54 protein-coding genes and 2 tRNA genes (2 of these 56 only partly in view) are annotated in these 56,663 nt (G+C 66.6%); 24 read left to right on the top strand and 32 right to left on the bottom strand.

From position 1 onward, the window contains the following. Positions 1-386: the final stretch of a TraB/GumN family protein gene (locus tag ACEF39_RS14255; RefSeq protein ID WP_500285522.1), read on the top strand. Its footprint begins 562 nt before the window's first position; only the last 386 of its 948 coding nucleotides appear in the window; its start codon lies beyond the left edge, outside the window; the stop codon is at positions 384-386. Positions 387-468: 82 nt separating this feature from the next. Here the strand turns inward: ACEF39_RS14255 and phaR are convergent, their stop codons facing one another. The 3 genes from phaR to gluQRS all read right to left on the bottom strand — a co-directional run bounded on the left by phaR (position 469) and on the right by gluQRS (position 2,872). Further along, positions 469-1,014 carry a polyhydroxyalkanoate synthesis repressor PhaR gene (gene phaR, locus ACEF39_RS14250; protein ID WP_108265878.1) on the bottom strand — a complete coding sequence of 182 codons (546 nt, stop codon included), beginning with the start codon at positions 1,012-1,014 and terminating at the stop codon, positions 469-471. A 179-nt stretch (positions 1,015-1,193) separates the two neighbouring features. Next, positions 1,194-1,934: an acetoacetyl-CoA reductase gene (gene phbB, locus ACEF39_RS14245; RefSeq protein ID WP_500285521.1), complete on the bottom strand. Its 741-nt coding sequence runs from the start codon at positions 1,932-1,934 to the stop codon at positions 1,194-1,196. A 17-nt stretch (positions 1,935-1,951) separates the two neighbouring features. Next, on the bottom strand, positions 1,952-2,872 hold the full coding sequence (gene gluQRS, locus ACEF39_RS14240; RefSeq protein ID WP_500285520.1) for a tRNA glutamyl-Q(34) synthetase GluQRS: 921 nt from the start codon (positions 2,870-2,872) through the stop codon (positions 1,952-1,954). Between the two features lie 93 nt (positions 2,873-2,965). Between gluQRS and htpX the strand changes: the two genes are divergently transcribed. Next, complete coding sequence (gene htpX, locus ACEF39_RS14235; protein WP_180166374.1) at positions 2,966-3,832, top strand: protease HtpX; 867 nt, start codon at positions 2,966-2,968, stop codon at positions 3,830-3,832. Between the two features lie 645 nt (positions 3,833-4,477). Here htpX and ACEF39_RS14230 read toward each other — a convergent pair. Continuing rightward, positions 4,478-5,305 carry an inositol monophosphatase family protein gene (locus ACEF39_RS14230; protein ID WP_025876387.1) on the bottom strand — a complete coding sequence of 276 codons (828 nt, stop codon included), beginning with the start codon at positions 5,303-5,305 and terminating at the stop codon, positions 4,478-4,480. 120 nt (positions 5,306-5,425) lie between these two features. Between ACEF39_RS14230 and ACEF39_RS14225 the strand changes: the two genes are divergently transcribed. The 3 genes from ACEF39_RS14225 to ACEF39_RS14215 all read left to right on the top strand — a co-directional run bounded on the left by ACEF39_RS14225 (position 5,426) and on the right by ACEF39_RS14215 (position 8,736). Then, positions 5,426-6,196: an RNA methyltransferase gene (locus ACEF39_RS14225; RefSeq protein ID WP_500285519.1), complete on the top strand. Its 771-nt coding sequence runs from the start codon at positions 5,426-5,428 to the stop codon at positions 6,194-6,196. A gap of 147 nt (positions 6,197-6,343) precedes the next feature. Next, entirely contained in the window at positions 6,344-6,613 is a 270-nt protein-coding gene (locus ACEF39_RS14220; protein WP_500285518.1) for a hypothetical protein, read from the top strand. Next, positions 6,610-8,736, top strand: coding sequence for a putative bifunctional diguanylate cyclase/phosphodiesterase (locus ACEF39_RS14215; RefSeq protein ID WP_500285517.1), 2,127 nt, complete (start codon positions 6,610-6,612; stop codon positions 8,734-8,736). The genes ACEF39_RS14220 and ACEF39_RS14215 overlap by 4 nt, the downstream gene beginning before the upstream one ends. Positions 8,737-8,805: 69 nt before the next feature. Here the strand turns inward: ACEF39_RS14215 and epmB are convergent, their stop codons facing one another. Next, on the bottom strand, positions 8,806-9,846 hold the full coding sequence (epmB, locus tag ACEF39_RS14210) for an EF-P beta-lysylation protein EpmB (RefSeq protein ID WP_500288029.1): 1,041 nt from the start codon (positions 9,844-9,846) through the stop codon (positions 8,806-8,808). Between the two features lie 97 nt (positions 9,847-9,943). Between epmB and efp the strand changes: the two genes are divergently transcribed. The 5 genes from efp (at position 9,944) to ACEF39_RS14185 (ending at position 14,223) form a co-directional block, all read left to right on the top strand. Beyond that, positions 9,944-10,510 (top strand): elongation factor P, encoded by a 567-nt coding sequence (gene efp / locus ACEF39_RS14205; protein WP_006379771.1) that lies wholly within the window; start codon positions 9,944-9,946, stop codon positions 10,508-10,510. Between the two features lie 218 nt (positions 10,511-10,728). After that, positions 10,729-12,072, top strand: a complete 1,344-nt coding sequence (locus tag ACEF39_RS14200; RefSeq protein WP_500285516.1) for a TRZ/ATZ family hydrolase — start codon at positions 10,729-10,731, stop codon at positions 12,070-12,072. 26 nt (positions 12,073-12,098) lie between these two features. Further along, positions 12,099-12,815, top strand: a complete 717-nt coding sequence (ubiG, locus tag ACEF39_RS14195) for a bifunctional 2-polyprenyl-6-hydroxyphenol methylase/3-demethylubiquinol 3-O-methyltransferase UbiG (RefSeq protein WP_033831579.1) — start codon at positions 12,099-12,101, stop codon at positions 12,813-12,815. Beyond that, a complete protein-coding gene (locus ACEF39_RS14190; protein ID WP_500285515.1) occupies positions 12,812-13,507 on the top strand; it encodes a phosphoglycolate phosphatase in 696 nt (231 codons plus the stop codon). Before ubiG ends, ACEF39_RS14190 begins: the two co-directional genes overlap by 4 nt. A gap of 11 nt (positions 13,508-13,518) precedes the next feature. Next, on the top strand, positions 13,519-14,223 hold the full coding sequence (locus tag ACEF39_RS14185; protein WP_500285514.1) for a squalene/phytoene synthase family protein: 705 nt from the start codon (positions 13,519-13,521) through the stop codon (positions 14,221-14,223). Between the two features lie 89 nt (positions 14,224-14,312). On the opposite strand, the gene ACEF39_RS14180 is transcribed toward ACEF39_RS14185, so the two are convergent. Genes ACEF39_RS14180 through yidD form a run of 3 tightly spaced genes read right to left on the bottom strand, consistent with a single transcriptional unit; the run spans position 14,313 to position 16,763 of the window. Further along, a complete protein-coding gene (locus ACEF39_RS14180; protein ID WP_500285513.1) occupies positions 14,313-15,161 on the bottom strand; it encodes a M23 family metallopeptidase in 849 nt (282 codons plus the stop codon). Continuing rightward, complete coding sequence (locus tag ACEF39_RS14175) at positions 15,161-16,507, bottom strand: dihydroorotase (RefSeq protein ID WP_500285512.1); 1,347 nt, start codon at positions 16,505-16,507, stop codon at positions 15,161-15,163. The genes ACEF39_RS14180 and ACEF39_RS14175 overlap by 1 nt, the downstream gene beginning before the upstream one ends. Position 16,508: 1 nt before the next feature. After that, entirely contained in the window at positions 16,509-16,763 is a 255-nt protein-coding gene (gene yidD, locus ACEF39_RS14170) for a membrane protein insertion efficiency factor YidD (protein ID WP_014037867.1), read from the bottom strand. 273 nt (positions 16,764-17,036) lie between these two features. On the opposite strand from yidD, the gene dksA reads away from it, so the two are divergent. Next, positions 17,037-18,257 carry an RNA polymerase-binding protein DksA gene (gene dksA, locus ACEF39_RS14165; RefSeq protein WP_500285511.1) on the top strand — a complete coding sequence of 407 codons (1,221 nt, stop codon included), beginning with the start codon at positions 17,037-17,039 and terminating at the stop codon, positions 18,255-18,257. Between the two features lie 733 nt (positions 18,258-18,990). Here the strand turns inward: dksA and ACEF39_RS14160 are convergent. Genes ACEF39_RS14160 through cysS form a run of 3 tightly spaced genes read right to left on the bottom strand, consistent with a single transcriptional unit; the run spans position 18,991 to position 22,117 of the window. Further along, positions 18,991-20,238, bottom strand: a complete 1,248-nt coding sequence (locus ACEF39_RS14160; protein WP_180166385.1) for an MFS transporter — start codon at positions 20,236-20,238, stop codon at positions 18,991-18,993. Beyond that, positions 20,235-20,687: a SufE family protein gene (locus ACEF39_RS14155; protein ID WP_089236228.1), complete on the bottom strand. Its 453-nt coding sequence runs from the start codon at positions 20,685-20,687 to the stop codon at positions 20,235-20,237. The genes ACEF39_RS14160 and ACEF39_RS14155 overlap by 4 nt, the downstream gene beginning before the upstream one ends. Before the next feature lie 53 nt (positions 20,688-20,740). Then, a complete protein-coding gene (gene cysS / locus ACEF39_RS14150) occupies positions 20,741-22,117 on the bottom strand; it encodes a cysteine--tRNA ligase (protein ID WP_500285510.1) in 1,377 nt (458 codons plus the stop codon). A gap of 187 nt (positions 22,118-22,304) precedes the next feature. Between cysS and ACEF39_RS14145 the strand changes: the two genes are divergently transcribed. The 11 genes from ACEF39_RS14145 to ACEF39_RS14095 all read left to right on the top strand — a co-directional run bounded on the left by ACEF39_RS14145 (position 22,305) and on the right by ACEF39_RS14095 (position 33,694). Continuing rightward, complete coding sequence (locus ACEF39_RS14145) at positions 22,305-22,868, top strand: hypothetical protein (RefSeq protein ID WP_500288028.1); 564 nt, start codon at positions 22,305-22,307, stop codon at positions 22,866-22,868. 342 nt (positions 22,869-23,210) lie between these two features. After that, on the top strand, positions 23,211-24,221 hold the full coding sequence (locus tag ACEF39_RS14140) for an N-acetylornithine carbamoyltransferase (protein ID WP_500285509.1): 1,011 nt from the start codon (positions 23,211-23,213) through the stop codon (positions 24,219-24,221). 57 nt (positions 24,222-24,278) lie between these two features. Continuing rightward, positions 24,279-25,475, top strand: coding sequence for an argininosuccinate synthase (locus ACEF39_RS14135; protein ID WP_500285508.1), 1,197 nt, complete (start codon positions 24,279-24,281; stop codon positions 25,473-25,475). Between the two features lie 141 nt (positions 25,476-25,616). After that, positions 25,617-26,705 (top strand): acetylornithine deacetylase, encoded by a 1,089-nt coding sequence (locus tag ACEF39_RS14130; protein ID WP_500285507.1) that lies wholly within the window; start codon positions 25,617-25,619, stop codon positions 26,703-26,705. A 74-nt stretch (positions 26,706-26,779) separates the two neighbouring features. Next, the gene (locus ACEF39_RS14125) at positions 26,780-28,108 is read left to right on the top strand and encodes an acetylglutamate kinase (RefSeq protein WP_236511001.1); all 1,329 of its coding nucleotides are present in this window, start codon (positions 26,780-26,782) and stop codon (positions 28,106-28,108) included. A 5-nt stretch (positions 28,109-28,113) separates the two neighbouring features. Further along, on the top strand, positions 28,114-28,713 hold the full coding sequence (locus tag ACEF39_RS14120) for a GNAT family N-acetyltransferase (RefSeq protein ID WP_500285506.1): 600 nt from the start codon (positions 28,114-28,116) through the stop codon (positions 28,711-28,713). A 10-nt stretch (positions 28,714-28,723) separates the two neighbouring features. Next, complete coding sequence (gene argC, locus ACEF39_RS14115; RefSeq protein ID WP_500285505.1) at positions 28,724-29,680, top strand: N-acetyl-gamma-glutamyl-phosphate reductase; 957 nt, start codon at positions 28,724-28,726, stop codon at positions 29,678-29,680. Between the two features lie 19 nt (positions 29,681-29,699). Then, on the top strand, positions 29,700-30,995 hold the full coding sequence (gene argH, locus ACEF39_RS14110) for an argininosuccinate lyase (RefSeq protein ID WP_336030001.1): 1,296 nt from the start codon (positions 29,700-29,702) through the stop codon (positions 30,993-30,995). Then, entirely contained in the window at positions 30,995-31,258 is a 264-nt protein-coding gene (locus ACEF39_RS14105) for a YciI family protein (protein ID WP_500285504.1), read from the top strand. The genes argH and ACEF39_RS14105 overlap by 1 nt, the downstream gene beginning before the upstream one ends. Positions 31,259-31,268: 10 nt before the next feature. Further along, positions 31,269-32,426, top strand: coding sequence for a glutamate 5-kinase (proB, locus tag ACEF39_RS14100; RefSeq protein WP_500285503.1), 1,158 nt, complete (start codon positions 31,269-31,271; stop codon positions 32,424-32,426). After that, positions 32,423-33,694, top strand: a complete 1,272-nt coding sequence (locus ACEF39_RS14095; protein WP_500285502.1) for a glutamate-5-semialdehyde dehydrogenase — start codon at positions 32,423-32,425, stop codon at positions 33,692-33,694. The genes proB and ACEF39_RS14095 overlap by 4 nt, the downstream gene beginning before the upstream one ends. A gap of 561 nt (positions 33,695-34,255) precedes the next feature. Here the strand turns inward: ACEF39_RS14095 and pgaD are convergent. The 10 genes from pgaD to ACEF39_RS14045 all read right to left on the bottom strand — a co-directional run bounded on the left by pgaD (position 34,256) and on the right by ACEF39_RS14045 (position 45,036). Then, positions 34,256-34,747, bottom strand: coding sequence for a poly-beta-1,6-N-acetyl-D-glucosamine biosynthesis protein PgaD (gene pgaD / locus ACEF39_RS14090; RefSeq protein ID WP_500285501.1), 492 nt, complete (start codon positions 34,745-34,747; stop codon positions 34,256-34,258). After that, positions 34,744-35,991, bottom strand: coding sequence for a poly-beta-1,6-N-acetyl-D-glucosamine synthase (gene pgaC / locus ACEF39_RS14085; protein ID WP_500288027.1), 1,248 nt, complete (start codon positions 35,989-35,991; stop codon positions 34,744-34,746). Before pgaC ends, pgaD begins: the two co-directional genes overlap by 4 nt. Positions 35,992-35,998: 7 nt before the next feature. Then, complete coding sequence (gene pgaB / locus ACEF39_RS14080; RefSeq protein WP_500285500.1) at positions 35,999-37,906, bottom strand: poly-beta-1,6-N-acetyl-D-glucosamine N-deacetylase PgaB; 1,908 nt, start codon at positions 37,904-37,906, stop codon at positions 35,999-36,001. A gap of 1 nt (position 37,907) precedes the next feature. Then, entirely contained in the window at positions 37,908-39,947 is a 2,040-nt protein-coding gene (gene pgaA, locus ACEF39_RS14075; RefSeq protein WP_500285499.1) for a poly-beta-1,6 N-acetyl-D-glucosamine export porin PgaA, read from the bottom strand. Between the two features lie 373 nt (positions 39,948-40,320). Next, the gene (locus ACEF39_RS14070; RefSeq protein ID WP_500285498.1) at positions 40,321-41,526 is read right to left on the bottom strand and encodes a CynX/NimT family MFS transporter; all 1,206 of its coding nucleotides are present in this window, start codon (positions 41,524-41,526) and stop codon (positions 40,321-40,323) included. 239 nt (positions 41,527-41,765) lie between these two features. Next, a tRNA-Pro gene (locus tag ACEF39_RS14065) sits at positions 41,766-41,842 on the bottom strand. Between the two features lie 138 nt (positions 41,843-41,980). After that, positions 41,981-42,057: transfer RNA gene (locus ACEF39_RS14060), tRNA-Pro, on the bottom strand. A gap of 56 nt (positions 42,058-42,113) precedes the next feature. After that, complete coding sequence (gene cydX / locus ACEF39_RS14055) at positions 42,114-42,227, bottom strand: cytochrome bd-I oxidase subunit CydX (RefSeq protein ID WP_025876452.1); 114 nt, start codon at positions 42,225-42,227, stop codon at positions 42,114-42,116. Between the two features lie 55 nt (positions 42,228-42,282). After that, the gene (gene cydB / locus ACEF39_RS14050) at positions 42,283-43,437 is read right to left on the bottom strand and encodes a cytochrome d ubiquinol oxidase subunit II (protein WP_025876453.1); all 1,155 of its coding nucleotides are present in this window, start codon (positions 43,435-43,437) and stop codon (positions 42,283-42,285) included. Positions 43,438-43,452: 15 nt separating this feature from the next. Beyond that, a complete protein-coding gene (locus ACEF39_RS14045) occupies positions 43,453-45,036 on the bottom strand; it encodes a cytochrome ubiquinol oxidase subunit I (protein WP_099821188.1) in 1,584 nt (527 codons plus the stop codon). 228 nt (positions 45,037-45,264) lie between these two features. Here ACEF39_RS14045 and cydD point away from each other — a divergent pair, with 228 nt between their 5' ends. Next, the gene (gene cydD, locus ACEF39_RS14040; RefSeq protein ID WP_500285497.1) at positions 45,265-47,010 is read left to right on the top strand and encodes a thiol reductant ABC exporter subunit CydD; all 1,746 of its coding nucleotides are present in this window, start codon (positions 45,265-45,267) and stop codon (positions 47,008-47,010) included. Next, the gene (gene cydC / locus ACEF39_RS14035; RefSeq protein ID WP_500285496.1) at positions 47,007-48,686 is read left to right on the top strand and encodes a thiol reductant ABC exporter subunit CydC; all 1,680 of its coding nucleotides are present in this window, start codon (positions 47,007-47,009) and stop codon (positions 48,684-48,686) included. The genes cydD and cydC overlap by 4 nt, the downstream gene beginning before the upstream one ends. A gap of 50 nt (positions 48,687-48,736) precedes the next feature. Here cydC and ACEF39_RS14030 read toward each other — a convergent pair whose 3' ends face one another. The 11 genes from ACEF39_RS14030 to ccmA all read right to left on the bottom strand — a co-directional run. Continuing rightward, positions 48,737-49,081, bottom strand: coding sequence for a DUF1294 domain-containing protein (locus tag ACEF39_RS14030; protein WP_500285495.1), 345 nt, complete (start codon positions 49,079-49,081; stop codon positions 48,737-48,739). After that, positions 49,081-50,193, bottom strand: a complete 1,113-nt coding sequence (gene metX / locus ACEF39_RS14025) for a homoserine O-acetyltransferase MetX (protein ID WP_500285494.1) — start codon at positions 50,191-50,193, stop codon at positions 49,081-49,083. The genes ACEF39_RS14030 and metX overlap by 1 nt, the downstream gene beginning before the upstream one ends. 153 nt (positions 50,194-50,346) lie before the next feature. Then, a complete protein-coding gene (locus ACEF39_RS14020) occupies positions 50,347-51,336 on the bottom strand; it encodes a tetratricopeptide repeat protein (protein ID WP_500288026.1) in 990 nt (329 codons plus the stop codon). Next, positions 51,330-51,788, bottom strand: a complete 459-nt coding sequence (locus tag ACEF39_RS14015) for a cytochrome c-type biogenesis protein (RefSeq protein ID WP_500285493.1) — start codon at positions 51,786-51,788, stop codon at positions 51,330-51,332. Before ACEF39_RS14015 ends, ACEF39_RS14020 begins: the two co-directional genes overlap by 7 nt. 4 nt (positions 51,789-51,792) lie before the next feature. Then, positions 51,793-52,410 (bottom strand): DsbE family thiol:disulfide interchange protein, encoded by a 618-nt coding sequence (locus ACEF39_RS14010; protein WP_500285492.1) that lies wholly within the window; start codon positions 52,408-52,410, stop codon positions 51,793-51,795. Between the two features lie 9 nt (positions 52,411-52,419). Beyond that, the gene (locus ACEF39_RS14005; protein WP_500285491.1) at positions 52,420-54,339 is read right to left on the bottom strand and encodes a heme lyase CcmF/NrfE family subunit; all 1,920 of its coding nucleotides are present in this window, start codon (positions 54,337-54,339) and stop codon (positions 52,420-52,422) included. After that, the gene (gene ccmE / locus ACEF39_RS14000) at positions 54,340-54,801 is read right to left on the bottom strand and encodes a cytochrome c maturation protein CcmE (RefSeq protein ID WP_380657721.1); all 462 of its coding nucleotides are present in this window, start codon (positions 54,799-54,801) and stop codon (positions 54,340-54,342) included. It abuts the gene before it with no gap. Next, positions 54,798-54,983, bottom strand: a complete 186-nt coding sequence (gene ccmD, locus ACEF39_RS13995; RefSeq protein ID WP_500285490.1) for a heme exporter protein CcmD — start codon at positions 54,981-54,983, stop codon at positions 54,798-54,800. Before ccmD ends, ccmE begins: the two co-directional genes overlap by 4 nt. After that, positions 54,980-55,744 (bottom strand): heme ABC transporter permease CcmC, encoded by a 765-nt coding sequence (gene ccmC, locus ACEF39_RS13990; protein ID WP_500285489.1) that lies wholly within the window; start codon positions 55,742-55,744, stop codon positions 54,980-54,982. The genes ccmD and ccmC overlap by 4 nt, the downstream gene beginning before the upstream one ends. Positions 55,745-55,787: 43 nt before the next feature. Then, positions 55,788-56,483, bottom strand: coding sequence for a heme exporter protein CcmB (ccmB, locus tag ACEF39_RS13985; protein WP_500285488.1), 696 nt, complete (start codon positions 56,481-56,483; stop codon positions 55,788-55,790). Beyond that, positions 56,480-56,663, bottom strand: partial view of a heme ABC exporter ATP-binding protein CcmA gene (gene ccmA, locus ACEF39_RS13980; protein ID WP_500285487.1) — the final stretch only. Its footprint extends 623 nt past the window's final position; only the last 184 of its 807 coding nucleotides appear in the window; the start codon falls outside the window, past its right edge; it ends in the stop codon at positions 56,480-56,482. Before ccmA ends, ccmB begins: the two co-directional genes overlap by 4 nt.

The raw sequence follows: 56,663 nt of genomic DNA, 5'->3' as shown, positions 1-56,663 counted from the left end.
CCAGCCAGATCAACCTGCTCGATGGCATGAGCGTGCAGGAGCAGCGGCAGATGCTGTCCGAGGCGCTGGACGAAGCGGGCAAGGGTGACGCCCAGGCGCAGATGCTGCATGAGGCCTGGCGCCGCGGCGACGATCGGCTGTTGTGGAACCGGATGGGCGTGGAGATGCGCCAGAAGTATCCGCAGCTTTACCAGCACATCAATACCGACCGCAACGATGCGTGGGTGCCCAAACTGCTGCCGTACCTGCAGTCGGGGCAGGGTGGCACGCTGGTGGTGGTGGGCGGCCTGCACCTGCTGGGCAACGACGGCGTGGTCGAGAAGCTGCGGGCGAAGGGCTACAAGGTCGAGCGGGTGTGCTCGGCATGCAAGGCGAAACGTCCGTAGATTCCACCCCACGCATGGTGGCGTTGAAAACAAAACGGCGCGCCCATGGCGCGCCGTTTTCATATCAGCCGGGGCGGTTGCCTCAGCGGCGGGTCTTGCCGCCGGTACCCGTGCCGCCGGTCGGTTCGCTCGGCTTGCCGGCCGTGCCGGTGCCGGTGCCCGTTCCGGTGCCACCGGGACGCGGGCCACCGAAACCGCTGCCCATGTTGCGCTGGAATTCCTGCCACAGCTCCAGGTTGCGCTCGGTCAGCTGGTTCATCATCGCCCACGGTGTCTGCCCCAGCAGGTTGCCCATCTGCTGGCGGAACTGCTGCTGCTGGTCGAGGAAGACCTGCATGCTGCGCTCCAGGTAGTTGCCCATGAAGCCCTGCAGGGAATCGCCGTAGAAGCGGATCAGCTGGCTCAGCAGCTGGGTGGAGAGCATCGGTTCGCCGTCCTGCTCCTGGTCGGCGATGATCTGCAGCAGGACCGATCGGGTCAGGTCGTCGCCGCTCTTGGCGTCGCGGACTTCGAAGTCTTCGCCGTCGAGGATCAGCTGGCGCACGTCCTCGATGGTGATGTAACTGGAGATCTCGGTGTCGTACAGACGGCGGTTCGGATACTTCTTGATGATGCGGGTCGCAGCCATGAAGCGGTACTCGTCACAGTAGACGCGCAGCATGGCGCAGTGCAGCAGCGGTTGCAACCGCCCCAGCCCCCGCCAGGCTTGGTTTTCCATCGCCGGAATGTTGCGCAACAAGGCTTTGCGTGCTGCGCAGCATGACCAACGGCAGGGTGCAGCAAAGGGCCCTTCGATCTTGGCGCCGTTTACCAGCCCATGTGGTGGCCACCGTTGATGTCCAGGTTGCTGCCGGTGATCCACGAGGCCTCTTGGGCTACCAGGAAGGACACGCCATAGGCGATTTCCTCCGGCTTGCCCAGGCGCCCGGTCGGGATGTCGGCGATGATCTTGGCGCGCACTTCCTCGGGCACCGCCATCACCATATCGGTGGCCACATAGCCGGGCGAGATGGTGTTCACGGTGATGCCGAAGCCTGCATTCTCGCGCGCCAGCGAGATGGTGAAGCCGTGCATGCCGGCCTTGGCGGCGGCGTAGTTGGCCTGGCCGTACTGGCCCTTCAGGCCGTTGATCGAGCTGATCTGGATGACTCTGCCCCAGCCGCGTCGACGCATGCCTTCGATGACCGGGCGGGTGACGTTGAATACCGAATTTAGGTTGGTGTTGATCACATCGTGCCACTGCTCCGCGCGCATGCGGTGGAAGGTGGTATCGCGGGTGATGCCGGCGTTGTTGACCAGGATCTCGACCGGGCCCAGTTCGGCTTCGACCGCACGGATCAGGGCTTCGGCGCTGGCGGAGTCGGAGACATCGCCCGGGAAGATCGACACCTGGTAGCCACGTTCGGTCATCGACTGCTGCCAGGCGCGGGCCTTTGCCTCGTCGCGGTAGTTGGTGGCGACGCGGTGGCCCTGGTCGGCCAGGCGTTGGCAGATGGCGGTACCGATGCCGCCGGTTCCGCCGGTGACCAGTGCGACGCGAGATGTCATGGAAAGCTGTCCGGATATCAGGTGGGGGAAGGGGGATTCTGCAACATCGGCGCGGAAAGTGCGCCCGCCGGCAGCAGGATGTCCGCGCGCGGCAGCAGGCCGGGGTCGAAGCTGTGCTGCGCGGCGGCCAACAGCGCATCGCGGTCGTCGATGCCTTCCAGTGCGGTGCTCGGCTGGCCCAGCAGTTCCCACAACCGGCGCAGCACCGGTACCGGCTCGCGGGCTTCCACCGGCAGCGCGGCCAGTGACTTGGACAGTTTGTGGCCCGGTGCATCCAGCAGCAGCGGCAGGTGCCAGTAGCGCGGCGTCGGCAGGTCCAGCGCCTGCTGCAGCAGGATCTGCCGGGCGGTGGAATCGAGCAGGTCGGCGCCGCGCACGACCTCGTTCACGCCCTGCGCGGCATCGTCGACGACCACCGCCAACTGGTAGGCCCAGCAGCCATCGGCGCGGCGCAGTACGAAGTCGCCGACCTCGGCATGGACATCCTGTTGTTGCCGGCCGCGCAGGCCATCCTCGAAATGCACCACGCTGCCCGCAGGTACCCGGAAGCGGACGGCGGGGTCCGGTCTTGTCCGCCGCGCGACGCAGTGGTGGTGCAGGCCACCGTTGGCGGCCAGATCGCTGCGGCTGCAGTGGCAGACAAACGCGTTGCCATTGGCCAGCAGGCGGTCCAGTGCAGTCTGATAAGCGTCGCCGCGCGCGCTTTGCCAGATCACCGGCCCGTCATGGACCAGACCGAACGCGGCCAGGGTCTGCAGTTGCGCCTGTGCCGCACCGGCAACCGTGCGGGGTGGATCGACATCCTCGATGCGCAACCGCCACAGGCCCCCATGGTGGCGCGCGAGCAGCCAGCTGCCGAAGGCGGCAAGCAGAGAGCCGGGATGCAGCAGGCCGGTGGGCGAGGGCGCAAAACGGCCGCAGGGAAGGGAGAAAGTCATGCAGGCTGAATCGTCGGTCAGGTTGGCGCTTGAATTCAAGCTGACCGCACCGCAAATTGACGGATATCGACCCCTTCCAAGCCGGAATTTCCCATGTTTACCCGCATTGCCCTGTTCCTGGCGACCAATCTCGCGGTCCTGATCCTCGCCAGCATCGTGATGTCGCTGCTGGGGGTCAATTCGAACCAGATGAGCGGCCTGCTGGTCATGGCCGCGATCTTCGGTTTCGGTGGCTCCCTCATCTCGCTGCTGCTGTCCAAGTGGATGGCCAAGCGCTCCACCGGTGCGGTGGTGATCACCGAGCCGCGCAACCAGACCGAGCGCTGGCTGCTGGCCACTGTCGAACGACAGGCCAAGGCGGCCGGTATCGGCATGCCGGAAGTGGCGGTGTATGACGGCCCGGAGATCAACGCGTTCGCCACCGGTGCCAACCGCAACAACGCGCTGGTGGCGGTATCCACCGGCCTGCTGCACAACATGAGCGAGGATGAAGCCGAAGCCGTGCTCGGCCACGAGATCGCCCACGTCGCCAACGGTGACATGATCACCATGGCACTGCTGCAGGGCGTGCTGAACACCTTCGTGATCGTGCTGGCCCGCGTGGTTGGCGGCGTGATCGACAGCGCGTTGTCGGGCAACCGCGAAGGCGGCGGCCGTGGCTTTGCCTACTACATCATCGTGTTCGTGCTGGAGATGGTGTTCGGCCTGTTCGCCACGATGATCTCGATGTGGTTCTCGCGCCACCGCGAATTCCGCGCAGATGCCGGCGGTGCATCGCTGGCCGGCCGTCAGAAGATGATCTCGGCGCTGGAGCGGCTGCAGCTCAATCACGGCCAGAGCACCCTGCCGACGCAGATCGCCGCGTTCGGTATTGCCGGTTCGACGGCGAAGAAGCTGTTCATGAGCCACCCGCCGCTGGAAGAGCGCATCGCCGCACTGCGGGCGTCGACCGCGGCGTAAGCTCCGGCTTCCGATGGAGATGCAGGAACGCCTGGCCTCGCGCCGGGCGTTTTTGTTTGCGGGGAGGCATTGCTGGCGCCGGGCTCGCCCGGCGGCTCGTTTCCGCGCCTGCGGAGAGGTGTCACTTTCTTTGCGCGCAAAGAAAGTAACCAAAGAAACGCTCCGCCGGCCGCGAGCCGTCGCTACGCGCCGGTACCCTGCGCTTCTCGGTCCGCCGAGGGACGGCGCGGGAACTCGCTACGCTCAGACACCCGCGCCTCTTCGCCCTCGCCGGACCTGCGGTGCTCGGCTCGCTATAAGGCGGACTGGAAGATCAAGATCAACGGCAAGAGCATCCACGCATGGCGTGGATCTACTGGGTGCAGCTGTAGCCTTTGACGTTGGGTCCGCCTTGTAGCGAGCCGAGCATCGCAGGGGAATCAGGGGCGCAGAGGCGCCGATGTCTGAGCGCAGCGAGTTCGGCGCCGTCCCCTGATTCCCCGAGAAGCGCAGGGGACCGGTGCGTAGCACCGGCTTGCGTACTGGCGGCGTGTTTCTTTGGTTACTTTCTTTGCACGAGCAAAGAAAGTGACAAGCACGATCACTGCGGATACGAAAACGGCACCTTCGCAGGTGCCGTCTCCATGAACCGCCTTACGCGCGAACTCAGAACTTCGCGTCGAACTCGGCAGCGTAACCGGTGTTGACCAGCACCTTCTGCAGCGACTCGGCCACCTTCAGGTTGCCGGCCACGATCTGCTGGGTGTCCGGGCCGCGGTTGTCCATGCGTGCCGGGGTCGCGCCCTTGAAGTCGCAGACCTTGCCACCGGCTTCGCGCACCAGCAGCACGCCGGCGGCGATGTCCCAGGCCTTCACGCCGGCTTCGAAGTAGGCATCGGCGCGGCCACAGGCCACGTAGGCCAGGTCCAGCGCGGCCGAACCCGAGCGGCGGATGTCCTCGGCGTGCACCAGCAGGGCGTCCAGCGACTTCAGCTGCGCACTGGCGCGGGCACGCTCGCGCGGGGCAAAACCGGTGTGGATCATGGTGCCTTCCAGATCCTTGCGGTCGGCCACGCGGATGCGACGGTCGTTGAGCACGGCGCCGGCGCCGCGGCTGGCAGTGAACAGCTCGTTGCGCAGCGGGTCGAAGATCACCGCGTCGGTCGGCTCGCCGTTCTCGACCAGGGCGATCGACACGCAGTAATGCGGCACGCCGCGCAGGTAGTTGCTGGTGCCGTCCAGCGGGTCGATGACCCACATGTGGCGACGCTCGCTCTGCACGCCACCTTCTTCGCCGAAGATGCCGTACTCGGGGTAGGCGCGCTTGAGTTCCTTGACGATCACCTTTTCCGCGTCCGCATCGACTTCGCTGGCGTAGTCCATGCGGCCCTTCTGGACTACATTCAGTGCCTCGAGCTTGTTGATGTTGCGCAAGAGGACGTTGCCGGCGAGGCGGGCGGCCTTGACCATGACGGTTACGGCGGGTTTCTGCATGGCATGGGCTCCCGGAAGGGCAGAAGAGAAGGGCTGGCGGGGGAAAAGAGCGGGTCCGGCGCAGTGGCCGGCCGCACAGTTTACCATTGGTCTTCGTCCAGCTCGACATTTTCCCTGTTCATGTCCCAGTTTCCTGCCGCCACCCGCCTCCGATTCGTCCTGGTCGGGACCCAACACCCCGGCAACATGGGCGCCGCCGCCCGTGCCCTGAAGACCATGGGCCTGGCCCGCCTGGTGCTGGTAGCACCGGAGAAGCCGCTTGATGAAGAGGCCTTCCGGCGCTCGGCCGGTGCCGAGGACGTGCTCGGCGACGCACCCGTTGTGGCGACCCTTGCCGAAGCCGTGGCCGATTGCCGGTTCGTGCTGGGCTGCACCGCACGTGCGCGCCGGGTCCAGCTGGAGGAGTTCCTGCCGGCCGATGCAGCCGCCCGCGCAGTGGCCAAGGCCGGCGAAGGCGCCGAGGTGGCGCTGGTGTTCGGCCGTGAGCGTACCGGTCTGACCAACGAGGAACTGCAGCTGTGCCATGCCGCAGTGCACATTCCGTCCGATCCTGAGTTCAGCTCGCTCAACCTGGCTGCCGCAGTGCAGGTGCTGGCCTATGAAGTGCGGATGCAGCTGCTGGGCGCACAACCTGTGGCCGCGACCGAGCCGGAGAGCCGCGAGCAGGCTGCCAGCCACGATCAGATGGAGAGCTTCTTCGCCCAGCTCGGCGAGACGCTGGACGAGATCGATTTCCACAAGGGGCGCGCGCCCGAGTCGGCGATGCGCAAACTGCGCCGTCTGTTCCTGCGCAGCGAGCCAAGCGAGCAGGAAGTGCGCCTGCTGCGCGGGATCCTGGCCGATACCCAGCGCATGGCGCGCCTGGCCCAGAAGAACGGCAAGGACAGCTGACGACGGCCCCATTTTTTCGGGTAGTCTGTCCGGATACCCTTGGGGGATGATGCTTGTGTCGGGTCTGCGTAGGGCAATGCAGGGGGAACTGCTGAGCCTGGCCTTGGCCCTGCTGGCCGGGACGGCGCGTGCTGCGCCGGGTCGGCGATGGGGGCGTTGGGCAGCGGAGAGGGGCGACTCGCGATGACACAGGATCATGCGTTCGGCAGTGTGGACCGAGCGGTTGCCGGACCGGCGCTGCCGGCGTTCGGCCGCGCGTCCGGCGTGCTGCCGCGTGTCGTCTGTTATCGGCGGGTGCAGAGTGCGTTTGAGAAGGTGTTGGGGGCTTCCGGTTTCCGCCGCGTCGATGCGCATGCGCAGCCGTGGCTGGATGGATTGAAACAAGGGTTGACGCGCGTGCGGATGGAAGTGGAATGAGGTTGCTCGGCTCGGGGATGCAGGCCCGGTTCCTGCTTGCGATGGGCGGGGCGATGCTGGTGGTGGTGGCGATCCTGGCCGTGCTGTTGGGGCGGCAGGCGGCGATGCAGGGCGAGGTGAGGTCGCTCAGCAACGGCGTCATCCACGAACTGTTCGACCGCAGCGTGCGCAGCCGTGGCGAGGCCATGGTGCGCGAGCTGTCCGAAGCGCTTGCCGGTCCGCTCCACAACAACGACCTGGACCAGGTCGGGGCGCTGGTGCGCAGCATTTCGCGACAGCCGGTGGTGCGCTATGTACTGGTGTTCGACAACCGCGGGCGGCTGGTCCACGACGGCTCGGCCGGGGTGCCCGGATCCGGACGGCCGATGACCGATCCGCTGGCGGCCGGGGCGGTTGCCGCGCAGTCGCTGGTGGTGCAGCAGTCGCCCACGGTGCTCGACAACGCAATGCCGATCAGGATGGGCAATCAGCGCATCGGTGGTGTCCGCGTCGGCATGGCGCTGGATGAAGTGCTGCAGCGTGAGCAGGCGGCCAACGCGACCCTCGGTGAGCGGCTGCAGCAGATGGGCAGCCGGCATCTGGGCTGGTTGCTGTTGATGCTGGGCCTGCTGGTGGTGATCGGCGTGGTGGTGATCCTGTACGTGCAGCGCACGCTGGTGGCGCCGATCCGCGATCTGGCCGCGGCTGCCCGGCGCATCGAAGCCGGCGACTACCAGGCGCCGCTGCGGGAAAACACCCGCGACGACGAGGTGGGTGAACTGGTGCGCGGCTTTGCCCGTATGCGTGATGCGATAGCCCGCCACGACCGCGAAGTGCGGCGCATGGCCTACACCGACGCGTTGACCGGCCTCACCAACCGGCTGGCGTTCCGTGAGGCGCTGGACCACCGGTTGATGGCCGCACGTGCGTCCAATCACCGGTTGGGCGTGCTGTTCGCCGATATCGATGATTTCAAGCGGGTCAACGATACGCTGGGTCATGAGGCCGGCGACGAAGCGCTGCTGCAGTTCGCCCAGCGCATCGGCCGTGCCGTGACCGAGGCCGGCGGCGATGACGCGTTGCTGGCTCGGTTCGGCGGCGACGAATTCGTGATCCTGGTCGGTGATGGCGATGTCGCGGCCAATGCGCGGTTGCTGGCCGAAGTGCTGGTACGCGAGCTGGGCAAGCCGCTGGTGGTGCAGGGCAGGGAACTGTTCCTGGGCACCTCGATCGGCGTGACCCTGTTCCCTGACGACGCTGCGGATGCGACGACGCTGCTGAAGAACGGCGACATCGCGATGTACCAGGCGAAGATGGCCGGCAAGAACTGCTATCGCTACTACAGCCGGGCCATGGATCACGCTGTCGAACGCCGCGTGCACATGGAGCAGGAGCTGCGCGGCGCCTGGGAGCGCGGCGAGCTGCGGCTGGCCTACCAGCCGATCTTCCGCATGCGCGACCGCCGCATGGTCGGTGTGGAAGTGCTGCTGCGCTGGCAGCACCCGACGCTGGGCACGATCCCACCATCAGTGTTCATCGAGGTGGCCGAGCAGAGTGGCCTGATCGAGATCATCGGCCCGAAGGTGCTGCGTGCCGCCTGCATGGAAGCCGTGCAGTGGCCCAGCGGCGTGGCCGGCGACGAGTTGTTCGTCTCGGTCAATGTGTCGCCACGGCAGTTGCGCGGCGGTGAGCTGCCGGCGTTGGTTGCGCAGTGCCTGCAGGAATCGGGCCTGCCGGCCTCGCGCCTGCACCTGGAGCTGACCGAGACGGCGGTGATCGGCGATGAGATGCTGGCCGCGCAGCTGCTGGACCGCCTGCATCGTGCAGGGGTGAAGGTGTGGCTGGACGACTTCGGTACCGGCTTCTCCGGTCTCAGCCACCTGCGGCAGGTGCCGGTGGACGGGGTCAAGATCGACAAGAGCTTCGTCGCCGACATGCAGCGCGACCCGGACGATCTGGCTCTGACCACGGCGATCATCGCCATGGCCCACGCCCTGGGCATCACGGTGGTGGCCGAGGGTATCGAGCAGGAGGCGCAGTTCGAGCTGCTGGCCCAGCGTGGCTGCGATCTGGGCCAGGGTTACCGGTTGAGTCACCCGGTCACTGCCACCGAGGTGGTGCGGATGATCGAGGCGGGGGTGTGACAGTAGATCCACGCCATGCGTGGATGCTTCTGCCAGGAACGCCCATCCACGCATGGCGCGGATCTACTGTCAAACCGGGCGCTTGCTCGGGTCGCCGGGCAGTTCGCGGACCAGCTTGGGTACCAGATAGCCGGACAGGCGAGCAGTGAGGCCGGCAATCAGGGCCTTGGCCTGGACGTCGTCCACTTCGAAGTGGGCCACGCCCTCGACCCGATCCAACTGGTGCAGGTAATAGGGCAGCACGCCCGCTGCGAAGCTGCGCTCGCTCAGGTCCTGCAGCGCCTGCACGCTGTCGTTGACTCCGCGCAGCAGCACCGCCTGGTTCAGCAACTGGGCGCCGATGGCGCGCAGGCGGGCCATCGCGGTATCGACGCTGGCGTCGAATTCATTGGCGTGGTTGGCGTGGACCACGATCGCCAGTGGCCAGGGCAGGCTGCCCAGCCAGGCCTGCAGTTCGTTATCGACCCGCTCGGGCAGTACGATCGGCAGGCGGGTGTGGATGCGCAGCCGGCGGATATGCGTGATGCCGCGCAGTGCATCGGTCAGCTCGGCCAGCTTGTGGGTAGCCAGCGACAGCGGGTCGCCGCCGGACAGGATCACCTCATCGATGTCGGGATCTGCTGCGATGGCGTCCACCGCCTCCTGCCAGCCCCCCTTGGCGGCGTTTTCGGCGCCATAGTCGAAATGCCGGCGGAAACAGTAGCGACAGTTGATCGCGCAGCTTCCGGTGGCCACGAGCAGGGCACGGCCACGGTATTTCTGGATGACCCCGGTGGCCTTCTTGGCCGCGCCGTCGCCCACCGCGTCGAAACTGAACCCGGGGGCTGGGCGCATCTCCGCGTCGATCGGCAATACCTGCCGCAGCAACGGATCGTGGGCATCGCCACGGCGCATGCGCGCGACGAAACCCTCCGGCACGCGCAGTGCGAATTGGGCGATGGCAGCCTCCGATACACCCAGCGCTGCGGCATCCAGATCCAGCCGGGCCAGCAGCGTCTGCGGGTCGCGCAGGGCCTGACGCCAGAGCTGCTGCCAGCGCGCGGGCGCGCCTGGCGACTGGGTCCGGGGAACGGCGGAAAGCTGCATGGAGAGGGGGCCTGCGGTTATCATGGACACATAAACAGTTGCCCGCCGGGGTTCCGGTGGGCTTTCCATTCTATCCGGCTCGCCGCACGCGCGGCGGTTTCGCCATTTGAGGAGCTTGAGCATGGCCACTGCGGGCATGAACGATGTCAAGAACGGGATGAAGATCCTGGTCAACAATGAACCGGCCGTCATCTCCGAGACCGAGTTCATCAAGCCGGGCAAGGGCCAGGCCTTCACCCGCGTGCGCTACCGCTTCATCAAGTCGGGCCGCACGGTCGAAATGACCATGAAGGCGACCGACGACGTGGAAGTGGCCGATGTGGTCGATACCAACATGGACTACATGTACAGCGACGGCGAGTACTGGCATTTCATGGACCCGGAGACCTTCGAGCAGGTGCAGGCCGACAAGGCCGGCATGGGCGGTGCCGAGAAGTGGTTGAAGGGCGAGGAGTCCTGCATCGTGACCCTGTTCAATGGCTCGCCGATCTTCGTGCAGCCGCCGAACTTCGTCGAACTGAAGATCACCGAGACCGACCCGGGCGTCCGTGGCGACACCTCGGGCGGTGGCGGCAAGCCGGCCACCCTGGAAACCGGTGCTGTGGTGCGCGTGCCGTTGTTCGTCAACCAGGATGAAATCATCAAGGTCGACACCCGCTCAGGCGAGTACTCCTCGCGCGTCAAGTAATCCGGGTACGCGCCGGCGCATTCGCGCTGGCGCTCCCACGCTCCGCCATGCGGATCGTGGGCCCCGCTCACCAGCACCCACACCCCGCCGCTTCGCGGCCGCCCCTGACTCAGGGGCTTGCCTTCCAGAAGCCCAGCGGTAGCCGTTTGACCGGTGATCAGTCGCCAGGTCGGAGCCAAGGCTACGTACGGTCCTTCCCCCATAGCCAGTGAGCCCGCATGAGCGATAGCCCGCACCTCCCCGAAGCCTGCGACCTGCTCATCGAAGCCGGTTTTGTCGTTCCGATCGAGCCGCATGCGGTGGTGCTGGAAGACCATGCCGTCGCCGTGCGTGGCAGCGAGATCGTGGCCATCCTGCCGCGTGCCGAAGCGCGCGTGCGTTTCCGTGCCACCCAGGTGGTCAGCCGCCCCGAGGCCGCGCTGATGCCAGGCCTGGTCAACGCACATACGCACAACCCGATGACCCTGCTGCGCGGCGTTGCCGACGACCTGCCGCTGATGACCTGGCTGCAGCAGCACATCTGGCCGGTGGAAGCGGCGGTGATCGGTCCCGAGTTCGTGGCCGACGGCACCACCCTTGCCATCGCCGAGATGCTGCGTGGCGGCACCACCTGCGCCAACGAGAATTATTTCTTCGGTGACGTGCAGGCCGCCGTCTACAAGAAGCACGGTTTCCGCGCGCTGGTCGGCGCGGTGATCATCGATTTCCCCACCGCCTGGGCCAAGACCGACGACGAGTACTTCGCCAAGGCCGGTGAACTGCATGACCAGTGGCGCACCGATCCGCTGATCGGCACCGCGTTCGCCCCGCATGCGCCGTACACGGTCAACGATGCCAATTTCGAGCGGGTGCGGATGCTGTCCGACCAGCTGGACATGCAGGTGCACCTGCATACCCATGAAACCGCGCAGGAAATCACCGATTCGATCAAGCTGCATGGCCAGCGTCCGCTGGCGCGGTTGGATCGCCTCGGCCTGGTCAACGACCGCCTGATCGCGGTGCACATGACCCAGCTGACCGAGGCGGAGATCCACCTGTGCGCCGAGCGTGGCGTCAGCGTGGTGCATTGCCCGGAATCGAACCTGAAACTGGCCTCCGGTTTCTGCCCGGCCTGCGCCCTGCAGCGCGCCGGCGTGAACCTTGCCATCGGTACCGATGGTTGCGCCAGCAACAACGACCTGGACATGTTCAGCGAAAACCGCACCGCGGCGATCCTGGCCAAGGCCGTGGCCGACGATGCCACCGCGCTGGACGCGGCGACCACGTTGCGCGCGTCCACGCTGGGTGGCGCCCGCGCACTGGGCTTCGGTGAGCGCATCGGCTCGATCGAGGCGGGCAAGCAGGCCGACCTTATCTGCGTCGACCTGTCGGCGCTGGAAACCCAGCCGCTGCACAACGTGCTGTCGCAGCTGGTGTACGCCACCGGTCGCCAGCAGGTCAGCGATGTCTGGATCGCCGGCAAGCCCAAGCTGGTGCAGCGTGAGCTGGTCGGCATGGACCTGCCGGGCATCATCGCCAACGCGCGCCAGTGGCGCGAGCGTATCCGTCATATCCGCGCCTGAGCACAGGCGCCGCAAGGACAACCGTCATGACAGCCCCCCACGCTTCTTCCAATTTCGATCAGGCCGAGCTGGACAAGTTCGCCGCGCTGGCCAACCGCTGGTGGGACGCTGATGGCCCGCAGAAGCCGCTGCACGCACTGAATCCGGTGCGCCTGCAGTACGTTGCCGATCGCGCGCCGCTGCGTGGTGCGCGCGTGCTCGACATCGGTTGCGGTGGCGGACTGCTGAGCGAAGCGCTGGCCCAGGCCGGTGCCGAAGTGACCGCCATCGACCTGGCGCCGGAGCTGGTCAAGGTTGCGCGCCTGCATGCACTGGAGAGCGGCGTCAGCGTCGACTACCGGGTACAGGCCGCCGAAGACCTCGCCGCCGAACAGCCGGGCAGCTTCGACGTGGTGACCTGCATGGAAATGCTCGAGCACGTGCCCGATCCGGGCGCGATCATCGAGGCCTGCAAGCGGCTGCTGAAGCCGGGCGGCCACCTGTTCCTGTCCACCATCAACCGCACGGCTGCAGCCTTTGCAGTGGCCATCGTCGGTGCCGAGTACGTGGCGCGGCTGCTGCCCAAGGGCACCCACCACTACCAGGAATTCATCAAGCCGGCCGAGCTGGCGCGCTGGCTGCGCGAGGCCGACCTGCAGCTGGCCGATGTCAGCGGCATGGCCTACGAGCCGTGGCGCAACCGCGCCCGCCTGAGCAGCCGCACCGACATCAACTACCTGGCCCACGCGGTCAAGGCGCCGTGACCGCTGCCGTGTTCCCGCGTGCGGTGCTGTTCGACCTGGATGGCACGCTGCTGGACAGCGCACCGGATTTCGTCGCCACCCTCGATGCGATGCTGGCCGAGCGCGGTCGTGCGCCGATCGATCCGGCGCGACTGCGTCCGGTGGTATCAAAGGGCTCGCGGGCGATGGTGTCGGCCGCGTTTCCAGAGCTGGATGCGGCCGAGCGCGATGCGCTGATTCCCGAGTTCCTGCAGCGCTACGAAGCCTTGATCGGCCAGCACGCCGTGTTGTTCGACGGGGTTGTCGGCATGCTCGAGGCGCTGGACGCGGCCGGTACCGTGTGGGGCATCGTCACCAACAAGCCTGAGTACCTCGCCCGGCTGATCCTGCCGCAACAGCAGTGGCAGCAACGCTGCGCGGTGCTGGTCGGCGGGGACACCCTGGCCGAACGCAAGCCGCATCCACTGCCGCTGCTGCACGCCGCGCAGGCCATCGGCATTGCAGCGGAAGATTGCGTGTATGTCGGCGACGATGAGCGCGACATCATCGCCGCGCGTGCCGCTGGCATGCTGTCGGTGGCGGCGCTGTGGGGCTACCGCCTGCACAGCGACGATCCGCTGGCCTGGCAGGCCGATGTGCTGGTCGAGAACGCCGAACTCCTGCAACTGGCCAGCCTCTGGCCGACCCGGCCGGCGACCCCGGCCCAGCCGTAAGGAACAACGTAGTGAGCAGTACCGCGCTGGATAGTTTCCTCGACAAGTGGCGCAGCCGTTGGCCGGAATGGTCGGTGGCTGAGCCGTTCGTGGCCGAACCGCAGCGAAATGTCGCGCTGGCGTGGTTCGCGCTGCTGCAGGAATTCGACGACATGCTCAACACCGCTGGCGACCCGCTGCCGGCGGACGCCAAGCTGGCGTGGTGGGGCGAGGAACTGCGCAGCTGGGCCGCGCAGCGTTCGCGGCATCCGCTGGGACGCGTGCTGGAGCCGGTGCGGGCACCGTGGGTGCAGCTGGCCGAGGCGCTGCCGGATCTGGTCGAGGCGCGCACCGTCGCGCTGGACGCTGCCGGTGCCGAACGCGCACTGGGCAACTATGCCGACGCGGTGGCTGCAGTCGAGGCCGTGGTGTTTGCCGACACGCCGCGCAAGGGTGCTGGCCATGCCGTGCTGCTGCAGACATTGGCGCAGCGCCTGCAGGACGCTGGTGTGGCCGGGGTTCCGCGCAGCCTGCTGGACGAAGATGCCGGCAACGCTGCACAGCGTTGGGCGCAGCAGTTGCTGAAAGGGTGGGGCACCCGCGTGCCCGGTCCACGTGCACGCCGGGTGTGGTCGAGCCTGGCGCGTGCACGTCTGGCGGCGCAGGCCGCCGGCAAGCCGGTCGAGGCGACGCCCGTACGCACGTTGCTGCGTGTGTGGTGGGTCGCGCGCGGCTGAACCATCACCTGGTAGTGCCGGCCGCTGGCCGGCAATCCGGGTAGGTTGCTGAACACCATGAGGTTGCCGGCCAGCGGCCGGCACTACCGTTACTTGCGTTCCAGCACCAGCAGCGGGTCGATGCGGGTGTCGAACCAGTTCATGCCCCAGTGCAGATGCGGGCCGGTGGCTCGACCGGTCGCGCCGACGGCAGCAATCACCTGGCCCTGTTCGACACGATCACCGACCTTCACGTCGATGCGCGACAGGTGCAGGAAGTTCGAACTGACCCCGAAGCCGTGGTCGAGCAGCAAGGTGCCGCCGGTCAGGTACAGATCCGGACCGGCGAACGTCACTACACCAGCGGCCGGTGCTTTCACCGGGGTGCCGGTCGGCACCGCGATGTCCATGCCGGAGTGACCGGCACCCGGCTGGCCGTTGTACACGCGCGCATTGCCGAAGCGGCCGCTGATGCGCCCCTGCACCGGCCAGATGAAGGTCTGGGTGAAATCGGTGCGGTTGTCGTCGCGCACGCGCGCAGCGGTAACCTGCGCCTGTTCGCGCTTGATCCGTTCGGCGATGGCCGGCGGTGGATTGACCGTCTTCGGCGGCACGCCGTTGACCCGCTCGGTTGGCCAATCACGCGGGGTCACCGAGATGGCGGCAGTCTCGCTGCCGCCATCCGGCCGGCGGATCTGTACCAGCAGGGGGCCCTTCTCATCGCGACCGATGCCGAACACCACGCTGCCGTAGCCGCTCACGCGCAGCTCGCGGCCTGCGTAGCGCACGCTGCTGCCGGCGGGAACCTTGCCGATCACCAGCGCGCCCTGCGACGCGCTGGCCGGAAACACCACGCGGCTGTCGATCAGGTCGCCGATGCCGTCCTGAGCTTCTGCCGCCGGTGCGGGGAACAGGGGCGCCGCCAGCAGCAGCGCCCCGAACACGAGTGCCGAACGCATCAGCGGTCGTAGGTCATGCGCTGGCCGGCGGGCTCGCCCACCAGCGAACTGCCGTCCCACACCCGCTGGCCGTTGACCCAGGTCGAGGCCACGCGCGAACGGAACGTGGTGCCTTCGAACGGCGACCAGCCGCACTTGGACAGCACGTCCTCGCGCTTCACGGTGAACGGCACGTCTTCCACCATTACCAGATCGGCGAAGTAGCCTTCGCGCAGGAAGCCACGCTCTTCCACGTCGAACAGCTGGGCGGGAGCATGAGCGAATTTCTGCACCACCTGCTCGCGGGTCAGCTTGCCTTCGTGCACGCGTTCCAGTGCGGCGACCAGCGCGTACTGCACCAGCGGCAGGCCGGACGGCGCCTGCGCATAGGGCTTCTGCTTCTCTTCCCAGGTATGCGGGGCGTGGTCGGTGGCCAGGACATCCAGCACGTCGTCAGCCAACGCGGCCGTGATCGCCTCGCGATCGGCCACATCCTTGATCGCCGGATTGCACTTGATCAGGTTGCCCTTGGTGGCGTAGTCCGGGCGGGCGAAGTGCAGGAAGTGCACGCAGGTCTCGGCGGTAATCTGCTTGCGGCTGCCGTCGGCGCGGATCAGCGGACCCTTCTCGAACAGCGCCAGTTCGTCGGCGGTGGAGATGTGCAGCACGTGCAGGCGGGTGCCGTGCTTGCGCGCCAGCGACATGGCCAGCCGCGTCGACTTGATGCAGGCTTCGCGCGAACGGATGTCCGGGTGCATCTCCGGGGTCAGCGCGTCGCCGTACTTTTCCTGGAAGGCCTTCAGGTTGGCATCGATCATCGGCGTGTCTTCGCAGTGCGTGATGATCGGGGTCGGGCACTCGCGGAAGATCGCGTCCAGGGTTTCCGGGTTGTCGACCAGCATGTTGCCGGTGGAAGCCCCCATGAATACCTTCACACCCGGCGCCTTCTTCGGGTCGAGCGCACGGATGGCGTCCAGGTTGTCGTTGCTGGCGCCGTGGTAGAAGCCGTAGTTGGCCCAGGCGCGGCCGCGCGCCAGCTCGTACTTGGCTTCAAGAATGGTCGAGTCGAGCGTCGGCGGGTTGGTGTTGGGCATGTCCATGAAGCTGGTCAGGCCGCCGGCCACGGCCGCGGCCGATTCGCTGGCGATGTCGCCCTTGTGGGTCAGGCCCGGTTCGCGGAAGTGCACCTGGTCGTCGATCATCCCGGGCAGCAGCCAGCGCCCGGCCGCATCCACCACCTGTTCGCCATCACGCGGGGTCAACCCTTTGCCGATCTGCGCGATGCGGTCGTTCTCGATGCGCAGGTCGCCTTCGAAGGTGCGTCCTTCGTTGACCAGGCGGGCGTTGGTGATGAGCGTGGAGGACATGTCAGTGTTTTCCTGTGCAACGGCAAGAAGGGGCGTTGGGAGATTCGGGCACGGGATCGAAGCCGCCGGGATGGAACGGATGGCAACGGCCCAGCCGTCGCGCCGCCAGCCAGCTGCCGCGTAGCGGGCCGTGCCGGGAGATGGCGTCCATGGCGTATTCAGAGCAGCTCGGCACGAAACGGCAGCGAGGCCCCAGCAGCGGGCTGATGAAGCGCTTGTAGAAGCGCAGCAGGGCGATGAGCAGGCGCGAGATCACTCAGTCATCTTAAGCCAGTTGGCATGAAGGCCGCATTTGTGCAGGATGGGCCCTTGGTCGCATGTCGCAGATGGCCTGCGGCCGCTATCGGCGCCCCTCCGGGTGCCGGAAAGGTTCCGTACCGCGCAAGGCGGTCCGTGTTCGTCGGACCGCGCCTTGGACCCATTGACTCCTGGACTGAATGGAGCGGGCCCCCGAGGTTGCTGCTGCGGGTCGGGTAGGCTATAAAGGCCCGCTTTCCCGGGCCCCGGGGAATCCAAGGAAGAGCGTTTCGTGGCTGCTAAAAAAACTGCAAAGAAGGCCGTCAAGGCCGCCAAGAAAACCGCCAAGCCTGTTGTGAAGAAGTTGGCGGCCAAGCCCGTTGCCAAGAAGCCGGCCAGCAAGCCGGTGACCAAGGCGGCATCCTCACAACCGGCGGCCAGGAAGGCCACCGCAAAGAAAGCGCCTGCCAAGTCCGGCAAGCCGGCAGTGGCGAAGAAATCCGCTGCGCCGGTCAAGGCCAAACCTGCCGCTGCCAGCAAGAAGGCGCCGGCGGTGAAGAAGGTTGCCAGCAAGGCTGCGCCGGTGAAGAAGGCCGCTGCCAAGCCGGCACCGAAGAAGGCAGCAGCCAAGCCGGCGCCGAAGGCGGTGGTGAAGAAGGTTGCCGCCGCGCCTGCTGCGAAGCCGGCAGCGAAGAAGGTGGCTCCTGCCAAGCCGGCACCTGCCACCAAGGCTGCCAAGAATGTCGCCGCGCCGGCTGCCAAACCGACGCCGGCCCCTGTAGTGAAGTCCGCACCGAAGCCAGCTGCGAAGCCGGCCCCGGCCAAGTCTGTCCCGGCCAAGACCGCGGCAGTGGCAGCAGCCAAACCGGCCCCCAAGCCGGCCCCGGCCGCCGCTTCTGCAGCATCGACCGCCCCGCAATCCAAGAATCCCGTGCCCGTTTCGAAATCGCCTGCTAAAACCGCCGTGAAATCCGATTCCGCTCCGAAGACCGTGACCCGCCCCGTGGGCAAGGTCGCTGTGGCCGTCGCCGCCCGTTCGTCGGCACCCGCGCCGCGCAGCAAGTACAAGGTCGTCGAATACAAGACCGACGAGGCCACTGGCCGCCCGATCCTGCCGGCAGGCTACAAGCCGGCCTCGGACGAGGAGTACATGAGCCCGCTGCAGCAGGAATACTTCCGCCAGCGCCTGCAGAACTGGCGCGCCGATCTGGTGGAAGAGTCCAAGCAGACCATCGAGAACCTGCGTGAGGAAGTGCGTGACATCGGCGATGAAGCCGAGCGCGCGACCCGCGAGACCGAGAACTCGCTGGAACTGCGCACCCGTGATCGTTACCGCAAGCTGATCGGCAAGATCGACAGCACCCTCAAGCGCCTGGAAGCGGGCGATTACGGGTATTGCGTGGACACCGGTGAAGAGATCGGCCTGGAGCGCCTCGAAGCGCGCCTGACCGCCGAGCGCACCATCGACGCCCAGGAGCGTTGGGAGCACCTGCAGAAGCAGCAGGGCGACTGATTCCGGTTCGTTGTGATGTCATGCGAAAAGCCCGGCTTCGGTCGGGTTTTTTGTTGCTGTGCGATTGGCTGTGTAGAGCGGCGCCTTGGTTGTTCCATGAGCGAGCGGGCGGGTCACCCGGGCCAGGACACGCCGTAAACCCATCCCTGGGGCCTCGGTCGCGCCATCCATGGCGCGAACGGTCCTGGCCCGGGTGACCCGCCCGCTCCAGACGGTTCCCGAGTGCGGCCGCTGTAGAGCCCAGCCCATGCTCGGCTCAGGCCGAAGCCGGCGGGCAGGGAAGAGCAAGAGGCAGGGAAGAGCAAGAGCAAGAGCAAGAGCAGCCAAGCATGGCTTGGCTCTACCAGGAGCGGTCATGCGTGCGCTCGCGGCTGTTGGGTCCGCCTTGTAGCGAGCCGAGCACCGCAGGGGAATCAGGGGCGAAGAGGCGCCGCTGTTTGAGCGCAGCGAGTTCGGCGCCGTCCCCTGATTCACCGAGGAGCGCAGGGCACCGGTGCGCAGCGCCGGCTCGCGGATGGCGGCGCGTTTCTTTGGTTACTTTCTTGATGGCGCACATCCATGTGCCCCACCCTGCGGGCCGGCTACGCCGTTCCGCGCTGCTCCTGCAGCACGGTGCGCGCGCAAAGAAAGTGACACCCCGCCGCGGTCGCGGAAAAGGGCCGCCGGGCATGGCCCGGCGCTACCAGTGCGTCGGCGCACGTAAACCCGCTGTCGCGGAAACGACGAGCCGACGCTACTGCAGATCGCGCAGATTCAATTTCCGCAGCGTCGGGTTCTTCCACGCGGTGATCCCGGCCACGCTCAGCACCGCGAACCCGCCCAGCACCACCGCCGGTACCAGCCCCAGTACCTTGGCCATCGTGCCGGCATAGAAGGCGCCCAGTTCGTTGGACGAGCTGATGAAGATGCCGTTGATCGACGATACCCGGCCGCGCATCTCTTCCGGCGTGGCCAGCTGCAGGATGGTGGAGCGGATCACCACCGACACGCCGTCGAAGGCGCCGTAGAACAGCAGGATCAATGCCGACAGCCAGAAGTGCTGGGACAGGCCGAAGCCGATCACGCACAGGCCGAAGCCGGCCACCGCAAACAGCAGCACGCGACCAGCATTGCGGTGCAGCGGGTGGCGCGCCAGCCACAAGCCGACGCACACCGAACCCAGTGCCGGGGCCGCGCGCAGGATGCCCAGGCCCTCCGGGCCGTGGTGCAGGATCTCGTGCAGGAACGCCGGCAGCATCGCCACCACGCCGCCCAGCAGCACCGAGAACATGTCCAGTGCCATGGCACCGACCATGATCCGGTTGCCGACCACGAAGCGTGCACCTTCGGCGATGCTCTTGAAGATCGGCGCGGCGGGTCCGGCATGCACCGGTTCTTCCACCTTCAGCGTGGCCAGGCAGCCCATCGCCACCAGCGCGAAGGCCGTGGCCACCGCATAGGACAGGCCCTTGCCACCGAAGCCGACCAGCACGCCACCCAGTGCCGGGCCGGCGATCATGCCGGTCTGGAACACCACGGCGCCGAGGCCGGCGCCACGGGCGAAATGTTCACGTGGCAACACGCGGGCGAACAGGGCGTTGTAGATCGGCGACAGGAAGGCGCGGACCATGCCGGTCAGGGCGATGGCTGCATAGATCGGCCACACGCCTTCAACCGGCAGCCAGCCCTTGGCTACGCTGGTCAGCACCAGCGCGGTGGCGATCAGTCCGGAACAGGCGACCATGCCCAGCTTGCGGCGCGGCAGATGATCCACCAGATAGCCGGCGAACGGCGCCACGCAGAAGAACGGCAGCACCTCGGCCAGGCCGATCAGGCCCAGCGAGAACGGATTGCGGGTGACTTCGTAGATGTGCCAGCCGACGGTGACCGCGACCACTTGGTAGGACAGCATCGCGAAGATGCGGTACGCCAGCAGCCGGGCGAAACCGGGCCGGGACAGCAGGCCCAGCGCGGTGTCTTCGGCCGTGGCAGGTTCGCTCACGACGGATCGCGCTGCAGCTGGGCCTGCGCGGTTTCACGGATGAAGGCCAGCATCGCCGCTACGCCGTTGCTGCGGGTCGGCGACAGGTGACGGGACAGGCCGATATCCTGGATATAGCTGGGTTCGGTGGCCAGGATCTCCTGCGCGGTGCGCCCGGAGTACACGCGCAGCGCCAGGAAGATCAGGCCGGAGACGATGGCCGAATCACTGATGGCGTGGAAACGCAGCGACTGCGTATTGCCTTCCGGCACGATCCAGACCATCGACTGGCAACCAAGCAGGCGGTGCTCTTCGGTCTTCCATTCTTCGGGGAAGGCGGGCAGCTTGCGGCCGAGGTCGATCAGATACTGGTAGCGCTCGGACCAGTCGCCGAAGAAACCGAATTCCTCGGCGATGGCCGTCTGTGCCTCGGCGGCGGTGGGTTCAAGCGGGAACGGGGAGTCGATCACAACAGTCTCTACAGTGGGGGCGTGGCCGGCGGACCGGCCACGGGGCAGGGCAGTCAGCCGCGCTTGCGCGACCAGCGCACGCCCTGCGGGGTGTCTTCCAGCACGATGCCTTCGGCGGCCAGCTGGTCGCGGATGGCGTCGGAACGGGCGAAGTCGCGCGCCTGCTTGGCCGCCGCGCGTTCGTCGATCAAGCCCTGGATGCGCGCGTCGTCGTCGCTGTCGCCGGCGGCGTTGCCGAACCACTGCGCCGGATCGGCCTGCAGCAGGCCCAGGGCGAGACCCGCGCCGAGCAGTTCGCTCTTCAGGCGTGCGCGTTCGGCAGGATCGGTGGCGCGGCGCGCTTCACCCGCGATACGGGCCACTTCGGCCAGCGCCTGCGGCGTATTGAGATCGTCATCCAATGCCGCTTCGATGTCTGCCGGGATCACTGCCGTGGCGGCCACGTCGGCCAGTTCGCGAAGGGTGCCGTACAGGCGGTCGAGGGTGCGGCCGGACTGTTCGATCAGCGCATCGGACCAGTCCAGCGGCTGCCGGTAGTGAGCCGACAGCAGCGCCAGGCGCAGTGCCTCGGGAGCATGCTTGCGCACCAGGTCGTGGACACGCTCGATGTTGCCGATCGACTTGCTCATCTTGGCGCCGCCGAAGTTGAGCATGCCGTTGTGCAGCCAGAAGCGCGCGAACACCTTGCCGCCGTGTGCGCATTCGCTCTGTGCGATCTCGTTCTCGTGGTGCGGGAACTGCAGGTCGACGCCACCGGCATGGATATCGATGGTCTCGCCCAGGTGCGCGGCGGCCATTGCCGAGCATTCGATATGCCAGCCCGGACGGCCGCGGCCCCAGGGCGATTCCCAGCCCGGCAGGTCGTCGCCGGACGGCTTCCACAGCACGAAGTCACCCGGCGCACGTTTGTAGGGAGCGACCTCGACCCGGGCACCGGCCAGCATCTCGTCCGGATCGCGGCGCGACAGCTTGCCGTAGCCCTCGAAACTGCCGACGGCGAACAGCACGTGGCCCTCGGCGGCGTAGGCATGCCCGCTGCTGACGAGCTGCTCGATCATGGTGATGATCTGCGCCATGTGCGCGGTCACTTCCGGTTCGATGTCCGGCGGCACCACGCCCAGCGCGGCCATGTCTTCACGGTAGGCCGCGGCGAAACGGTTGGTGATGGTGCTGATCGGCACCCCCTGCTCGCGCGCGGCGGTGTTGATCTTGTCGTCCACGTCGGTGATGTTGCGGGCGTAGCGCAGGGCACCGAAGCGCCGCCGCAGCAGGTCGGCCAGCACCCCGAACACCACCGGCCCACGGGCGTTGCCGATGTGCACGTAGTTGTAGACCGTCGGGCCGCACACATACAGGGTCGGACAGGCCGGGTCGAGCGGGGTGAACGGTTCGAACTGGCGAGTCAGGTTGTTGTGCAGGCGCAGGGTCATGGGTCTGTGACTGGGGGACAAGCCTGTGATTTTAGAACGTGTCGGGCCCCTTTGGGGGGACCGTTGCCACCGGTGGACGTCAGCGGCGGCCGGGGTGGGGTGGGCAGGAACGGCGCGGACGGGTAATGTTCAGCCCCTTGCGGTCACCACTGCCTACACTATTGCCGTGTCCCTGCTCCCTTCGCCAATGAAAACCACCGCGTTGCTGACCCTGGCCTGCCTGTCGGCGCTGCCCGCCGTGGTCCTGGCCCAGGAGGCCGAGCCCCGCAACCGGGTGGTGATCGTGGAGAACGTGAAGTTCGACTACGCCCAGGTGCTCAACGTGGAGCCGGTGTTCCAGACCCTGCGCGCGACCCGTACCGAGGAGCACTGCGAGCCGGTCTCGACCCGCACCCTGGCCCCGGTCAATGTCACCGGCGAGGAGCCGGTCGAGGACAAGGGCCGTATCGGCCGCCTGTGGGATTCGGTTCGCTCGATGTTCAAGCGCAGCGACGAGGAGGTGCTGGAAGAGCTTCCGGCGGAAACCCCCGCCCCGGCGCCGGCCAACACGGGCCCGATGCTGACCCGGGACTGTCGCATCGTGCCTGTCGGGCGCGAGTTCCGCCGCCCCATCGCCTATGACGTGGACTACGTCTACAAGGGCACCAAGTACCGTTCGCGGCTGCCGGAAGACCCTGGCAACCGGCTGAAGATCCGGGTTTCGATCACCCCCTGGGTGGGCCCGGAGCAGGCAGCCGCCGGCATCCCCTGATTCTGCGACGCCGGCCTCTTGCGCCGGCCCCGGCCGCATGTAAAGATTGCCGACCAATGAAGCTCACCGACTTCCAGCACGACAGCAGCGCCGCCCGCCAGGCCACTGGCATGACGTCGCGTGCCCGTCGACCGGAACCCCACATTCTCGCTGGGTAATCCGGAGCTTTCTGCTGTTCGTCCGAAAAAAACCCAGCCCGCCGGCTGGGTTTTTTCGTTTCCGCCTTCTGAAAGCTTCATCTGCAACCTTTTCGTACCACCCTGGTTCCCGTTCCCGGTTTTCCCTTCCACCTTCCACCTTCCACCGCGTCGGCCACCGGCGCCGCTCATGCAAGGAATGATGATGTCCCCCAAGCACTTCCTGAACACCCAGGACTGGAGCCGCAGCGAACTTGACGCGCTGCTGACCCAGGCTGCGCTGTTCAAGCGCAACAAGCTCGGCGACCAGCTCAAGGGCAAGTCGATCGCGCTGGTGTTCTTCAATCCGTCCATGCGCACCCGCACCAGTTTCGAGCTGGGCGCGTTCCAGCTCGGTGCCCACGCGGTGGTGCTGCAGCCGGGCAAGGATGCATGGCCGATCGAGTTCAACCTCGGCACGGTGATGGACGGCGATACCGAAGAGCACATCGCTGAAGTGGCCAAGGTGCTCGGCCGTTACTGCGACATCATCGCCGTGCGCGCGTTCCCCAAGTTCGTCGACTGGGCCTACGACCGCCAGGACGTCGTGCTCGAGAGCTTCGCCAAATACTCGCCGGTGCCGGTGATCAACATGGAGACCATCACCCACCCGTGCCAGGAACTGGCGCACGTGATGGCGCTGCAGGAGCATTTCGCTACCCAGGACCTGCGCGGCAAGAAGTACGTGCTGACCTGGACCTACCACCCCAAGCCGCTGAACACCGCGGTGGCCAACTCGGCGCTGACCATCGCCACCCGCATGGGCATGGACGTGACGCTGCTGTGCCCGACTGCCGACTACATCCTCGACGAGCGCTACATGGGCTGGGCCGAGCAGAACGTGGCCGAGAGCGGTGGTTCGCTGAAGATCAGCCATGACATCGACAGCGCCTATGCCGGTGCCGACGTGGTCTATGCCAAGAGCTGGGGCGCGCTGCCGTTCTTCGGCAACTGGGAACCGGAGAAGCCGATCCGCGACCAGTTCAAGCACTTCATCGTCGACGAGCGGAAGATGGCGCTGACCAACAACGGTGTGTTCAGCCACTGCCTGCCGCTGCGCCGCAACGTGAAGGCGACTGACGGGGTGATGGATTCGCCGCAGTGCATCGCCATCAACGAGGCCGAGAATCGCCTGCATGTGCAGAAGGCGATCATGGCCGCTGTTGCCGGGCGCTGATTTCTCCATTCGAACATTTCCGCCGGGCATGGCCCGGCGCTACCAGGACATACCCCCATGAGCAACAAAGACGTCGTTCTCGCCTTCTCCGGCGGCCTTGATACCAGCTTCTGCGTGCCGTACCTGCAGGAGCGCGGCTACAACGTGCATACCGTATTCGCCGATACCGGCGGTGTGGATGACGAAGAGCGCGATTTCATCGAGAAGCGTGCCGTCGAGCTGGGTGTCACCAGCCACCAGACCGTCGATGGCGGTCCGGCCATCTGGTCCGGCTTCGTCAAGCCGTTCGTGTGGGCCGGTGAGGGCTACCAGGGCCAGTACCCGCTGCTGGTGTCGGACCGTTACCTGATCGTAGATGCCGCGCTCAAGCGCGCCGCCGAACTGGGCACCAACATCATCGCCCACGGCTGCACCGGCATGGGCAACGACCAGGTGCGCTTCGACCTGGCCGTGAAGGCCTTGGGTGACTACCAGATCATCGCGCCGATCCGCGAGATCCAGAAGGAGCACACCCAGACCCGCGCCTACGAACAGAAGTATCTGGAAGAGCGTGGCTTCGGCGTGCGCGCCAAGCAGCAGGCCTACACCATCAACGAGAACCTGCTGGGCCTGACCATGTCCGGCGGCGAGATCGATCGTTGGGAAGCACCGGGCGAGGGCGCCCGTGGCTGGTGCGCACCGCGCAGCGAATGGCCGGAAGCACCGTTGACCGTCACCCTGAAGTTTGTCGAAGGCGAAGCCGTGGAGCTCAACGGCAAGGCACTGCCGGGCGAGCAGATCCTGGCCCAGCTCAACAAGCTGTTCGCCCCGTACGGCGTCGGCCGTGGCGTGTACACCGGCGACACCGTGATCGGCCTGAAGGGCCGCATCGTGTTCGAAGCGCCGGGCCTGGTTTCGCTGCTGGCCGCGCACCGCGCGCTGGAAGATGCGGTGCTGACCAAGCAGCAGAACCGCTTCAAGCCGGACGTGGCGCGCAAGTGGGTGGAGCTGGTGTACGAAGGCTTCTACCACGACCCGCTGAAGACCGACATCGAAGCCTTCCTGAAGTCCTCGCAGGCCAAGGTCAACGGTGAAGTGGTGCTGGAAACCCGTGGCGGTCGCGTCGACGCCGTTGCGGTGAAGTCGCCGCACCTGCTCAACACCAAGGGCGCCACCTATGCACAGTCGGCCGACTGGGGCGTGGAAGAAGCCGAAGGCTTCATCAAGCTGTTCGGCATGAGCTCGACGTTGTATGCGCAGGTCAATCGCGGTTAAACCGCGATCGACCTGCCCGCGCATTTCTCCTCAACCCCGCGCCGTTGGCGCGCCCCCTTGAACACCAAGGGGGCTCTCCACCAGACGCGTTCCGGTAGCGCCGGGCCATGTCCGGCGGAATTCCACAGGAACTGTTGATTCATGCTTGAACACACGCTCGATCACCTGCAGGCGCTGGTGTCCTTCGACACCCGCAATCCGCCGCGTGCGATCACCACTGGCGGCATCTTCGACTACCTGCGCGACAACCTGCCCGGGTTCAATGTCGAGGTGATCGACCATGGCGCCGGCGCGGTCAGCCTGTATGCGGTGCGTGGCACCCCGAAGTACCTGTTCAACGTGCACCTGGATACCGTGCCGGACTCGCCGCACTGGAGTGCCGACCCGCACGTGATGCGGCGCGCCGAGGACCGCGTGATCGGGCTGGGCGTGTGTGACATCAAGGGCGCGGCTGCAGCGCTGGTGGCTGCGGCCAGTGCCAGTGATGGCGATGCGGCGTTCCTGTTCTCCAGCGATGAAGAAGCCAACGACCCGCGCTGCATCGCCGCGTTCCTGGCCCGGGGCATCAAGTACGAAGCCGTGCTGGTGGCCGAACCGACCATGAGCGAAGCGGTGCTGGCCCACCGTGGCATCAGCTCGGTGCTGATGCAGTTCGCCGGCCGTGCCGGCCATGCGTCGGGCAAGCAGGATGCAGCCGCCAGTGCGTTGCACCAGGCGATGCGCTGGGGCAACCGCGCGCTGGACCATGTCCAATCGCTGGCCTCGGCACGCTTCGGTGGATTGACCGGCCTGCGCTTCAACATCGGGCGCGTGGAAGGTGGCATCAAGGCCAACATGATCGCGCCGGCGGCGGAAGTGCGCTTTGGTTTCCGGCCGCTGCCGTCGATGGATATCGATGCGCTGCTGGCGACCTTCGCCGGCTTCGCCGAACCGGAAGCGGCGGTGTTCACCGAAACCTTCCGTGGCCCCAGCCTGCCGGCCGGCGATATCGCCGAAGCCGAACACCGCCGCCTGCAGGCGCGCGACGTGGCCGACGCGCTGGACCTGCCGATCGGCAACGCGGTGGACTTCTGGACCGAGGCGTCGCTGTTCTCGGCCGCTGGCTACACCACGCTGGTGTTCGGCCCGGGCGACATCGCCCAGGCCCATACCGCCGACGAGTTCGTGACGCTGGAGCAGCTGCAGCGCCACACCGACGCCGTACATCGGATCATCGCCGCTGGCGCCTGATCGACCTACAACGCCGCTGCGCTTCTGCGCGGCGGAACTGCAACGCGGCGACCGCCGCCTGTGACGAAACCGAAATGTCTCCTGCCCTCCAGCCCCACCGCCAGACCCGCCAGACCATCGTGCGCCTGCTCTCGAGCATGGCCAGCGCGAAGGAGATCAGCCAGTACCTCAAGCGCTTCTCGCAGCTGGACGCCAAGCGCTTCGCCGTGGTCAAGGTCGGCGGCGCAGTGCTGCGCGACGATCTCGACGCGCTGACCTCCTCGCTGTCGTTCCTGCAGGAAGTCGGCCTGACCCCGATCGTGCTGCACGGCGCCGGCCCGCAGCTGGATGCGGAACTGTCGGCCGCCGGCATTGAAAAGCAGACGGTCAACGGCCTGCGGGTGACCTCGCCGGAAGCGCTGGCCATCGTGCGCCGGGTGTTCCAGCAGTCCAACCTGCGCCTGGTCGAAGCCCTGCAGCAGAACGGCGCGCGCGCCACTTCCATCACCGGTGGCGTGTTCGAGGCGGAGTACCTGGGCCTGGATACCTACGGCCTGGTCGGCGAGGTGAAGAAGGTCAACCTGGCACCGATCGAAGCCAGCCTGCGCGCAGGCTCGATACCGGTCATCACCAGCCTCGGCGAGACCGCCGGCGGGCAGATCCTCAACGTCAATGCCGATTTCGCCGCCAACGAACTGGTGCAGGAACTGCAGCCATACAAGATCATCTTCCTGACCGGTACCGGCGGCCTGCTGGACGAAGAGGGCAGCGTGATCGATTCGATCAACCTGTCCACCGAGTACGACCACCTGATCGCACAGCCGTGGATCCACGGTGGCATGAAGGTGAAGATCGAACAGATCAAGTCGCTGCTGGACCGGTTGCCGCTGGAATCGTCGGTATCGATCACCCGGCCCGCCGACCTGGCCAAGGAACTGTTCACCCACAAGGGCTCGGGCACGCTGGTGCGCAAGGGCGAGAAAGTGCTGCGTGCAACCGCCTGGAGCGAGCTGGACCTGCCGCGCCTGAAGGGCCTGATCGAATCCAGTTTCGGCCGTACCCTGGTGGCGGACTATTTCGAGAAGACCACGCTGCTGCGCGCCTATGTCAGCGAGAACTACCGCACAGCGGTGATCCTCACCGATGAGGCCGAGGGCGTGTACCTGGACAAGTTCGCCGTGCTCGACGACGCGCAGGGCGAAGGCCTTGGCCGCGCGGTCTGGAACGTGATGCGCGAAGAAACCCCACAGCTGTTCTGGCGCTCGCGCAACGGCAACCCGATCAATCATTTCTATTACGCCGAATCCGATGGCTGCTACAAGCAGGGCCATTGGAAGGTGTTCTGGTACGGCGCCGATGGCATCGACCGGATCAGGACCTATGTCGACCATTGCGCCGTGCGTGCACCGAGCCTGGAGGGCTGAGCGCGATGAACCACGCAGATTGGACCAAGGTGCCTACACTGACCGGCACGCATGCGCGGCTGGAGCCGCTGCAGATGAGCCATATCGATGGCCTGCGCGGTGCGTTGGGCGACGGTGCGCTGTCGCGGCTCTGGTACACCCAGGTGCCCGATGTGAAGACCATGACCGGTTATGTGCAGGCCGCGCTGCAGGCGCAGGCCGAGGGCAAAGTGCTGCCGTTCGTGGTATTCGATGCGAACGAGCAGATCGTCGGCACCACCCGCTACTACGATCTGCAGCCTGACGTGCCGCGGCTCAGCATCGGCTACACCTGGTATGGCGAGTCGGTGCAGCGCACCGGGGTCAACTCCGAAACCAAGCTGATGCTGCTCAGCCATGCCTTCGAGCGACTGGAATGCCTGAGCGTGGTGTTTGAAACCAGCTGGTTCAACTTCACCTCGCGCACCGCGATCGCACGCCTCGGCGCCAAGCAGGATGGCGTGCTGCGCAATCACCGTCGCCATCCCGACGGCACACCGCGCGACACCGTCATCTTCTCCATCATCGACGCAGAATGGCAGGGCGTGAAACGCCACCTGCAGCACCGCCTCGACTCGCACGCATGAGCACGCACGCATGAGCACTTCCTCTTCGTTCACCGTCGGTATCGTCGGCGCCCGCGGCCATACCGGCGCTGAGCTGATCCGTCTGGTGGCAGCGCATCCGAACCTGCAGCTGGGCTTCGTGTCTTCGCGCGAACTGGCCGGGCAGCGCGTGTCCGACCACTATCCGCAATGGCAGGGTGAACTGCAGTTCGAGAATCTCGACGCTGACGCCGTTGCCGCCAAGGGCGTGGATGCGGTGATCCTGGCCCTGCCCAACGGCCTGGCCGCACCGTTCGTAGCGGCGCTGGAGACGGCGAAGCCGGACACGGTGATCGTTGACCTGTCGGCCGACTTCCGTTTCGACAACAGCTGGTACTACGGCCTGCCCGAGCTAACCCGCAGCCGCTACCGCGGGCAGAAGCACATCAGCAACCCCGGCTGCTATGCCACCGCGATGCAGCTGGCGATCCATCCGCTGCTGGATCTGCTGGCCGGTCCACCGCAGTGCTTCGGCGTGTCCGGCTACTCCGGTGCGGGCACTTCGCCATCGGACAAGAACAACGTCGAGCTGCTGGCCGACAACCTGATGCCGTATTCGCTGACCAACCACGTGCACGAGCGCGAGGTATCCGTGCAGCTGGGCGTGGCGGTCGAATTCATGCCGCACGTCGCGCCGCATTTCCGTGGCATCACCCTCACCGCCAACCTGTGGTTGAACCGCGTGCAGACGCGGGAGCAGATCGTCGAGCGCTTCCAGCAGACCTATGCCGGTGAAGCACTCATCGAGGTCGTGGACGAGGCGCCGTGGGTGAGCCGCATCGCTGGCCGCCACGGTGCCCAGGTCGGCGGCTTCACGCTCGCCCCGGGCGGCAAGCGGGTGGTGGTGGTGGCGACCTTGGACAACCTGCTCAAGGGCGCGGCCACCCAGGCCATGCAGAACCTCAATCTTGCGCTGGGCATCGACGAACTGACGTCGATCCCGCACTGAAACCGTACAGGAGCTCCCCATGGCAGACCTTCTTTGGCAGAAGCCCGGCGTCGCTGTCGATGCCCAGATCCAGACCTTCCTCGCCGGCGACGACGTGATCCTCGATCGCGAGTTCTTCCTGCATGACATTGCTGCCAGCGCCGCGCATGCGCAGGGCCTGCAGCACATCGGCATCCTCAGCGCCGACGAACTGGCCGGGTTGCTGCGCGAGCTGGAGGTGCTGGCGCAGGACTTCCGTGAAGGCCACTTCGTGCTGGATACGCAATATGAAGATGGCCATTCGGCGATCGAGGCACGGTTGACCGAGCGCCTTGGTGATGCTGGCCGCAAGATCCACACCGGCCGCAGCCGCAACGACCAGATCCTGGTCGCCACCCGGTTGTGGTTGAAGGAGAAGCTGCAGCGCGTGGCGCAGGTCAGCGCCGAAGTGGCCAAGGTTGCACTTGACCGCGCGCAGGCCGAGCAGCATCTGCCGATTCCCGGGTACACCCACATCCAGCGTGCCGTGGTGTCCTCGGCCGGCATGTGGTGGGCCGGTTGGGCCGAAGCCTTCATCGACAACGCCGTGCGTGCCCGCGATACCCACGCACTGGTCGATGCCAATCCGCTTGGCACCGCCGCCGGTTACGGCGTGAACCTGCCGCTGGATCGCGAGCACACCACCGCCGCGCTCGGCTTTGCGCGCATGCAGATCTCGCCGATCTACGCACAGCTGTCGCGTGGCAAGTTCGAACTGGCTGCACTGGAAGCGCTTGGCGGCGCGACCCTGGACCTGCGCCGCATCGCCTGGGATCTCTCGCTGTTCACCAGCGCCGAATTCGGTTTCGTCGCGCTGCCGGCGCAGTACACCACCGGCAGTTCGATCATGCCCAACAAGCGCAATCCGGACGTGATCGAGCTGATGCGGGCGACCCATGCCAGCGTCGCCGCCGCACGTACCGAGATCGAGCAGCTGCTGTCGCTGCCATCGGGCTACCACCGCGACCTGCAGTCGTCCAAGGGCGCCATTTTCCACGGCTTCGGCCGTGGCCTGGCCGCGCTGGAGCTGCTGCCGGCGCTGCTGGCCAACCTGGAATGGCGCGATGACAAGCTGCGTGCAGCGATCGATTCGGGCATGTACGCCACCGATGTCGCGGTGGAAGCTGCGGTGGCGGGCGTGCCGTTCCGCGAGGCCTACAAGGCCGCTGCCGCCGGTGCCGACAGCGCAGGGCAGGGGCGTACGCCGGAAGGCAGCCTGGCGGCGCGTGTATCACCGGGTTCGGCGTCGGACCTGCGCCTGGATGAACTGCGCGCGCGTTGGCAGGCGCTGTCCTGATGGCCGGCACTGTCTACCTGGTGCTGGCAATGCGCCTGCCGGGCTTCACCGACGCCGTGGTGCAACCGCACCGCGACTTCCTTGATGCGCTGCAGGCCGAGGGCAAGCTGCAGCTGACCGGCGGCTTTGCCGATGGCAGTGGTGGTGCCTATGTGTTGTGCAACGTCGACGGCCTTGCGCAGGCACAGGCCATCGTCGCCACCGATCCGCTGGTGACGATGCAGGCATCGGCGCTGAGCGTTCATGAATGGAATACCCGCTGAGGCGCCCCTGATGACTGTCCACGCCGCCCACGTTGCATCGCCGTTCCCCGAACAAGCGCTGCCGTCGTGGCGGCGTGCCGTGCTCAAGGTCGGCAGCAGCCTGCTTGCCGCCGACGGTGGTGGCCTGTCGCCGCGTCATGCGCTGGGCCTGGCCCAGTTCGTTTCGGCCAACGTACTGGCTGGGCGCGAGGTCGTCATCGTTTCCTCCGGCGCGGTCGCTGCCGGCCGCGCGATCCTGCCCAGGGCCGATGAACCCGGTGCGGCGATGGCGGCGCGGCAGGCGTTGGCGGCCCTCGGCCAGGCGCGGCTGATCGGTCTGTGGCAGCGCTTCTTCGAGCGCCCGGTGGCGCAGGTGCTGCTGACCCATGACGATCTGCGCAACCGCCGTCGCTATCTCAACGCGCGGGCAACCCTCAACGAGTTGTTGCGGCTGGGTGCGCTGCCGGTGGTCAACGAGAACGACACCGTGTCGGTGGACGAGCTCAAGCTCGGCGACAACGACAACCTGGCCGCGACCGTGGCGGCGCTGGTCGATGCCGATGCACTCTTCATCGCCACCGACATCGATGGTCTGTACAGTGCCGACCCGCGCACGCATGCCGATGCACGGCCGCTGCACGACGTGCCCGAGTTGAATGATGCCGTGCTGGCGATGGCCGGTGGTGCCGGTTCAGTCGCCGGTACCGGTGGCATGCGCACCAAGCTGGAGGCCGCGGCCAAGGCCGGTCGTGTCGGCATCGAAACCTATCTGTTCAACGGCCGCAGCGGCGAGGTGGTGCGCGCGCTGGCGCAGGATCGCCTGTTCGGCACCCGCATCCATGCGGCGCGCAGCCGCGAGGCCGCCCGCAAGCACTGGCTGCGGCACGCGCCGCTGGCCGAAGGCGCGATCCTGATCGACGCCGGCGCAGCGCAGGCGATGCGCGAGAAGGGCGCCTCACTGCTGCCCGGTGGCATCACCGGTGCCGAAGGCGCGTTCCGCCGTGGTGACATGGTGCAGGTGTGCTGGAACACCGAAGCTGGCCGGGTCTGCGTGGCCCGTGGTGTCAGCCAGTACGCCGCCGATGATGTGCGCCGCATTGCCGGCCGCCACACCCGCGACATCCAGACCGTGCTCGGCTACAACTACGGCGGAACCGTCGTCCATCGCGACGATCTGGTGCTGCCATGAACCCATTGCAGGATGTCCCGATGAGTGAGATCGAATCGCAGGCCCGCGCCTGCCGTGACGCAGCCCAGGTGGTCGCTGGCCTCGACAGCGATGCCCGCAGGGCGCTGCTGCTGGCGATGGCGCAGGCGCTGGAGGTCAATGCCGGGCAGATTCTTGCGGGTAATGCGCGCGACCTGGCCGCCGCCCGCGACAAGGGCGTGGGCAGCGCGATGCTCGACCGCCTGGCACTCGATCCGGCGCGCCTGTTGGCGATGGCCGACGCCGTCCGTGAGGTGGCGGGCCTGCCGGACCCGGTCGGGCAGGTGACCCGCGACGACGTACGTCCGAACGGCATCCGCGTACAGAAGGTGCGCGTGCCGCTGGGGGTGATCGCGATGATCTACGAAGCGCGACCGAACGTGACCGCCGAAGCCGCCGCGCTGTGCCTGAAAGCGGGCAATGGCGTGATTCTGCGTGGAGGCTCGGAGGCCATCCATTCCAACACCGCCATCGCCCAGGCGTTGGCCGGAGCATTGAAGGCCAATGGCGTTCCCCCTGCCGCTGTGACGGTGCTGACCGACCTGCGCCGCGAAGCCATGCTGGAACTGCTGCAGCTGCATGAACTGATCGACCTAGCCATCCCGCGCGGCGGCGAAGGCCTGATCCGATTCGTTGCAGAACACGCGCGGGTACCGGTGATCAAACACTACAAGGGTGTCTGCCACCTGTTCGTCGATGCCAGTGCCGATGCAGCGAAAGCGCTCGATCTGCTGGTGGACGGCAAGTGCAGTCGCCCCTCCGCGTGCAATTCACTGGAGACCCTGCTGGTGCACCGGGACAGTGCCGCAGACTTCCTGCCGCGCGCTGCGCAGGCGCTGGCCGAACGTGGTGTGCAGCTGCGTGCCGACGCGCGCGCGCAGCCGTTGCTGCCGGGGAGCATTGCGGCCAGTGAGGACGACTATGCCGCCGAGTTCCTTGACCTGGTACTGGCGGTCCGCGTGGTTGACGATCTTGACGCAGCGATCGCGCACATCCGTACCTACACCTCCGACCACACCGAAGTGATCGCCACCGAAGACGCGGCCAGTGCCGAGCGTTTCGTCAGCGCATTGCGCTCGGCGGTGGTGATGGTCAACGCGTCTTCGCGTTTTTCCGATGGTGGCCAGCTTGGCCTCGGCAGCGAGATCGGCATCTCCACCACGCGCCTGCATGCCTATGGCCCGATGGGGCTGGAAGCGCTCACAGTCGAACGGTTCGTGGTGCGCGGCGAAGGCCAGGTCCGAAGGTAGGTTCACGGCCGGGCTGCGCCCGGCACCCGCAGAGGCAACGGCAACGGCCGAAGCAACGGCAAAAGCCGGGTTCCTGTGGGATGGCGGGGTGGGTCCGGTTGCGGGGGACGCCGCAAGTACGTCCCTGTAGGCTTGGGCGCGCCATCCATGGCGCTTACACCCCCGCAACCGGACCCACCCCGCCTTCGACAGATTTCCGCGAGCTGTCGGAACGGCATTCTGTGCTGCTGTTGGTAGGTGTCGACCTTGGTCGACACGTAGATCCACGCCATGCGTGGATGATCTTCGATGAATTATCGAAATATTCGATTCCGATGGAAATTCATCCACGCATGGCGTGGATCTACCAGATTGCGGAAATCTGTCAGAGGTGGGGCGGTGTCGGATTGCGGGGTGTCCGCGGCATGGATGCCGCGGCCAAGCCTACAAGGACGTACTTGCGGCGTCCCCGCAATCCGACACCGCCCCGCCATCCCACGGAACCCAGCTTTTGCCGTTGCTGTTGCGTCGGCCGTTGCCGTTGCCTCTGCAGGTGCCGGGCGCCGCCCGGCCGAACCCACGTTATCTCAACAGCTGCGCAGTCATGCCCAGCGGCCGCGCATGCTCATCCATGTGCAGGGTGATGGCCTTTGCATTGAACATCTGTTCGGCAAGCTGATCGCTGGCGCCCAGCGAATGGGCGATCTCCGCACGACTTGCGTCCTCGTGCGGGCCGCGCCGTTCCTTGCCGGCGAAGCGGTAGCGGTTGTACTCGGCCCAGGCGATCAGCAGCAGCGCGCAGCCGGCCAGGATCACCGGCAGGGCGATGATCACGAACGGGTCGAGATGCTGCTTGCGCTCGTACAGTTGCAACCACGCCAGCTGCCCACCAAGCAACCAGGACACCAGCGTGACCAGTGGCGCCCACAGATAGAAGTAGAACCCCCAGAACGCCAGGGTCACAAACCCCCAGGCGGTGCGTTGCAGGCGGGGTTGCTTGCGCGGTTTCTGGATCAGGCGCGAGTCGAAGCGATTGGACGGTGTCCTGGCTGCCGTCTGGCGTTGTGCGTTCATCGGATACCCCTGTCTGGGCTAACCCAGGTGGCACGCTTGCCACGCCGCCTGAGCAGAGTCTTGGGCAGCGCCACCAGCGTGGTGAACAGGCTGATCAACCAGTACGCCATCGGGTACCAGATGACCCAGAAATAGTTGCGGCCGATATGCGTTTCGTAACGCCTGTCGATGATCAGGCTGCTGGCGAACTGCAGCAGGCAGACCAGGGCCAGGATCACGCCATGCCATTGCGGCAGCAACGTATCGATGTACAGCGACGGCGGCATCGGGATGAACTTGCCCACTGCCCACAGCAGGATGATCACCAGCATGGTGTAGGCCCACAGCACGCTGAGGATGTATTCCAGCAGCACGCCCCACATCCGCCGCTTGCGCCAGCTGAACAACGAAGCACCGTGGCGCAGAAGTACTTCCACGCCGCCCTGTGCCCAGCGCAGGCGCTGCCGCCACAGCCCTTTCAGGGTTTCCGGCATCAGGATGAAGCACAGCGCGTTGGGCTCGTAGCGGATGTCCCAATGATCCAGCTGCAGCCGCCAGCTGATGTCGATGTCCTCGGTAACCATGTCGTCGGCCCAGTAGCCGATGCGGTGCAGGGCGGTGCGACGGAACGCGGCGATGACGCCGGACACGGTGAAGATGCGGCCATACACGCGTTGGGCGCGCTTGATCATGCCGATGATCGAGGAGAACTCTGCCACCTGCAGGCGGCCAAGCAGGGTGGAGCGGTTGCGGATGCGCGGGTTGCCGGTCACCGCACCCACGCGCGTGCCGCTGGTCAGGTGCCAGACCATCCAGTGCATGGCGAACTCTTCCAGCATGGCATCGCCGTCGATACACACCAGGTATTCCGATCTCGCGGCCAGCGCGCCCATGCGCAACGCGTTGGCCTTGCCCAGGTTGCGGTCCAGATGGACCACGCGCAGGCGCGGATGAAGCGCTGCAAGCGCGTCCAGGCGGGTGCCGGTGTCGTCGGTGCTGCCATCGTTGATGGCGATCACCTCAAAGTCCGGGTAGCGCTGGGCCAGTGCCGCACCGAGGGTGTCGTCCAGGTTCGCCGATTCGTTGTGGCACGGGATCAGCAGGCTGGCGAACGGATACTCCGCCATCGGGGGTGGGTCGTTGCGCGGCCGCGACTTCCGCTCACGGCGGAAGAAGTAGTACAGGCCGCCGGACATCCAGAAGAACGCCATCACCATGGGGTAGAAGAAGGCGAACTGGAACATGGCGTTGAGCCACGGATTCATGTCCACGTCACTTCTCCGGATACGGGAAGTTGCGCGCGGACATCGCCGCGCGTGCATCCTGGGTCGACGGCTTGTCGGCGATGAAATCGTCCGGGTACCACGCGAAATGACGCACGCCCTGCGCCTGCAGGCGGCGGATCTGCGCGCGCAGCTGTTCGCCACTGATCGGCGTCTGCGTGCGCCAGTCCACGGTCTGCAGCTCGAACATCGTGTGCTTCAGGTCCGGGTCGTGCTCGCGCACTGCCACCACCAGGCGGTCCATCCAGCGCTGGGGACGGCGGCTGCCTTCCATCCACGGCATCGCCATCAGTGCGGTACGGTCGTAGGCCTGGTTGAACAGGTCCAGGCGCTGGGCGAACCATGCCGCACTCTGCGGCTCCAGTACCGGCTGCGCGTACAGGTTGCGCACGGTGCCCAGCTTGGGACGCCAGCGTTGTGCGCTGTCACGCAGTTCGAGGGTGAAATCGATCAGCGCCTGGGTGCGGCCGCCATCGCTGCCTTCCTGTGGCAGCTGCGCCAGTTCGGTATCGCGTACGTAGCCGTCATCATGGAACAGCAGGCCTTCGAAGTACGAATTGATTGCCAGGTCTTCGTAGATGTCCTTGATGATCTGCCGTGCCTGTGGCTTGGTGAAATCCAGGCGGTACATGCCATCGCGTTCCGGGCTCTGGATGCCCAGCGCCGCACGCTGCGCAGCATCGGGCAGTTCATAGCCCAGCACCGGCAGCCACGCGTAGACCTTCACCCCGGCACGGGTTTTCAGCTGCCAGGCGACGCGGTTGAACAGGTCCGCGCGCATCGGCAGGTGGCGGTTCGGGAAGTACAGGGCATCGGCGGTGTTGTTGCCGTCAGGATCGGCGAAGGCCTGCAGGTAGACATGGGTCGGGCCGATCCGCTTCACCCGCTCGATCAGTGCATCCAGGTTGCGCGCCTGCTGGGCCGGGTCGCTGTCGTAGACCGAGTCCATATCGATCTGCAGTGCACGGGTGCCGTCCAGATTGACGTTGCGACGCAGCTCGAAGGCCAGCGAAGTGATGTTCGGATTGCTGGTCACCAGCAGGCGTGCCAGGCCATGCAGGTCGGCGGTCACCGGCGTGCTGCGTCCTTCCAGGTCGAAGGACACCGGCATGCCCAGTTGCTCGGCGATGTCGTTGCTCAACTGGTTGTAGGCGGCATAGGGCCAGACGATCGCTTTCGGGCGCACACCCAGTTCCTTCTCGATGCGCTGCACGCTGCGGCCGAGATCATCGCGCAGACGCTTCTCATACTCCTGCGCGCTTTCATAGCGCCGCGCCTTGGGGTCGTAGATGCGGGTGATCACAGCCGGAGTCTGGTTGCCCTGCGGGTTGGACTGCACGCCGTGGTGCAGGTTGTCGGTATGGCTGGCCAGTTCGATCAGGCCGCTGGCCTGCATCTCGCGCAGCTGGTCCCAGGTCAGGAAATCATCGTGGCCGAAGGGACGGTAGCCGTAGTCGATGGTGCGGCCTGGTGCCATGTCCACGTAGTCGGTGATCACCGCCACCAGCGCCGGATAGTTGTACGCACGCAGCAACGGATACACACGGCTGTACACGCTGCGCAGGCCGTCGTCGAAGGTCAGCAGCACCGGCCGCGGGGGCAGCTTCGCTTCACCACGCGAAGCCTTGACCAGCTGCGACAGCGACACCGGGTGATAGCCATGGGCGGACAGCCAGTCCAGGTGCGCGGCAAAGTTCTGCGTGCTGACCGCGTAGGCGTCGGCATCGGATTTCTCGAGCACATCATCGCGCACGTCGTGGTAGCTGAGGACCAGCAGGCCGTTGTCGGCTGCGTCCAGTTCCGCAGCCGAACTGGCGCGTTGGGCCGCGGCGGGCAGGGCCAGGGCCAGCAGCGCCAGCAGCAGTACGGTCGTCAGGTTGCGAAGCATCCGTTCCATCTCATTCTCCCCAGCGCAGCGCGGCATCGAAGCCGATATGTCGTTCACGTTGGCCGTCGTAGACCGGCCGCGACCAACTCACGCCGTACTCGAGGATCCGCCCTTGATCGAACTGCCATTCGTGGCGGTAGGCCACGGTCGGAATGATTGAACTGCCAAAGCCCTCCTGCCAGTAGTTGCCGACGGACACCGTCAGGCGATGGCGGAAGTGGCGCTCGTAATGGCGCCACAGCTGCTGGTCGATGCGCAGGCCCACTTCCACCGAGCGGTCCCGCGAAGGGTTGAAGTACGGTGCGTCGTCGCGGCTGCCACGGCTGGTGTAGACACTGCCCAGGCCATCGATCAACAGGCGGGGGCGGGTCAACAACCGCTGTTCGATCGCACTGTTCAGCGTATCGCGGCGATTGCCATCGTCGTAACGGAACTGGCTGCCGCCGAAACTCCAGTGGGTACGTTCGTTGCGGGTGTAGTCCACTGCAACCGCAATGCTGTCGGCGGTGATGCCGGCCACGCGTGCCTGCATCGAGGCTTCGGGGTCATTGCGGGCGGCCGTTACGCCGGCATGCCAGCGGTCGTTGAACTGCCAGCCGAAGCCGCCGCGCAGGCCGGTATCGCCGATGCTGTCGTTGGGGCGCATCACCGCCGCCTCGGCATCGAGGCGGTCGAAGCGGTAGCGCACGCCGGCACCGATCCACAGCGGATCGATATCCTGATCCTGGAAAGTAACCGAACGGCGGTCGGCGAAGGCGAACAGGCGCCAGCGGTCGTTGAGCACCGGCGAGGCGACTTCCATGCCGTAGTGCAGGTCGTCGTTGCCCAGCGGCGAGGTGCCACCACCGCCGGAACTGCGGCCGCCCTCGACCTTGGCCAACAGCTGCCAGCCGCGATGGGCGCGCCAGTCGCGGTCCATGCGCTGCACTGCCGGCTGGCTTGGATAGCGGGCCAGCAGGTCGTCATGCAGCGGTCGCGCCAGGTCGTCGCGTTGCAGCTGCACGTATGATTCGTACATGCCCAGGCGCGGCGCGATGTCACGCGGGTCCAGGGTGTAGGCCATCTGGTGGCGTTCCAGGGCGCGCCGTGGCCAGCCGCGCATCTGGTAGACACTGCCCAGCGAAGTCTGCAGGCTGCCATTACCCGGGCCGACGTCGACCAGCGCTTCCAGTTCGCGCTGGGCCGTGGGTAGGTCGCCGCTGTAGGCCCGCACCATCGCCAGGTTCAGGTCGGCCTCGTAACGCGCCCAGTTCTCGAACGGGGTCTTGCCGCCGCCCCAGCGCCAGGCCGGTTCGTCCTTCTGCCAGGCCTGCAGGTAGCCCACCGCCTTCTCCGCCTGCTCGGTTTCCAGATAGGCATAGGCCAGCTCCGAGCGTGACTCGAAGCGCGAGGGATCGTTCTTTGCGGCGGCCTCCAGCAATGGGATGGCCTCTTCCGGGTTCTGGGTGGCCATCAGCGAGTCGCCGACCGCCGGCAGTACGTAATCGGGCAAGGCCTGGCCTTCGCGCTGCAGCGCCCGGGCCTCGTCGCGCACCTGCGCATGGCGGGCCAAACGGTTGAGCAGGATCAGCCGGTCCATGCGGATCCGCAGCGGCGCCTGCGCCTGTGTTGTGCCATCGCGCTCGACGTACCGCTCCATTTCCGCCAGCGAAGCCTCGGCCTCGTCCAGCCGGGTGTCTTCGGTTTGGCCGTAGGCCAAGCTCCAGTTGACCAGCTTGGCCACATAGTTGGCCTCCAGCCGCGCTTTCTGGTCCTGGTCGAACAGGTTGGGCCGGGCCTGATAGAGCCGCCAAGCGCGATGGGCATTGCCGATGTCACCCAGGGTCAGTACCTGCAGCTTGTACAGCAGGTCGTCGTTGGGCTCGCGCAGCTGCGCCCGCTCGATCGCCGCCAGGGCATCGACCCAGCGCGCCTGGTCACGGTAGTGGCCGATTTCGGCGAGCCGGTCGGCGCGCGTGGTCGCGGTGGGCGGCGAGGCCGCGTGGGCCCAGCACGCCAGAGTGGCGCAGGCCAGACCGACGCACAGCGCCAGCGGACGGTGAACAACCATGAGACCCCCTAAGCATCCATACCTGAACGATTCGTCAAAAGTGTGACGCACATCACATGCCAACGATAACCGGTGCGTTGCCAATGCGCCAACTTCCTATCCGTACCTGGTTGACGGAAAGTCCTTGCAGGACCGGCCAGTCCTGCTGCAACTGGTCTTCCCGGCTAGGTGCTTTGGTGCCTGCGACCATGCCAGCCAGCGGCAACGTGGCGCCGTCCCCCCGGTGTGCGGCGCGTTGCAGGGTCGGTTCTGGACACGAAACGGGTCAGCTTTGGACACGCTACGTCACCCGCTGCGGTGGCGGTGTGTAGATCGTGGTAGTGGGGTGTGCGGGTCCAGCTTCACGGCGGCGGGCGTCAGCCCGCCGGTCCGGTCACCACAGGTCTTCCAGCTTGCGCGGCTTGCAGGCCACCCACGAGGCGCACAGCATCAGCACTGCACAGCCGAACAGGAAGGCGAAGGGCAGGGTCCAGCCCTCGCTGACGGTGTGCAGCCAGCCGACCAGGAACGGGCCCAGGCAGCTGAAGCTGTAGCCCACGCCCTGCATGAAGCCGGACAAGGCCGCAGAGCCCGTGGGGGTGCGCGTGCGCAGATTGATCAGGGTCAGCGCCAGCGGGAAGGTGGATGGCCCCACGCCCAGCAGGCAGGCCCACAGCAACGGCGCCTTCATCGGGGCGAACAGCAGGCCGGCGAAGGCGATGACGAAGGCGGAGAAGCCGATCAGCACCAGCGGGAAGGGATTCTGCAGGCGCACCGCGAGCGATGGGATCACTAGCGATGGCAGCAGGCCCAGTGCCGAAAACACCGCGACCATCACCCCGCCGAAGGCGGGCGTGGCGCCGGCTTCGACCACGATGCGCGGCAGCCAGGTGAACATCGAATAGGTCATCAACGAGGTCATGCCGAACATCAGCGTCATGCTCCAGCCCAACGACGTACGCCAGACCTTGCCGTGCGGCTGCGCGGTGGGATCGCTGCTGTCCAGCACGGGCTTGGGCGCACTGCGCGCCAACAGCATCCATGGCAGGGTCGCAGCCAGTGCCAGCAGCGCCCACATGCCCAGCGACACCCGCCAGCCTGCGGCGTTGGCCACTGGCACCGCCAACAGCGCCGGCATCATCGTGCCCAGCTGCAGCACGCTGATGTACAGCGTGCTCATGGTGCCGACCTTGTTGGCGAAGTAGCGCTTCACCAACGGCGGCACCACCACGTTGCCGATGCCCATGCCCGCCAGTGCGATCACCGAGCCCAGCAGCAGGGTGCCGACATTGCCGGCGCTGGAGCGCAGCAGCAGGCCGGCGGCAGCCATCAGCATTGCCAGCAGGGTGGTGCGCTCAAGGCCCAGGCGTCGTGCCAGCGCCGGGGTGGCGACGCCGAACAGTGCGAACGACGCGGTCGGCAGCATGCCCAGCACGCCGGTCATGGTGGTGCCGAAGCCGAACTGCTGGCCCAGCACGTCCAGCAGCGGGGTGATCGAGGTGACCGCAGTACGCAGGTTGATCGCCGCCAGCAGGATCGCGGCGAACGCCAGCAGGCGGCCGTGCAGCAGCGATGGCGAAGCAGAGGTGGGGGACGTCATGCGGTGCTCCTTGCAGGTGGCGCACGTCATGCAGATGACGTGCAGCGCCCGCACCGGACGGGGCCGGTGTGGCAGGTGGGGGAGAGGCGGTCATTGTACGTGGCCGGCTGCGTAAGGTCCTCGACCCCGGTGCGGGGCGGCACGTGGCTGATGGCGGCGTAGCTGGGGGTGCCGGATTGCAGGCACAAAAAAACCCGGAGGACAGTGATGTCTTCCAGGCTTCTTGGTGACCACCGAAGTGGTCGGGGAGACAGGATTCGAACCTGCGACCTCTACGTCCCGAACGTAGCGCTCTACCAGACTGAGCTACACCCCGAAGGGAGCCGCCTATTCTAGCCATTTCCCCCGATGGCGGCAAGGGGGAAGACCGTTCTGCTTCGCTGCCGTGGCAACGACTCCTGCGGGAACAAAAAAGCCTGGAAGACTTCACCAGGCTTCAATGCGACCACCGAAGTGGTCGGGGAGACAGGATTCGAACCTGCGACCTCTACGTCCCGAACGTAGCGCTCTACCAGACTGAGCTACACCCCGAAGGAGCCGCCAAGAATACGGTGTGAAGGCCGTATCGGCAACCCTTTTTTACAGTTTCAACGCACTTCCTTGTCGGCGCGGGCGCTTTCGCGCGCTTCGAACCACATCCCGTTGAGGATGGCCACGACCGAAGCCAGGCCGGCGCCGAGAATCCAAGCGAAATACCACATGGTCAATCTCCTGTGTGCGAGGGGGTGTGCCGACCTTGGGCCGGCACACGGGCAATCAGTACGCGTTGGGGTTGTCGTCCATGTCCTCGACCGTCGTCTTGCCCTTCAGCACGCGGTACACCCAGGTGGTGTAGGCAAGGATGATCGGCAGGAAGATGGCCGTGGCCAGCAGCATGACCCACAGCGTGAGGTGGCTGGACGAACTGTCCCAGACGGTCAGGCTGGAGGTGGGCTGGCTGGAGGACGGCAGCAGGAACGGGAAGATCGCAAAGCCGACGGTGAGGATGATGCCGGCAATGGACGCGCCCGAGGCGATGAAGGCCAGGCCGCCACGACGTGCGCGCAGCAGCACCGCGCTGGCAAGCGCACCCAGCAGGCCCAGCACCGGGAACACCAGCGTTGCCGGCATGCTGCTGTAGTTGCGCAGCCAGCCACCTGCGGCGGACCCCAGTTCGGCGGTCTTCAGCAGCGGATTGGTCGGCCCGTCGGTCACCACCTGCGAGGTGATCTGATAGCCCGGCAGGCCGAAGGCCACCCAGGCGCCGGCTGCGGCGAACAACACGAAGCTGATGATGGCGGCGATGCTGCCGTAGCGCGCTGCACGTTCGGCCACCGGGCCGTCGGTCTTGAGCACCAGCATGGCCGCACCGTGCGATACCAGCATGGCCACGCTGATCAGGCCGGCGATGAGCGCGAACGGCGTGAGCAGGCCGAAGAACGAACCGGTGTAGGTCACGCGCAGCGTGTCATCGAAGTGGAACGGCACACCCAGCAGCACGTTGCCCACCGCGACGCCGGCAATCAGGCCCGGCAGCAGGCCACCGACGAACAGCACGCGGTCCCAGTTGTCGCGCCAGCGCTTGGACGGCAGCTTGCTGCGGTACTTGAAGCCGACCGGGCGCAGGATCAGCCCGAACAGCATCGCAAACACCGCCAGGTAGAAGCCGGAGAAGCTGACCGCATACAGCGGCGGCCATGCGGCGAAGATCGCGCCGCCACCCAGCACCAACCAGACCTGGTTGCCTTCCCAGACCGGGCCGACGGTGTTGATCACCAGCCGGCGTTCTTCATCGGTCTTGGCCACGAACGGCAGCAGGGTGCCGACGCCAAGATCGAAACCATCCATGACGGCCCAGCCGACCAGCAGGATGCCGAGCAGCAGCCACCAGATCACGCGGAGCGTGGTGTAATCAAGTGCAATGAATTCCATCTGGATTCTCCTGCCTCAGGCCTGGCCGGGGGCAACGGCATTGGGGGAAACAGGGCGGATGTCGGCCTGCAGCGTCGGCAGGATGTCGTCCGGACCCTTGCGGACCGCCTTCAGCATCAGCTTGATTTCGATGATCAGCAGCACCGTGTACAGGCTGGTGAACACCGCCAGCGTGGTCAGGATTTCATGCAGTGCCAGGCCCGATGCCGCATAGAAGGTGGGCAGCACGCCATCCACCGCCCACGGCTGGCGACCGTACTCGGCCACGAACCAGCCGCATTCGATCGCGATCCACGGCGCCGGCAGGCTCCACACGGCCAGCTTCAGGAACCAGCGCTTGTCCTGGAAGTTGTTGCGGCACGAGTAGTAGAAGGCCAGCGCGAAGAAGGCGATCAGGTAGAAGCCCAGCCCGGCCATGATGCGGAAGGTCCAGAACAGCGGCGCCACGCGCGGCACGGTATCCATCGCGGCCTTGGAGATTTCCTCCGGTGTCGCGTTGAGGATGTCTTCGCGGTAGCGCTTCAGCAGCAGGCCATGGCCGAGATCCTGCCAATGGCGATCGAACATTTCCCGGGCTTCGAGGTCGTTCTTGTCCTTCTTCACCCGTTCCAGTGCGCCGTAGGCGATCTGGCCACCACGAATGCGGTGCTCTGCACGGTCCACCAGTTCGAGGATGCCCGGAATCGGCTGGTCCAGCGAACGGGTGGCGATCAGGCCCATCAGGTACGGGATCTTGATCGCGTAGTCGTTGGTGTGGGTGTCCTGGTTGGGAATGCCGAAGGCGGTGAAGTCAGCCGGTGCACGCTCGGTCTCCCACATCGCTTCGATCGCGGCCAGCTTCATCTTCTGGTGCTCGCTGGCGGCGTAACCGCTCTCGTCACCCAGCACCACGACCGATAGCGAGGACAGCAGGCCGAAGGCTGCGGCCACCGCGAACGAACGGCGGGCCATGTCCCTGTGCTTGTTGCGCAGCAGGTACAGGGCGCTGATCGACATCACGAAGATCGCACCGGTCACGTAACCGGCACTGACGGTGTGCACGAACTTGGCCTGCGCCACCGGGTTCAGCAGCACTGCGGCGAAGTCGACCACTTCCATGCGCATGGTTTCGGGGTTGAACACCGCACCGGTCGGGTTCTGCATCCAGCCGTTGGCAATCAGGATCCACACCGCCGACAGGTTGGTGCCCAGCGCCATCAGCCAGGTCACGGTGAGGTGCTTGACCGGGCTCAGGCGCTTCCAGCCAAAGAAGAACAGGCCGATGAAGGTCGCTTCCAGGAAGAACGCCATCAGGCCTTCGATCGCCAGCGGCGCACCGAAGATGTCACCCACGTAATGGCTGTAGTACGACCAGTTCATGCCGAACTGGAACTCCATCACCAGGCCGGTGGCCACGCCGATGGCGAAGTTGATGCCGAACAGGGTGCCCCAGAACAGGGTCATCTGCCGCCAGACCTGCTTGCGGGTCATGACGTACACGCTTTCCATGATGGCCACCATGAAGGACAGGCCAAGCGTGAGCGGTACGAATAGGAAGTGGTACATCGCGGTCAGAGCGAATTGCAGCCGCGACAGTTCTACGACTGTCTGATCAATCATGGCCTGGCTACCTCGTTGGATAGTGCCGTTGCAGGTGGCGGGAAGGGTGGTCTACGGGGTGAATGATGTGACCGACTACTTCAAACAGCCTTGATCCAGATCAATGTATGAACAGGTATTCAGGAGGATCGTATGCCAACCCGATGAAGACTGCGACCGCCGGCCGCAGGGGAAGGCTGTTGCCTGCGCCTACAATGCCGTCCATCCCCCTGCTGCCTGTGAAGAGCCTTGAGCGCTGCCGAACCGACCGCTGACGCCCCTGATCGGGATGACGAATCGACCCGCCTGCGGCGTGTGCGTATCGCCTGGCTGGCCGATCTGGCGCGTGCCGCGAAGGGACGTCAGCGGCTGGCGTCGCTGTGCATCAGCGTGTCCGGCGCGCTGTTGATCGCTCAAGCTGCCGCTATCGCCTGGCTGGTGCAGCAGGTGCTGGTCGAGCGGGTGCCGTTGGCCCAGGGCCTGCCGGTGCTGGCCGCGCTGGCGGTGATCCTGGTGGCGCGGACCCTGCTGGGCAGTGTCACCCAGGCTGCGGCCGGTGACGTTGCCGATGCCGCACGCCTGTCCCTGCGCGAGCGCGTCTTCGCGCGCCTGCTCGGGCACGGACCGTTGTGGCTGCGGCAACGCCGCACCGGTGAACTGGGTGAGCTGATGCTGCATCACGGCGATGCCATCGAGAATTACTACAGTGGTTTTCTGCCGGTACGCACCGAAGTGGTGGTGGTGCCGTTGTTGATCCTGGCTGCTGTGGCCTGGGTCGATTGGGTGGTCGCACTGATCCTGCTGTTCACCGCGCCGCTGGTGCCGTTTTTCATGATGCTGGTCGGCTGGGGCGCCGAAGCGGCTGGACGCGCGCAGCTGGGCGAGCTGGCGCGGATGAGCGGGCATTTTGCCGATCGCATCAAAGGCTTGGGTCTGCTGCGCCTGTACGGGCGGGGCGAGGCCGAACTGGAGGGCATCGAGGCGGCGGCCGAGGGCGTTCGCGTGCGCACCATGAAGGTCCTGCGCATCGCCTTCCTGTCATCCACCGTGCTGGAATTCTTTGCGTCGGTCAGCGTGGCGATGGTCGCGTTGTATCTGGGCCTGAGCTATCTGGGCCTGATGTCGCTGCATGCGACCGTGCCGACGCTGGGGGCGGGCTTGTTCTGCCTGCTGCTGGCACCGGAGTTCTACGCGCCGTTGCGGCGCTTGGCCGCGCATTATCACGACCGTGCCAATGCGCTGGCCGCTGCCGCCGAGGTGGAGCGCCTGCTGCAGGTGCTGCCGGAAGAGGAGACGACCACAGTCGACGGCACTGTGCCGCTGACGCCGGAGCCGGCCGAAGCCGCGTTGCCGCCACTGCAGGCGCACGGTCTGGTATTGCGTCCGTTGGGCGCTGCGCACGATGTGCTGCAGAACCTGGACCTGCAGCTTGAACCGGGGCAGCGTCTGGCCCTGGTCGGCCCCAGTGGCAGCGGCAAGAGCACGTTGCTGGAAGCGTTGGCCGGTTGGCTGCCGCCGCGTGTGGGCCGGGTGCAGCTGCGCCCGGGGCTGCAGGTGGCCTATGCCAGCCAGCGTCCTTATCTGTTCCACGGCACCATCGCCGAGAACCTGCGCTTGGCCGATCCCGGTGCCAGTGATGCGCGCCTGCGCGCCGTTGCCGAAGCCGCACAGGTGTTGCAGTTCGCGCAGCGCCTGCCGCAGGGGCTGGATACGCTGATCGGCGAGCGTGGCTTTGGCCTGTCCGGCGGCGAAGCACGTCGCATCGGTCTGGCACGCCTGCTGCTGCGCGATCCGCAGGTGCTGCTGCTGGATGAGCCGACCGCCTTCCTCGACGCCGAAACCGAAGCGGCGCTGCTGCGCAGCCTGGCTGCGTATGCGCGCGGACGCAGCGTGGTGGTGGCCACCCACAGCCCGGCGGTGATCGCCTGGGCCGACCGCTGCCTGCTGTTGCCCGAAGGGCGCCTGGTTGAGCCGGCGCAGGCGGTACGCGCATGAGCCGCTCTGCCGATTCGCTGCGCACGGTATTCCTGCGCCATCGCCCGCGCCTGCTGCTGGCGGTGCTGCTGCTATGGACCACGATGCTGGCCGGTACCGCACTGCTGGGCCTGTCCGGTGGTTTCCTCACTGCTGCAGCGCTGGCCGGTGCAGCGGGCCTTGGCCAGGGCTTCAATTTCTTCACTCCGTCGGCCGGCATCCGCGGGCTGACCATGGCGCGCATCGCATCGCGCTACTTCGAAAAACTGGTGGGGCATGACGCTACCCTGCGCATCGCCCGCGACCTGCGCGTGTGGTTCTTCCGCCGCGCGCTGCCACTGGCCCCGGCACGGCTGGGGGCGACCCGCACCGGCGATCTGCTGGCGCGGCTGCTGGGCGACATCGGCGAAATCGATGGCCTGCTGGTGCGTGCCATCGGCCCGTTGCTGGCGCTGGCGGCGTTGACGCTGGTGGGCGTGGGCTCGGCGGCGTTGATCCTGCCATCGGCAGCGCTGCTGCTGGCGGTCCTGGCGTTGCTGATCGGCATTGGCGTGCCGTGGCTGGGCGTGCGGGGACATGACAGCGAAGAGGCCGACCGTGCCGCACATCGTGCAGCGTTGCGCACGGCGGCATTCGAAGGGCTGGAAGGGGCGGCCGATCTGGCTGCGCTGCATGCCGGCAACGCCTGGCAGTTGAAGGTGCGGGTGGCGGCCAAACAGGTGGCCTCGCGTGATCGTCGTCGACGCCTGCGGCTGATTGCTGCATCAACGCTGCATGGCGTGCTGGCCGGGCTCGGCCTGGTGGCGATGCTGGCACTGGCGCTGCATGCGGCCGAACAACAGCGGGTCGCACCGGAAATGGCGGCAGGGCTGGTGTTCCTGACCGTGGCGATGATCGAGCTGTGGGCGGGCATGGGCCTGGCCTGGCAGTCGCTGCAATCAGGGCGCATTGCGGGCGCGCGCCTGCAGGCCATCGTCGAGCAACCGCCTTCGGTGCAGGAGCCTGCATCGCCGCAGCCACTGGCGCCGGCCGCGACCGTGCACTGGGACGACGTCCACTTCCAGTGGCCGGGCGCCGCACGGCCGGTACTGTGTGGCCTGCAGCTGACGCTGGCACCGGGCGAGCGCATCGCCATCCGTGGCGACAGCGGCAGCGGCAAGACCACGTTGTCGAGCCTGCTGCTGCGTCTGTGGGATCCGCAGCAGGGGCGGCTGACCTACGGTGGCCAGGACCTGCGCGATGTCGCCCAGGCCGACTGGCACCGGCATCTGGCATGGCTGCCGCAGAACGCACCGGTATTTGCCGGCAGCGTGGCCGAAAACCTGCGACTGGGCGATCCCGAGGCCAGCGACGAAACGTTGTGGGCGGTGCTGCAGCGGGTACGGCTGGGCGAATGGGCCGATCGCAACGGCGGCCTGCTGGCCTGGGTGGGCGAGAACGGCGCGACGATGTCGGCTGGCCAGGCGCGGCGCCTGGCGCTGGCCCGCGCGCTGCTGCGCAATGCACCGATCCTGCTGGTGGATGAACCCACCGAAGGCCTGGACGTGGATACCGCGCGCGCGCTGCTGCAGGACCTGCCAGCACTGCTGGAAGGGCGCAGCCTGCTGATGATCACCCACGATGACCTGCCCGCGGGTGTGGTGGATGTGCAGTACCGGTTGGTGAACGGGGTGCTGGTCCGCGAGCTGCCTCGGTAGAGGCCGACCTTGGTCGGCATATCCACGCGTGGCGTGGATCTACAGGGCAGCTATCGGGAAAATTCGCGCAGCGTCACCGCGATCGAGGCCACGTTGGCCAGCACGCACAACCAGAACACCCACTGGAACTGCACTTTGCGATGTTTGTGGCGGAACAGCGCCTGGCCGAGCAGCGCACCGGGCCAGCCACCAGCAAAGGCCAGCAACTGCAGCGTACGTTCCGGCGTCCGCTGCTGTTTTCGCTGTGCGGCACGCTTGTCGTATCCATACAGACCGAACGACACCGCGCTGGCCAGCGCGCACCATGCGCCCAGCCACAGCGGAAACACGCCGGTTGCGGTCAAACCGATCAACGCACCGAACGCGGCCAGTGCGAGAGTGCGCCGCCACACCATTACAGTTCGTCGAGAAAGCCGCGTACGGCCGGGCCGAAACGTTCGAAGTCGACCAGGAACGCGTCATGGCCCTGCGGTGATTCCAGACCGATGAAACGCGCATCCGCGCCGCCGGCGCGCAGGCCATCGGCGACCTGTTGCTGCTGCTGTACCGGGAACAGGATGTCGGTGTTCGCGCCAATTGCGAGCGCCTTGTCGACGCGGATGCTGGCCAGCCCGGCCAGCACATCGCCGTCGCCATATTCGGCCAGGTCGAACCAGTCCATCGAGCGGCTAAGGTACAGATAGCAGTTCGGATCGAAGAAGCGCACGAACCGGCGTGCATGTCCTTCCAGATAGCTTTCGACCTGGAATTCCAGGCCGAACGGATCATCGTCGGCCTGGTCTGAATCCAGCCGCACGCGACCGAAGCGACCATCCCATTCCAGCGCCGAGCGGTAGGTGATCACGCCCAGCTTGCGTGCCATGCGCATGCCCGATTCCGGGTACGCGTCATTGTCGTAGTGGCCACCATTCCAGCGCGGATCCAGCCGGATCGCTTCGCGCTGCAGCGAACGGATGGCGATGGAGAAGGGCAGGGCCTGCGCGCTGCCGGAAATGTTGATATGGCTGCGGGCGATGCCCGGATGCAGCAGCAACACCGCCAGCGCCGTCATCCCGCCCATTGAATTGCCGATCACGCAGGCGAGCTGCTCGATGCCCAGCGCGTGTACTACGTCAACCGCCGCGCGTGCGCCGTCTTCGATCGACAGTTCCGGAAAATCCAGGCGATACAGCTCGCCGTTGGCCGGATTGATCGATGCAGGGCCGGTGGAGCCCTTGCAGCTGCCCAGCGAGTTCACGCAGATCACGAACCAGCGGTCGGTATCGATCGGTTTGCCGGGGCCGAGCATGGCTTCCCACCAGCCGCTTGCAGGGTTATCGGCATTGGCCGCGGCATGCGCATCCGGCGACAGGCCGGTGACGATCAGGATCGCGTTGCTGGCGTCTGCGTCCAGCGCACCCCAGGTCTCGTAGGCCACACGCGCACCGTGCAGGGCGCCGCCGCGTTTGCACGGAAAGGGTGAGGGCAGGGCATGGAAGCGTGTGCCGGGCGGAATGAATTCGGTCATGTGGGCATTCTAGCGGGGCGGCATGTGCAGCTGGCGACACGCTGGTTTCCATGGGCGGGCTGAGCGTGGATCCGCCGGGCATGGCCCGGCGCTACCGGTGGTGCGCGTGGGTAGCGCCGGGCCATGCCCGGCGAGCGCAGCGGCGCGGGTACGTTACGGGAACCGCAGTTCGACCACACCGTCATGCGGCAGGCTGACCTTGACCGGGACGGTCTGCAGGTCGTCTTCGCTGCGGTTGGCGCTGCCGCTGCGCGAAATGCGCGCCAGTACTTCCACTTCGCGATGCGCCGACAACGGTGCAGTCGGCATCGGGCTGTCGCCGTCGCCCAGGCCGACCGTTGCAGGGAAGTCGGCCAAGGGCAGCTTGCGCGCAGCCACCGGCATCGGCGGGCCGCCCACCGCGCGCGCCAGCACGAACACCTGGGTGCTGGCCGGCCAGTCACCCGCTTTCAACGATGCGGGCAGTTGCACCCGCACCTGCAGCAGCGCCGGTGCAGCTGCAGGTGTGTCCGACGGCTGGCCGGCTGCCTCGCGGGCGATGGCGATCTGCGCCTGCAGCGCCTGCGCCGCACCCGGCTCCAGGCGAGGCAGCAGCGTGCTCCAGAGATCAGCAGCCTCGGCGTTGCGGCCACGCTGGCGCAGCGCGATGCCAAGCAGCCAGCTTGCGCGCTCGGCATCGGGCGACAAGGTATGTGCACGCTGCAGCCATGCCAGTGCGGTGTCATCGAACTGTTTGCCTGGATCGGCCTGGGCACGTGCCTGCGCTGCTTCGACCAGCACGCCCGGTTCGTCCGGAGCCAGTGCTGCGGCACGGTTGAAGGCATCGGCCGCAGCGGCGGCATTGCCGAGCTCGGCCTGCGAACGGCCCAGCAGCGCCCAGCCATCGGCGCGTTGCGGGTCACGTTGCAACGCCTGCTGCAATGCTTCTACGCCGTCACGCAGGGTGGCGACCGACGGTGCGGGCTGCACCTGTGCGGCGCGGGGATTGCCAACCAGCAGGTACAGGCAGGCACCGGCCACGCCCAGTGTCACCACCCCCAGCACGAAGCCGCGACGGCCTTGCTGGCGCAGCGGCCACAGCACCACTGCCGCCAACAGCGCAGCGGCCACTGCGGCGACCATCGGCAACCAGTGCGTCACCAGTCCTCTCCCTCGGTTGGGTTCACTGCAGCGGATGCATCCATCTGCCGGCTGCGACGACGGACGATGCCCATCACTACCAGCGCGCCGCCACCCAGTACCAGCAGTGGACCGCCCCACAGCAGCCAGGTACCCGGTTGCAGCGGTGGCTGATAGAGCACGAACTCGCCATAGCGGGCGACCAGGAACTGCTTGATCGCGGCGTCGTCGAGGCCCTGCTGTATCAACTGCAGCACTTCACGGCGCAGGTCCTGGGCGATCTGCGCATTGGAATCGGCCAATGACTGGTTCTGGCACTGCACGCAGCGCAGCTGCGCGGCCAGGTCGTGGAAGCGCGCTTCCTCGGCCGCATCGCGGAACACCAGTGGCCGCGCATCATGCACCGGTTGTTGGGCGAGGCCGGCGTTCGGCAGCGCCAGGGTCATCGCCAGCAGCAGCGGCAGCAGCCAGCGCATGTGCTTACGGCGAGGCGTGCAGGGTGTTGCCGGCATCGCCTTGGGCCTTTTCAAGCTTCTCCAGCGCCGGAATCAATTTCTCGTCGACCACCTGCTGGGTCATCGCACCGCTGTACTTCCAGCGCACGATGCCACTGCCATCAACCAGGAAGGTCTCCGGTGCTGCGGTCACGCCCCAGTCGATGGCGGTGCGGCCCTCGATGTCGCTCAGCACGACCATGAACGGGTTGCCCAGCTGTTCCAGCCAGTGCAGCGCGTCGGTGGGTTCATCCTTCCAGTTGTAGCCGATCACGCGTACGCGCTTGCTCTCGGCGAAGCGGGTCAGCACCGGATGTTCTTCACGGCAGGCCGCGCACCAGCTGCCCCAGACGTTGAGCAGGTAGGGCGCGCCACGCAGTTCCTCGCTGCGCACGATCATCTGCGGGTCATGCAGCACCGGCAGCGCGAACGCCGGCGCCGGCTTGTTGATCAGCGCTGAAGGCAGCACATCGCGCTGCGGATCGCCCGATTTCATCACCCCGTAGATCATCAGGCCAAGCAGGCCGAAGAAGAACAGGACGCCAATCACGATGGCTACCGGCGGCAGCGGGCGGGAAGGGCGTGGGGCAGGTGACTCGGACATGGGGGACTCCTACGGACGACGAAAGCGGCGATCGGCGGCGGTGATGAATCCGCCCAGGGCCATCAACAGCGCGCCCAGCCAGATCCAGCGCACGAAGGGCTTGATGTGCACCCGTACCGCCCATGCATTGTTGCCCAGCGACTCGCCTAATGCCACGTAGACATCGCCGCTGAGGCGTGCATCGATGCCGGCTTCGGTCATCACCTGTCCGCCGCTGGCGTACTGGCGCTTCTCCGGATGCAGCAGGGCCAGTTCGCGACCATCGCGCAGCACCCGCAGATGGCCGCGATCAGCGATGAAATTGGGGCCTTCGCGGTGGTCCACGCCCTCGAAGCGCACTTCGTGACCGGCGACCACCACCTGCTGCCCCGGCGACAACGCGACTTCACGCTGCACGTTCAACGCTTCCACCAGCAGCGCGCCGGCCAGGAATACCGCGACACCGGCATGGGCGACGATCATGCCAAGCATTTCGGCAGTGAAGCGGCCATTGCCACGCAGGCGCTGCCAGACGAAGCGGGCGGTGCCCAGGCCGACCCAGGCCGCAGCGGCAACACCGATGCCGGCCTTCCAGCCATTCTGCGGCGCCTGCCACCAGGCCCAGGCGCCGAGCAGCACGGCCAGGCCCGCCCATGGCAACAGCAATGCCAGTGCGCGCGAGGGTTGGTCGCGCTGCCACTTCACCAGCGGACCGAACGGCAGCAGCATCACCATTGGTGCCATCAACAGCAGGAACAGGCTGCCGAAGTACGGCGGGCCCACCGAGATCTTGCCCAGCGACAGCGCATCGGCCAGCAGCGGGTAGAGGGTGCCGAGCAGGACCATCGCGCAGGCGCTGGCCAGCAGCAGGTTGTTGGCCAGCAGCAGGGTTTCGCGCGAGGTTGCGGTGAAGCCACGGCGCGGATCGCCGGCGTCCACTGCCAGCCGCGGCGCACGCAGCGCATACAGCAGCAGGCTGCCACCCACCAGCACCGACAGGAAGATCAGGATGAACAGCCCACGCGAGGGATCGGCCGCGAACGAATGCACGCTGGTCAGCACGCCGGAGCGGACCAGGAAGGTGCCCAGCAACGACAGCGCGAACGCCGCGATGGCCAGCAGCAGCGTCCAGCTGCCGAAGGTGCCGCGTTTTTCGGTCACCGCCTGCGAATGGATCAGCGCCGCGCCAACCAGCCACGGCATGAAACTGGCGTTCTCGACCGGGTCCCAGAACCACCAGCCGCCCCAGCCCAGTTCGTAGTACGCCCACCAGCTGCCCAGTGCGATGCCCAGCGTCAGGAAGCCCCAGGCGACGTTGGTCCAGGGCCGCGTCCAGCGCTGCCAGCGTGCGTCGACGCGGCCTTCCAGCAGCGCCGCCACGGCGAAGGCGAACGGCACCGCGAAGCCGACGTAGCCCAGGTACAGCATCGGCGGATGGATGATCAGCCCCGGGTCCTGCAGCAGCGGGTTGAGGTCACGGCCTTCCAGTGGCACCGGGTCCAGGCGCAGGAACGGATTGGAGGTGAAGATCAGGAAGGCGAGGAAGCCGACACTGACCACGCCCATCACCGCCAGCACGCGCGCCTGTACCGGTGCCGGCAGGTGCCGCGAGAACAGCGCCACCGCGCCGGTCCACAGCGCCAGCACCAGCGCCCACATCAGCAGCGAGCCTTCGTGCGCACCCCACACCGCCGAATAGCGGTAGATCAGTGGCAGTAGTGAATTGGAGTTCTCGGCCACGTAGCGTACCGAGAAGTCCTGCTGCACGAAGGCCGCCGTCAGTACGGCGAAGGCGCCGGCCAGCAGCACCAGCTGGGCAAAGGCTGCCGGGCGGGCAATGGACATCCATGCGTCGTTGCCGCGCTGCGCACCGACCAGCGGCAGCACTGCCTGCAGCAGCGAGGCCAGCAACGCGCAGAGCAGGAGGATCTGACCGAATTCGGGAAGCACTCAGCGCACCTCGGGCGCCGTGACCGGCACATCGTGCTTGCGATGCGCATCGCCCATCTTGTCGGCCACTTCCTTGGGCACGTAGTTCTCATCGTGCTTGGCCAGTACCTCGTCGGCGACGAAGGTGCCGTCCTGAAGACGGCCGCTGGCGACCACCGCGGTGCCCTCGCGGAACATGTCCGGCAGGATGCGGTCGGTGCTGACCGGCAGCGTCGCATCGCCGTCGGTAACCACGAAGTGGGCCTGCAGCGAGCCGCTGGGTCGATCGAAGGATCCCTTCACCACCATGCCGCCCAGACGGAAACGCGACTGCGCATCGACGTCCCCGCGCAGCACTTCCGACGGGGTGTACAGGTAGGCGATGTTGCGCTGCAGGGCGAAGGCCACCAGGGTGGTCGCCAGCGCGGAGGCCAGCAGCAGCAGGAGCACCCAGATCATGCGGCGTCGCTGTACCGGCGTCATCGGCTGAGCTCGGTGGCCAGCGGCGCCTGTGCCGCCGCGTTGCCACGTGCCTGCAGCCGCTGCTGGCGGCGTTGCGCCAGCTGACGGGCGCTGCGCAGGCGCAGCCACGAGCCCAGGGCATCGCAGCCCAGCACCAACAGGAACACCGCGAAAGCGGCGATGAGATAGGGCAGATGGGTCATTGCCGTGCCTCCCCATCCGCGGTGCCGAAGCGCTCGCCGATCCAGGCCTTGCCGGCTTCGCGCGCGATGTTGTCGGCACGCGCCTTGGCCAGCAGCGAGCCGACGAACCACAGCTTGGTGGCCACCACCATCCACCACAGCGGGGCGATCAGTTCCGGCCGCACGGCATTCTCGCCGAACACGTTGATCGACTGGCGCTGGTGCAGCGCGCCCCACCAGTCCACCGAATAGCGGATGATCGGCAGCAGGCCCACGCCCACGATGGCCAGCAGGCCGGCCGCGCGTGCCGCACTGCGGCGGTCTTCGATGGCGTGGTACAGGCCGATCACACCCAGGTACAGGAACAGCAGGATCAGCTCGCTGGTCATGCGCGGATCCCAGTCCCACCAGGTGCCCCAGGTGCCCTTGCCCCAGATGCTGCCGGTCAGCAGGGTGATCAGGGTGAAGCCGGCGCCCATCGGCGCACAGGCCATCGCCAGGATCTCGCAGATCTTGATGCGCCAGATCAGCGCGATGGCGGCGTAGGCGGCCATCAGCGCGAACACGAACAGGCTCATCCAGGCGCTGGGGACATGGATGTAGATGATGCGGAAGGCGTCGTGCTGGTTCTGTTCCGGCGGTGCCACGAACAGGCCCTGCCACAGGCCGATCAGCAGCACCGGAACCGCCGCGGCGTAGAACACGCGGGACCAGCGTGCGGCGAAACGATCGAAGGTCGGGGGCGAACCGAGTTGATGGAACCAGCGGACGATCGGATTCATGCGTGGCGGCTATCCAGCAGGGGTGGATTGGCTCTCAGCTCGGTCAACTCAGAGAAATACGGATCGCAGCAGCGGTCGCCAGCGGTGCCAGCACCAGGGCGATCACCAGTCCAGCGCCCAGCATCAGCAGCGCACCGACCGGATCCTGTCCGCGGCTGGCTGCCGCCAGGCTGCCAGCACCGAAGACAAGCACCGGTACGTACAACGGCAACGACAGCAACGCCACGAGAATACCAGAGCGCCGGATGCCCACGGTCAGTGCCGCGACCACGCCGCCGATCAGGCTCAACAACGGCGTTCCCAGCAGCAACGATGCCAGCAACATCGGCAGCTGGTCATGCGGCAGATGCAGCATTTCCGCCAGCAGCGGGCTCAGGATGATCAGTGGCAGGGCGGTGGTCGCCCAATGCAGCAGCACCCGTACCAGCACCAGCCATGCCAGCGGCACCGGCGCCAGCAGCCATTGTTCGAGCGAACCGTCTTCGGCATCGGAGCGGAACAGCGAATCCAGCGCCAGCTGCCCAGCCAGCAGCACCGCCAACCACAGTACGGCACCGGCGGTGGCGGCCAACGGCTGTGGGTCGCGGCCCTGGGCGAGGGCGAACAGCACTACCACCAGCAGGGCGAACAGCAGCGGCTGCAGCGCATCACCGCGACGGCGCCAGAGCAGGCGCAGATCGCGGGCAACCAGGGCGCGGGCGGTCTGCCACAGGCCCGGCTCAGTACCTGGCGCGATCATGCTTCACCGCCCAGATCGAGCTGGCGGGTGCGTACCGGCGGCGCGGCATAGGCGCCATGGGTGGTGACCAGGGCGGCGCCGCCGCTGCGCAGGTGTGCGGATATCATCCGGTTGACCAGGTTGATGCCTTCCAGGTCGAGGTTGGCATAGGGTTCGTCGAGCAGCCACAGCGGTGCCGGC

Origin of the sequence: Stenotrophomonas indicatrix, assembly GCA_041545745.1 — a bacterium.
Classification (GTDB): Bacteria; Pseudomonadota; Gammaproteobacteria; order Xanthomonadales; family Xanthomonadaceae; genus Stenotrophomonas; species Stenotrophomonas indicatrix_A.
Note: the sequence above shows the minus strand (reverse complement) of the source record. Positions and strands in the feature narration are given on the sequence as shown.

Coding starts and splice junctions, on each gene's coding strand:
- phaR (WP_108265878.1), bottom strand. CDS start 1,014: ATGGCTGCGACCCGCATCATCAAGAAGTATCCGAACCGCCGTCTGTAC.
- phbB (WP_500285521.1), bottom strand. CDS start 1,934: ATGACATCTCGCGTCGCACTGGTCACCGGCGGAACCGGCGGCATCGGT.
- gluQRS (WP_500285520.1), bottom strand. CDS start 2,872: ATGACTTTCTCCCTTCCCTGCGGCCGTTTTGCGCCCTCGCCCACCGGC.
- htpX (WP_180166374.1), top strand. CDS start 2,966: ATGTTTACCCGCATTGCCCTGTTCCTGGCGACCAATCTCGCGGTCCTG.
- ACEF39_RS14230 (WP_025876387.1), bottom strand. CDS start 5,305: ATGCAGAAACCCGCCGTAACCGTCATGGTCAAGGCCGCCCGCCTCGCC.
- ACEF39_RS14225 (WP_500285519.1), top strand. CDS start 5,426: ATGTCCCAGTTTCCTGCCGCCACCCGCCTCCGATTCGTCCTGGTCGGG.
- ACEF39_RS14220 (WP_500285518.1), top strand. CDS start 6,344: ATGGGGGCGTTGGGCAGCGGAGAGGGGCGACTCGCGATGACACAGGAT.
- ACEF39_RS14215 (WP_500285517.1), top strand. CDS start 6,610: ATGAGGTTGCTCGGCTCGGGGATGCAGGCCCGGTTCCTGCTTGCGATG.
- epmB (WP_500288029.1), bottom strand. CDS start 9,846: ATGATAACCGCAGGCCCCCTCTCCATGCAGCTTTCCGCCGTTCCCCGG.
- efp (WP_006379771.1), top strand. CDS start 9,944: ATGGCCACTGCGGGCATGAACGATGTCAAGAACGGGATGAAGATCCTG.
- ACEF39_RS14200 (WP_500285516.1), top strand. CDS start 10,729: ATGAGCGATAGCCCGCACCTCCCCGAAGCCTGCGACCTGCTCATCGAA.
- ubiG (WP_033831579.1), top strand. CDS start 12,099: ATGACAGCCCCCCACGCTTCTTCCAATTTCGATCAGGCCGAGCTGGAC.
- ACEF39_RS14180 (WP_500285513.1), bottom strand. CDS start 15,161: ATGCGTTCGGCACTCGTGTTCGGGGCGCTGCTGCTGGCGGCGCCCCTG.
- ACEF39_RS14175 (WP_500285512.1), bottom strand. CDS start 16,507: ATGTCCTCCACGCTCATCACCAACGCCCGCCTGGTCAACGAAGGACGC.
- cysS (WP_500285510.1), bottom strand. CDS start 22,117: ATGACCCTGCGCCTGCACAACAACCTGACTCGCCAGTTCGAACCGTTC.
- ACEF39_RS14145 (WP_500288028.1), top strand. CDS start 22,305: ATGAAAACCACCGCGTTGCTGACCCTGGCCTGCCTGTCGGCGCTGCCC.
- ACEF39_RS14140 (WP_500285509.1), top strand. CDS start 23,211: ATGTCCCCCAAGCACTTCCTGAACACCCAGGACTGGAGCCGCAGCGAA.
- ACEF39_RS14135 (WP_500285508.1), top strand. CDS start 24,279: ATGAGCAACAAAGACGTCGTTCTCGCCTTCTCCGGCGGCCTTGATACC.
- ACEF39_RS14130 (WP_500285507.1), top strand. CDS start 25,617: ATGCTTGAACACACGCTCGATCACCTGCAGGCGCTGGTGTCCTTCGAC.
- ACEF39_RS14125 (WP_236511001.1), top strand. CDS start 26,780: ATGTCTCCTGCCCTCCAGCCCCACCGCCAGACCCGCCAGACCATCGTG.
- ACEF39_RS14120 (WP_500285506.1), top strand. CDS start 28,114: ATGAACCACGCAGATTGGACCAAGGTGCCTACACTGACCGGCACGCAT.
- argC (WP_500285505.1), top strand. CDS start 28,724: ATGAGCACTTCCTCTTCGTTCACCGTCGGTATCGTCGGCGCCCGCGGC.
- argH (WP_336030001.1), top strand. CDS start 29,700: ATGGCAGACCTTCTTTGGCAGAAGCCCGGCGTCGCTGTCGATGCCCAG.
- ACEF39_RS14105 (WP_500285504.1), top strand. CDS start 30,995: ATGGCCGGCACTGTCTACCTGGTGCTGGCAATGCGCCTGCCGGGCTTC.
- proB (WP_500285503.1), top strand. CDS start 31,269: ATGACTGTCCACGCCGCCCACGTTGCATCGCCGTTCCCCGAACAAGCG.
- ACEF39_RS14095 (WP_500285502.1), top strand. CDS start 32,423: ATGAACCCATTGCAGGATGTCCCGATGAGTGAGATCGAATCGCAGGCC.
- pgaD (WP_500285501.1), bottom strand. CDS start 34,747: ATGAACGCACAACGCCAGACGGCAGCCAGGACACCGTCCAATCGCTTC.
- pgaC (WP_500288027.1), bottom strand. CDS start 35,991: ATGAATCCGTGGCTCAACGCCATGTTCCAGTTCGCCTTCTTCTACCCC.
- pgaB (WP_500285500.1), bottom strand. CDS start 37,906: ATGGAACGGATGCTTCGCAACCTGACGACCGTACTGCTGCTGGCGCTG.
- pgaA (WP_500285499.1), bottom strand. CDS start 39,947: ATGGTTGTTCACCGTCCGCTGGCGCTGTGCGTCGGTCTGGCCTGCGCC.
- ACEF39_RS14070 (WP_500285498.1), bottom strand. CDS start 41,526: ATGACGTCCCCCACCTCTGCTTCGCCATCGCTGCTGCACGGCCGCCTG.
- cydX (WP_025876452.1), bottom strand. CDS start 42,227: ATGTGGTATTTCGCTTGGATTCTCGGCGCCGGCCTGGCTTCGGTCGTG.
- cydB (WP_025876453.1), bottom strand. CDS start 43,437: ATGGAATTCATTGCACTTGATTACACCACGCTCCGCGTGATCTGGTGG.
- ACEF39_RS14045 (WP_099821188.1), bottom strand. CDS start 45,036: ATGATTGATCAGACAGTCGTAGAACTGTCGCGGCTGCAATTCGCTCTG.
- cydC (WP_500285496.1), top strand. CDS start 47,007: ATGAGCCGCTCTGCCGATTCGCTGCGCACGGTATTCCTGCGCCATCGC.
- ACEF39_RS14030 (WP_500285495.1), bottom strand. CDS start 49,081: ATGGTGTGGCGGCGCACTCTCGCACTGGCCGCGTTCGGTGCGTTGATC.
- metX (WP_500285494.1), bottom strand. CDS start 50,193: ATGACCGAATTCATTCCGCCCGGCACACGCTTCCATGCCCTGCCCTCA.
- ACEF39_RS14015 (WP_500285493.1), bottom strand. CDS start 51,788: ATGCGCTGGCTGCTGCCGCTGCTGCTGGCGATGACCCTGGCGCTGCCG.
- ACEF39_RS14010 (WP_500285492.1), bottom strand. CDS start 52,410: ATGTCCGAGTCACCTGCCCCACGCCCTTCCCGCCCGCTGCCGCCGGTA.
- ccmE (WP_380657721.1), bottom strand. CDS start 54,801: ATGACGCCGGTACAGCGACGCCGCATGATCTGGGTGCTCCTGCTGCTG.
- ccmD (WP_500285490.1), bottom strand. CDS start 54,983: ATGACCCATCTGCCCTATCTCATCGCCGCTTTCGCGGTGTTCCTGTTG.
- ccmC (WP_500285489.1), bottom strand. CDS start 55,744: ATGAATCCGATCGTCCGCTGGTTCCATCAACTCGGTTCGCCCCCGACC.
- ccmB (WP_500285488.1), bottom strand. CDS start 56,483: ATGATCGCGCCAGGTACTGAGCCGGGCCTGTGGCAGACCGCCCGCGCC.